51 protein-coding genes are annotated in these 57,671 nt (G+C 60.1%); 33 read left to right on the top strand and 18 right to left on the bottom strand.

Annotation, left to right across the window (positions count from 1 at the left end):
- Nucleotides 1–78: 78 nt before the first annotated feature.
- The 4 genes from trxB to infA all read left to right on the top strand — a co-directional run bounded on the left by trxB (nt 79) and on the right by infA (nt 2,876).
- Nucleotides 79–1,038, top strand: coding sequence for a thioredoxin-disulfide reductase (gene trxB / locus HFK74_RS31120; RefSeq protein ID WP_180206868.1), 960 nt, complete (start codon nt 79–81; stop codon nt 1,036–1,038).
- 63 nt (nt 1,039–1,101) lie between these two features.
- The gene (gene aat / locus HFK74_RS31115) at nt 1,102–1,782 is read left to right on the top strand and encodes a leucyl/phenylalanyl-tRNA--protein transferase (protein ID WP_008062023.1); all 681 of its coding nucleotides are present in this window, start codon (nt 1,102–1,104) and stop codon (nt 1,780–1,782) included.
- A gap of 56 nt (nt 1,783–1,838) precedes the next feature.
- Nucleotides 1,839–2,546 (top strand): arginyltransferase, encoded by a 708-nt coding sequence (locus HFK74_RS31110; protein WP_008062021.1) that lies wholly within the window; start codon nt 1,839–1,841, stop codon nt 2,544–2,546.
- Between the two features lie 111 nt (nt 2,547–2,657).
- Nucleotides 2,658–2,876, top strand: a complete 219-nt coding sequence (infA, locus tag HFK74_RS31105) for a translation initiation factor IF-1 (protein ID WP_002553999.1) — start codon at nt 2,658–2,660, stop codon at nt 2,874–2,876.
- A gap of 221 nt (nt 2,877–3,097) precedes the next feature.
- Here the strand turns inward: infA and clpA are convergent, their stop codons facing one another.
- Entirely contained in the window at nt 3,098–5,368 is a 2,271-nt protein-coding gene (gene clpA / locus HFK74_RS31100) for an ATP-dependent Clp protease ATP-binding subunit ClpA (protein WP_008062019.1), read from the bottom strand.
- Nucleotides 5,369–5,398: 30 nt separating this feature from the next.
- A complete protein-coding gene (clpS, locus tag HFK74_RS31095; protein WP_008062017.1) occupies nt 5,399–5,782 on the bottom strand; it encodes an ATP-dependent Clp protease adapter ClpS in 384 nt (127 codons plus the stop codon).
- 224 nt (nt 5,783–6,006) lie between these two features.
- Here clpS and cspD point away from each other — a divergent pair, with 224 nt between their 5' ends.
- The gene (gene cspD / locus HFK74_RS31090; RefSeq protein WP_180206867.1) at nt 6,007–6,264 is read left to right on the top strand and encodes a cold shock domain-containing protein CspD; all 258 of its coding nucleotides are present in this window, start codon (nt 6,007–6,009) and stop codon (nt 6,262–6,264) included.
- Nucleotides 6,265–6,345: 81 nt separating this feature from the next.
- On the opposite strand, the gene icd is transcribed toward cspD, so the two are convergent.
- Nucleotides 6,346–7,602, bottom strand: coding sequence for an NADP-dependent isocitrate dehydrogenase (gene icd / locus HFK74_RS31085; protein ID WP_007951441.1), 1,257 nt, complete (start codon nt 7,600–7,602; stop codon nt 6,346–6,348).
- A gap of 494 nt (nt 7,603–8,096) precedes the next feature.
- Here icd and HFK74_RS31080 point away from each other — a divergent pair, with 494 nt between their 5' ends.
- From HFK74_RS31080 to nuoN, 22 genes are all read left to right on the top strand, one after another.
- On the top strand, nt 8,097–10,322 hold the full coding sequence (locus HFK74_RS31080) for an NADP-dependent isocitrate dehydrogenase (RefSeq protein WP_180206866.1): 2,226 nt from the start codon (nt 8,097–8,099) through the stop codon (nt 10,320–10,322).
- 228 nt (nt 10,323–10,550) lie between these two features.
- The gene (locus HFK74_RS31075; RefSeq protein ID WP_180206865.1) at nt 10,551–10,997 is read left to right on the top strand and encodes an NUDIX hydrolase; all 447 of its coding nucleotides are present in this window, start codon (nt 10,551–10,553) and stop codon (nt 10,995–10,997) included.
- A gap of 59 nt (nt 10,998–11,056) precedes the next feature.
- Nucleotides 11,057–12,190, top strand: a complete 1,134-nt coding sequence (mnmA, locus tag HFK74_RS31070) for a tRNA 2-thiouridine(34) synthase MnmA (protein ID WP_008062013.1) — start codon at nt 11,057–11,059, stop codon at nt 12,188–12,190.
- Complete coding sequence (gene hflD, locus HFK74_RS31065) at nt 12,187–12,810, top strand: high frequency lysogenization protein HflD (RefSeq protein WP_008062011.1); 624 nt, start codon at nt 12,187–12,189, stop codon at nt 12,808–12,810. The genes mnmA and hflD overlap by 4 nt, the downstream gene beginning before the upstream one ends.
- 124 nt (nt 12,811–12,934) lie before the next feature.
- Nucleotides 12,935–14,305 carry an adenylosuccinate lyase gene (purB, locus tag HFK74_RS31060; protein ID WP_007940861.1) on the top strand — a complete coding sequence of 457 codons (1,371 nt, stop codon included), beginning with the start codon at nt 12,935–12,937 and terminating at the stop codon, nt 14,303–14,305.
- 86 nt (nt 14,306–14,391) lie between these two features.
- Nucleotides 14,392–15,561 (top strand): cupin domain-containing protein, encoded by a 1,170-nt coding sequence (locus HFK74_RS31055; RefSeq protein ID WP_008062001.1) that lies wholly within the window; start codon nt 14,392–14,394, stop codon nt 15,559–15,561.
- Nucleotides 15,554–15,979 (top strand): GNAT family N-acetyltransferase, encoded by a 426-nt coding sequence (locus HFK74_RS31050; RefSeq protein WP_032831798.1) that lies wholly within the window; start codon nt 15,554–15,556, stop codon nt 15,977–15,979. Before HFK74_RS31055 ends, HFK74_RS31050 begins: the two co-directional genes overlap by 8 nt.
- A 240-nt stretch (nt 15,980–16,219) precedes the next feature.
- Entirely contained in the window at nt 16,220–16,981 is a 762-nt protein-coding gene (locus HFK74_RS31045; protein ID WP_180206864.1) for a secretin N-terminal domain-containing protein, read from the top strand.
- A 474-nt stretch (nt 16,982–17,455) separates the two neighbouring features.
- Nucleotides 17,456–18,781 (top strand): isocitrate lyase, encoded by a 1,326-nt coding sequence (gene aceA, locus HFK74_RS31040; protein ID WP_007970439.1) that lies wholly within the window; start codon nt 17,456–17,458, stop codon nt 18,779–18,781.
- Nucleotides 18,782–19,420: 639 nt separating this feature from the next.
- On the top strand, nt 19,421–19,834 hold the full coding sequence (locus HFK74_RS31035) for an NADH-quinone oxidoreductase subunit A (protein ID WP_003223812.1): 414 nt from the start codon (nt 19,421–19,423) through the stop codon (nt 19,832–19,834).
- Nucleotides 19,835–19,844: 10 nt separating this feature from the next.
- Entirely contained in the window at nt 19,845–20,519 is a 675-nt protein-coding gene (locus HFK74_RS31030) for an NADH-quinone oxidoreductase subunit B family protein (protein ID WP_008061991.1), read from the top strand.
- A gap of 73 nt (nt 20,520–20,592) precedes the next feature.
- A complete protein-coding gene (gene nuoC / locus HFK74_RS31025; protein WP_096510122.1) occupies nt 20,593–22,377 on the top strand; it encodes an NADH-quinone oxidoreductase subunit C/D in 1,785 nt (594 codons plus the stop codon).
- A gap of 2 nt (nt 22,378–22,379) precedes the next feature.
- Complete coding sequence (gene nuoE / locus HFK74_RS31020; protein ID WP_008053447.1) at nt 22,380–22,877, top strand: NADH-quinone oxidoreductase subunit NuoE; 498 nt, start codon at nt 22,380–22,382, stop codon at nt 22,875–22,877.
- Nucleotides 22,874–24,229 carry an NADH-quinone oxidoreductase subunit NuoF gene (gene nuoF, locus HFK74_RS31015; RefSeq protein ID WP_020799543.1) on the top strand — a complete coding sequence of 452 codons (1,356 nt, stop codon included), beginning with the start codon at nt 22,874–22,876 and terminating at the stop codon, nt 24,227–24,229. The genes nuoE and nuoF overlap by 4 nt, the downstream gene beginning before the upstream one ends.
- Before the next feature lie 137 nt (nt 24,230–24,366).
- Nucleotides 24,367–27,081: an NADH-quinone oxidoreductase subunit NuoG gene (gene nuoG, locus HFK74_RS31010; protein ID WP_180206863.1), complete on the top strand. Its 2,715-nt coding sequence runs from the start codon at nt 24,367–24,369 to the stop codon at nt 27,079–27,081.
- On the top strand, nt 27,078–28,085 hold the full coding sequence (gene nuoH / locus HFK74_RS31005) for an NADH-quinone oxidoreductase subunit NuoH (protein WP_008061983.1): 1,008 nt from the start codon (nt 27,078–27,080) through the stop codon (nt 28,083–28,085). The genes nuoG and nuoH overlap by 4 nt, the downstream gene beginning before the upstream one ends.
- A 9-nt stretch (nt 28,086–28,094) precedes the next feature.
- Entirely contained in the window at nt 28,095–28,643 is a 549-nt protein-coding gene (gene nuoI / locus HFK74_RS31000) for an NADH-quinone oxidoreductase subunit NuoI (protein WP_032831797.1), read from the top strand.
- 9 nt (nt 28,644–28,652) lie between these two features.
- On the top strand, nt 28,653–29,156 hold the full coding sequence (nuoJ, locus tag HFK74_RS30995; RefSeq protein WP_008061982.1) for an NADH-quinone oxidoreductase subunit J: 504 nt from the start codon (nt 28,653–28,655) through the stop codon (nt 29,154–29,156).
- Nucleotides 29,157–29,158: 2 nt separating this feature from the next.
- Entirely contained in the window at nt 29,159–29,467 is a 309-nt protein-coding gene (gene nuoK, locus HFK74_RS30990; RefSeq protein ID WP_007946416.1) for an NADH-quinone oxidoreductase subunit NuoK, read from the top strand.
- On the top strand, nt 29,464–31,317 hold the full coding sequence (gene nuoL / locus HFK74_RS30985) for an NADH-quinone oxidoreductase subunit L (RefSeq protein ID WP_180206862.1): 1,854 nt from the start codon (nt 29,464–29,466) through the stop codon (nt 31,315–31,317). The genes nuoK and nuoL overlap by 4 nt, the downstream gene beginning before the upstream one ends.
- A 39-nt stretch (nt 31,318–31,356) precedes the next feature.
- The gene (gene nuoM, locus HFK74_RS30980; RefSeq protein WP_180206861.1) at nt 31,357–32,889 is read left to right on the top strand and encodes an NADH-quinone oxidoreductase subunit M; all 1,533 of its coding nucleotides are present in this window, start codon (nt 31,357–31,359) and stop codon (nt 32,887–32,889) included.
- A gap of 7 nt (nt 32,890–32,896) precedes the next feature.
- Nucleotides 32,897–34,360 carry an NADH-quinone oxidoreductase subunit NuoN gene (gene nuoN, locus HFK74_RS30975; RefSeq protein ID WP_008061979.1) on the top strand — a complete coding sequence of 488 codons (1,464 nt, stop codon included), beginning with the start codon at nt 32,897–32,899 and terminating at the stop codon, nt 34,358–34,360.
- Between the two features lie 91 nt (nt 34,361–34,451).
- Here nuoN and HFK74_RS30970 read toward each other — a convergent pair whose 3' ends face one another.
- Genes HFK74_RS30970 through HFK74_RS30960 form a run of 3 tightly spaced genes read right to left on the bottom strand, consistent with a single transcriptional unit; the run spans nt 34,452 to nt 36,744 of the window.
- Entirely contained in the window at nt 34,452–34,841 is a 390-nt protein-coding gene (locus tag HFK74_RS30970; RefSeq protein WP_179054561.1) for a hypothetical protein, read from the bottom strand.
- Complete coding sequence (locus HFK74_RS30965; protein WP_180206860.1) at nt 34,838–36,250, bottom strand: PAAR domain-containing protein; 1,413 nt, start codon at nt 36,248–36,250, stop codon at nt 34,838–34,840. The genes HFK74_RS30970 and HFK74_RS30965 overlap by 4 nt, the downstream gene beginning before the upstream one ends.
- On the bottom strand, nt 36,247–36,744 hold the full coding sequence (locus HFK74_RS30960) for a hypothetical protein (protein WP_180206859.1): 498 nt from the start codon (nt 36,742–36,744) through the stop codon (nt 36,247–36,249). The genes HFK74_RS30965 and HFK74_RS30960 overlap by 4 nt, the downstream gene beginning before the upstream one ends.
- A 551-nt stretch (nt 36,745–37,295) precedes the next feature.
- Between HFK74_RS30960 and HFK74_RS30955 the strand changes: the two genes are divergently transcribed.
- Entirely contained in the window at nt 37,296–37,685 is a 390-nt protein-coding gene (locus HFK74_RS30955; RefSeq protein ID WP_180206858.1) for a DUF6124 family protein, read from the top strand.
- On the top strand, nt 37,675–37,860 hold the full coding sequence (locus HFK74_RS30950; RefSeq protein ID WP_180206846.1) for a hypothetical protein: 186 nt from the start codon (nt 37,675–37,677) through the stop codon (nt 37,858–37,860). The genes HFK74_RS30955 and HFK74_RS30950 overlap by 11 nt, the downstream gene beginning before the upstream one ends.
- 254 nt (nt 37,861–38,114) lie before the next feature.
- Here the strand turns inward: HFK74_RS30950 and HFK74_RS30945 are convergent, their stop codons facing one another.
- From HFK74_RS30945 to HFK74_RS30920, 6 genes are read right to left on the bottom strand one after another with little or no spacing between them, the layout of a single operon-like run.
- Complete coding sequence (locus HFK74_RS30945; protein ID WP_180206857.1) at nt 38,115–39,857, bottom strand: ABC transporter substrate-binding protein; 1,743 nt, start codon at nt 39,855–39,857, stop codon at nt 38,115–38,117.
- A 47-nt stretch (nt 39,858–39,904) separates the two neighbouring features.
- Nucleotides 39,905–40,177, bottom strand: a complete 273-nt coding sequence (locus HFK74_RS30940; RefSeq protein ID WP_008061969.1) for a DUF2160 domain-containing protein — start codon at nt 40,175–40,177, stop codon at nt 39,905–39,907.
- 10 nt (nt 40,178–40,187) lie between these two features.
- Complete coding sequence (locus tag HFK74_RS30935; protein ID WP_008061967.1) at nt 40,188–40,988, bottom strand: carbohydrate ABC transporter permease; 801 nt, start codon at nt 40,986–40,988, stop codon at nt 40,188–40,190.
- Between the two features lie 7 nt (nt 40,989–40,995).
- Nucleotides 40,996–41,862, bottom strand: a complete 867-nt coding sequence (locus HFK74_RS30930) for a carbohydrate ABC transporter permease (protein ID WP_020801179.1) — start codon at nt 41,860–41,862, stop codon at nt 40,996–40,998.
- Complete coding sequence (locus tag HFK74_RS30925) at nt 41,859–42,974, bottom strand: ABC transporter ATP-binding protein (protein WP_180206856.1); 1,116 nt, start codon at nt 42,972–42,974, stop codon at nt 41,859–41,861. Before HFK74_RS30925 ends, HFK74_RS30930 begins: the two co-directional genes overlap by 4 nt.
- The gene (locus HFK74_RS30920) at nt 42,974–44,068 is read right to left on the bottom strand and encodes an ABC transporter ATP-binding protein (protein ID WP_180206855.1); all 1,095 of its coding nucleotides are present in this window, start codon (nt 44,066–44,068) and stop codon (nt 42,974–42,976) included. The genes HFK74_RS30925 and HFK74_RS30920 overlap by 1 nt, the downstream gene beginning before the upstream one ends.
- A 385-nt stretch (nt 44,069–44,453) precedes the next feature.
- Between HFK74_RS30920 and HFK74_RS30915 the strand changes: the two genes are divergently transcribed.
- Nucleotides 44,454–46,286, top strand: a complete 1,833-nt coding sequence (locus HFK74_RS30915; RefSeq protein ID WP_180206854.1) for a sigma-54-dependent Fis family transcriptional regulator — start codon at nt 44,454–44,456, stop codon at nt 46,284–46,286.
- A gap of 152 nt (nt 46,287–46,438) precedes the next feature.
- Here the strand turns inward: HFK74_RS30915 and cysS are convergent, their stop codons facing one another.
- Both cysS and HFK74_RS30905 read right to left on the bottom strand, forming a co-directional pair.
- A complete protein-coding gene (cysS, locus tag HFK74_RS30910) occupies nt 46,439–47,821 on the bottom strand; it encodes a cysteine--tRNA ligase (RefSeq protein ID WP_180206853.1) in 1,383 nt (460 codons plus the stop codon).
- A 14-nt stretch (nt 47,822–47,835) separates the two neighbouring features.
- Nucleotides 47,836–49,533, bottom strand: a complete 1,698-nt coding sequence (locus HFK74_RS30905; protein WP_008061956.1) for a glutamine--tRNA ligase/YqeY domain fusion protein — start codon at nt 49,531–49,533, stop codon at nt 47,836–47,838.
- Between the two features lie 251 nt (nt 49,534–49,784).
- Between HFK74_RS30905 and HFK74_RS30900 the strand changes: the two genes are divergently transcribed.
- Both HFK74_RS30900 and lpxH read left to right on the top strand, forming a co-directional pair.
- Nucleotides 49,785–50,288, top strand: a complete 504-nt coding sequence (locus HFK74_RS30900) for a peptidylprolyl isomerase (RefSeq protein WP_008001184.1) — start codon at nt 49,785–49,787, stop codon at nt 50,286–50,288.
- A complete protein-coding gene (gene lpxH / locus HFK74_RS30895; RefSeq protein ID WP_180206852.1) occupies nt 50,285–51,037 on the top strand; it encodes a UDP-2,3-diacylglucosamine diphosphatase in 753 nt (250 codons plus the stop codon). Before HFK74_RS30900 ends, lpxH begins: the two co-directional genes overlap by 4 nt.
- Nucleotides 51,038–51,161: 124 nt before the next feature.
- Here lpxH and HFK74_RS30890 read toward each other — a convergent pair whose 3' ends face one another.
- From HFK74_RS30890 to HFK74_RS30875, 4 genes are all read right to left on the bottom strand, one after another.
- Entirely contained in the window at nt 51,162–52,691 is a 1,530-nt protein-coding gene (locus tag HFK74_RS30890; protein WP_180206851.1) for a DHA2 family efflux MFS transporter permease subunit, read from the bottom strand.
- A gap of 160 nt (nt 52,692–52,851) precedes the next feature.
- Entirely contained in the window at nt 52,852–54,054 is a 1,203-nt protein-coding gene (locus HFK74_RS30885; protein WP_180206850.1) for an HlyD family efflux transporter periplasmic adaptor subunit, read from the bottom strand.
- Nucleotides 54,055–54,069: 15 nt separating this feature from the next.
- A complete protein-coding gene (locus HFK74_RS30880; RefSeq protein ID WP_180206849.1) occupies nt 54,070–55,539 on the bottom strand; it encodes an efflux transporter outer membrane subunit in 1,470 nt (489 codons plus the stop codon).
- Complete coding sequence (locus HFK74_RS30875) at nt 55,536–56,009, bottom strand: MarR family winged helix-turn-helix transcriptional regulator (RefSeq protein WP_180206848.1); 474 nt, start codon at nt 56,007–56,009, stop codon at nt 55,536–55,538. The genes HFK74_RS30880 and HFK74_RS30875 overlap by 4 nt, the downstream gene beginning before the upstream one ends.
- Before the next feature lie 238 nt (nt 56,010–56,247).
- Here HFK74_RS30875 and zapE point away from each other — a divergent pair, with 238 nt between their 5' ends.
- Nucleotides 56,248–57,378: a cell division protein ZapE gene (gene zapE, locus HFK74_RS30870; protein WP_180206847.1), complete on the top strand. Its 1,131-nt coding sequence runs from the start codon at nt 56,248–56,250 to the stop codon at nt 57,376–57,378.
- The last annotated feature ends 293 nt before the right edge of the window (nt 57,379–57,671 follow it).

The raw sequence follows: 57,671 nt of genomic DNA, 5'->3' as shown, positions 1-57,671 counted from the left end.
CATAGTCAACAGCACATTACGTGCGACTCAATTTGAGCACGCATTCTCTTTTGTGACAAAGGCTTATGAGGTGTTTTTATGAGTGTAGCGAAGCATTCCCGCCTGATCATCCTCGGTTCCGGCCCCGCGGGTTACAGCGCAGCCGTGTATGCCGCTCGCGCCAACCTCAAGCCTGTTGTCATTACCGGCATACAGGCAGGTGGCCAGCTCACCACCACCGTGGAAGTCGATAACTGGCCCGGCGATGTCGAAGGCCTGACCGGCCCGGTCCTGATGGAGCGCATGCAAAAACACGCCGAGCGCTTTGCCACCGAGATTGTCTACGACCATATCCATACCGCCAAGTTGCAACAGCGACCCTTCGAACTCATCGGTGACAGCGGCACTTACACTTGCGACGCGCTGATTATCGCCACTGGCGCCTCGGCACAGTACCTGGGGCTGCCCTCGGAAGAGACCTTTGCCGGCAAAGGGGTTTCGGCCTGCGCGACCTGCGACGGCTTCTTCTATCGCAACCAGGTGGTCGCGGTGGTGGGCGGAGGCAATACCGCCGTTGAAGAGGCGCTCTACCTGTCGAATATTGCCAGCGAAGTCCATCTGATTCACCGTCGCGACAAGTTGCGCGCGGAAAAGATTCTCCAGGACAAACTCTTCGAAAAAGCCGCCAAGGGCAATATTCGCCTGCACTGGAACCAGAATCTGGACGAGGTGCTGGGCGATGCCAGCGGCGTGACCGGCGCACGCCTGCGCGACAGTCATAGCGGCGCCATCAGCGAGCTTGCGCTGACCGGCGTGTTCATCGCCATCGGTCACAAGCCCAATACCGACCTGTTCGCCGGCCAACTGGAGATGCGTGACGGCTATCTGCTGGTCAACGGTGGCAGCGAAGGCAATGCGACAGCCACCGCCATCGAAGGCGTATTTGCCGCGGGTGACGTCGCCGATCACGTCTATCGCCAGGCCGTCACCTCCGCCGGCGCCGGCTGCATGGCCGCCCTGGACGCGGAAAAATACCTCGACGACATTCCCGCCGTTTGACGGCACACTTCACGGCGGGCCCGACGCCCGCCATCGCCCTCCCCTTCTGTAAGCCCTGATGCCATGCTGACCTGGTTACAACGCAACACCCTGACGTTCCCGGCGCTGGAAAAGGCCATGCGCGATCCCAATGGATTGCTGGCAGCCGGTGGCGACCTGTCCGCCGATCGACTGATCCAGGCCTACCGCCATGGTTGCTTCCCCTGGTTTTCCGAGGGCCAGCCGATTCTCTGGTGGTCGCCGGACCCACGCACCGTGCTGTTTCCCGATGAACTGCACGTGTCCCGCAGCCTGAACAAACTGCTGCGCCAACAACGCTACCAGGTGACCTTCGACCAGGATTTTGCCGCGGTCATCCGCGCCTGCGCCGCCCCCCGGGAATATGCGGACGGCACCTGGATCACCGAAGCCATGCAGGACGCCTACATCGAGCTGCACAAGCGCGGCCATGCGCATTCGGTGGAGGTCTGGGACCAGGATGAACTGGTGGGCGGGCTGTATGGCCTGGCGATGGGCCAGCTGTTTTTCGGCGAGTCCATGTTCAGCCTGGCCGACAACGCCTCGAAATTTGGCTTTGCCACACTGGTGCGACATCTGAAAGACTCGGGTTTCGTGCTCATCGACTGCCAGATGCCCACCGATCATTTGCACAGCCTGGGTGCGCGAGCGATTCCACGCCGGGTGTTTGCCGATTACCTGGCACGGCATCTGGACCAGCCCAATCGCGCGACCTGGGTTTGCTGAGCGACTTTGGTCCGCGTGGCTTACACTTATTCAAAAGCTTATCCCGAGGGTTGATCATGACCGAGTTGGCGCGCTTGAAGTTTTATGCCACTCAACCCCACTCCTGCAGCTATCTGCCCGAGGAGCAGGCCACGACCCTGTTTCTCGACCCTAGCCAGCCCATGGATGTGCACGTGTATGCAGATCTTTCCGAGATGGGTTTCCGGCGCAGTGGCGATCATCTGTACCGCCCCCATTGCCAGAATTGCAATGCGTGCGTACCGGCGCGCATTCCTGTAGGGCAATTCACACCCAATCGTCAGCAGAAACGCATTTTCAAACGTAACGCCGACTTGCAGGTGCGCCCCGCCAAGCCGGGTTTCAGCGAAGAGTATTTCGATCTTTATCAGCGCTACATCGAAGAACGCCATGCCGATGGCGACATGTACCCGCCGAGTCGCGATCAGTTTTCCACCTTCCTGGTCCGCGACCTGCCTTTTTCGCGGTTCTACGAATTTCGCCTCGAGGGCCGACTGCTGGCCATCGCCGTTACAGATCTTCTGCCGAACGGTCTGTCGGCGGTCTACACCTTCTATGAACCCGCCGAAGAGCGCCGCAGCCTGGGGCGCTACGCCATCCTCTGGCAAATCGCCGAAGCCCGGCGCCTGGGGCTGGACGCGGTTTACCTGGGCTACTGGATCAAGAACTGCAAAAAAATGAGCTACAAGACCCAGTATCGCCCCATCGAACTGCTGATAAACCAGCGCTGGGTCGTTCTGAACTAGAGCAGGCCCTAAACCCCTTGGCTTAAACACCACTTTTCGGGCACAATGCACGCCGCTTTTGCCTGGCGCAGTTGCACCGGGCCATTCATTGGACACCGAGGGCTTTACTGCATGTCGAAAGAAGACAGCTTCGAAATGGAAGGCACTGTCGTCGACACCCTGCCCAACACCATGTTTCGTGTGGAGTTGGAAAATGGGCACGTCGTAACCGCGCATATTTCCGGCAAGATGCGCAAGAACTACATTCGTATTCTTACCGGTGACAAAGTGCGCGTCGAGCTGACGCCCTATGACTTGAGCAAAGGGCGCATCACTTACCGCGCTCGCTAATCAAGTCAATACAAGACGCCCGGCTTATGCCGGGCGTTTTTGTTTGCCGATCGTTCCCACGCTCTGCGTGGGAATGCCTCAACGGACGCTCCGCGTTCGGCTTTTGATTTGGGACGCGGAGCGTCCCGGGCTGCATTCCCACGCAGAGCGTAGGAACGATCAAATCCTGCAGACAACAAAAAGGCGCCAATTGGCGCCTTTTTGTTTTGCTGCGTTTAACGTCAGGCCATTTCAGCCGTGGTTTCGAACTCGAAGGTCAGCTCGCCGTCCTTCAGATCGATATGAACCACGCCACCATGGTCGGCCAGTTCGCCAAACAGGATCTCTTCCGCCAGCGGACGCTTGATCTTGTCCTGGATCAAGCGCGCCATTGGGCGAGCGCCCATAGCCGTGTCGTAGCCAGTTGCCGCCAGCCAGCCTCGTGCAGCGTCTGTCACTTCCAGCTGCACGCGCTTGTCTTCCAGCTGCGCCTGAAGTTCGGTAAGGAACTTGTCCACCACGCTCTTGATGACCTCATGACTGAGGCGACCAAACTGGATGATGGTGTCCAGACGGTTGCGGAACTCTGGGGTGAAGCTCTTCTTGATCACTTCCATCGCATCGGACGAGTGGTCCTGATGGGTGAAACCGATCGAAGCGCGGGCTGCAGTTTCGGCACCGGCGTTGGTCGTCATGATGACGATCACGTTACGGAAGTCGGCTTTGCGCCCGTTGTTATCGGTCAGCGTCCCGTGGTCCATGACCTGCAGCAGCAGGTTGAAGACTTCCGGATGCGCCTTCTCGATCTCATCGAGCAACAGCACGCAGTGTGGCTGCTTGGTGATGGCTTCGGTCAGCAGACCGCCCTGGTCGAACCCGACATAGCCTGGAGGCGCACCGATCAGACGCGATACGGTGTGGCGCTCCATGTACTCGGACATGTCGAAGCGAATCAATTCGACACCCAGCGCCTTGGCCAGCTGACGCGCCGCTTCGGTTTTACCGACGCCGGTAGGACCTGCGAACAGGAACGAACCGACTGGCTTGTCAGGCGACTTGAGGCCGGCACGGGACAGCTTGATCGCGGTCGCCAGCGAATCGATCGCCGCATCCTGACCAAACACCGTCAACTTCAGGTCACGCTCGAGGTTACGCAGCAGCTCTTTGTCGGAACTGGTGACGTGTTTTGGCGGAATCCGCGCGATTTTCGCGACGATGTCCTCGACCTGAGGCACTTCGATGCGTTTCACCCGTTTTTCCACCGGCTGCAGGCGCTGGAAGGCACCCGCCTCGTCAATCACGTCGATCGCCTTGTCTGGCATGTGCCGGTCATTGATGTAGCGCGAAGCCAGTTCGGCAGCGGCGCGCAGGGCTTCATCACTGTATTCGATATTGTGATGGGTCTCGAAACGCCCTTTCAGGCCGCGCAGGATACCGATGGTGTCTTCCACCGAAGGCTCCGACACATCGACCTTCTGGAAGCGCCGGGCCAGGGCACGGTCCTTCTCGAAGATCCCGCGAAATTCCTGGAAGGTGGTCGAACCGATGCAGCGGATATCACCCGACGACAGCAGCGGCTTGAGCAGGTTCGAGGCATCCATGACGCCACCGGACGCGGCACCCGCACCGATGATGGTGTGGATTTCGTCGATGAACAGGATCGCCTGCGGGCGTTTTTTCAGCTCATTGAGCAACGCCTTGAAGCGCTTCTCGAAATCGCCGCGGTATTTGGTCCCGGCCAGCAAGGCACCCAGGTCAAGGGAGTAAACCACGCTGTTGGCCAGCAGGTCCGGCACCTGGTTGTCGACAATGCGCTTGGCCAGGCCTTCGGCAATCGCGGTTTTACCCACGCCCGCCTCGCCCACCAGCAACGGATTGTTCTTGCGACGACGCGCCAGGATCTGGGCGACGCGCTCGACTTCCAGCTCACGGCCTACCAATGGATCGATTCGACCCTGGCGCGCGAGTTCATTAAGGTTGCTGGCATAAGCATCCAGTGGATTGCCTGAAGATGAAGACTCACCGCCCTCGTCGTCCTGCATATCTTGCTCACCCTCAGAGTGATCGCCGTGCCCTGGCACCTTGGAAATGCCGTGGGCGATGTAGTTGACGACATCGATACGGGCAACGCTCTGCTGTTTCAGCAGGAACACTGCCTGACTCTCTTGCTCACTGAAGATCGCGACCAGCACGTTGGCGCCAGTCACTTCGCGTTTGCCCGAGCTCTGTACGTGAAACACAGCACGTTGCAGTACACGCTGGAAGCCCAGGGTTGGCTGGGTTTCGCGATCCTCGTCATGCACGGGGATCAATGGCGTGGTGGAGTCGATGAACTCCTGCAGGTCATGCTTGAGTTTGTCGAGGTTTGCGCCGCACGCACGCAAAACGGTGGCGGCAGCCTCATTGTCCAATAGGGCCAGCAGAAGATGTTCGACGGTCATGAATTCATGACGCTTCGAACGAGCCTCCTTGAAGGCAAGATTGAGGGTGACTTCGAGCTCGCGGTTTAACATAGCTTCACCTCATACCCAAGTGGTCGGCGATTAACCGTCCTTCTCGATTTCACAGAGTAGCGGATGCTGGCTTTCCCTGGCGTACTGGTTGACCTGCATGGCCTTTGTCTCGGCGATGTCGCGGGTAAACACTCCACATACTGCCCGTCCTTCTGTATGGACGGCCAGCATGACCTTGGTCGCCAGCTCGCGATTCAGGTTAAAAAACACCTCGAGCACTTCGACGACGAAATCCATCGGTGTGTAGTCATCGTTGAACAAAACCACCTTGTACATCGGCGGTGCCTGTAAAGCAGGCTTGGCCTCCTGAACAGCAATGCCTGCGGAATCGTCGTCGTGTTCCTCCGGGCGGTCTTTCTGGAGAAACGGGCGATCCTGATTGAATGTTAGTCGAATCTGGCTGATTGCATGCATGGAAAGAAAGGTTCGTCAGTTGTGCAAATACAGTGGTGGGGGCGGTCTTGGGCGATTTCAACTCCGACTGCCTGGTCACCTTGACTATCGGCAAAACGGTGTTACAACCAATAGAGCCCACAGTGGGTAAAAAAGGTCCGCGGAGTCAACTTTTTTCCTAAGAAGTGACTGCGGATGTACTGGATGATACTCCAGTGATGGAGTCTGTTGCAGAGGGAGTTGGTATGAAGGTCAGTGGCAAGGTGAAATGGTTCAACAATGCCAAGGGTTACGGCTTCATCAACGAGGACGGCAAAACGGAAGACCTGTTTGCTCACTACTCGGCCATTCAAATGGAAGGTTATAAAACCCTGAAAGCCGGGCAAGCCGTTGTCTTCGATATTATCCAGGGGCCCAAAGGCCTGCACGCCATCAACATCGGCGCCGCTGTCGATACGACGCAGACTACGACACCCGTTACGCAACAGACAGTTACGGTTTAACGAAACACCGTCATCCAGTCATAAAAAAACCGCCCGACTCATTCATTTGAGTCGGGCGGTTTTTGTACGCCTGTCGTTTGCCTACATGTGCTTGATCAGTGCTTCACCGAACCCGGAAGACGATACCAGCGTGGCGCCTTCCATCAGGCGCTCGAAGTCATAGGTCACGGTCTTGGCCTTGATCGCGCCATTGGTGCCCTTGATGATCAGGTCCGCCGCCTCGGTCCAGCCCAGGTGACGCAGCATCATTTCTGCCGAAAGGATCACCGAACCCGGGTTGACCTGGTCCTTGCCAGCATACTTCGGTGCCGTACCGTGGGTGGCTTCGAACATGGCCACGGTGTCGGACAGGTTGGCGCCTGGCGCGATACCGATACCGCCCACTTCCGCCGCCAGGGCGTCGGAGAGGTAGTCACCATTGAGGTTCAGCGTGGCGATCACGTCGTATTCGGCTGGGCGCAGCAGGATCTGCTGGAGCATGGCGTCGGCGATGGCGTCCTTGACCACGACTTCGCGGCCGGTTTTCGGGTTCTTGAATTTCATCCACGGGCCGCCATCGAGCAGTTCGGCGCCGAATTCTTCTTTCGCCACCTCATAGCCCCAGTCCTTGAAGGCGCCTTCGGTGAACTTCATGATGTTGCCCTTGTGCACGATGGTCAGCGACTTGCGGTCGTTATCCACCACGTATTGCAGGGCCTTGCGCACCAGACGCTTGGTGCCTTCTTTCGAAACCGGCTTGATGCCGATGCCGCAGTCCTGATCGAAACGGATCTTGGTGACGCCCATTTCTTCTTTCAGGAACTTGATGACCTTGGTGGCTTCCGGCGAGCCGGCCTTCCACTCGATACCGGCATAGATGTCTTCGGAGTTCTCGCGGAAGATCACCATGTCCACGTCGCCAGGCTTTTTCACCGGGCTTGGCACACCTTCGAACCACACCACCGGCCGCAGGCACACGTACAGGTCCAACTGCTGGCGCAGGGCAACGTTGAGGGAGCGGATACCGCCACCGACCGGCGTGGTCAGCGGACCCTTGATGGAGACTACGTAATCTTTAACGGCATCCAGGGTTTCCTGGGGCAGCCAGGTGTCCTGGTCGTAGACTTGTGTAGCTTTTTCGCCAGCATAGACTTCCATCCAGGAAATCTTGCGCTTGCCCCCGTAGGCCTTTTCCACGGCAGCATCGACAACCTTGATCATGACGGGGCTGACGTCAACGCCAATGCCGTCGCCTTCAATGAACGGGATGATCGGATTATCAGGAACATTGAGAGAATGGTCTGCATTGACGGTGATTTTGTCGCCGACGGCTGGAACCTGAATCTTCTTGTAACCCATGCTGAACTCCATTGATTGGATTGAACATCTGGCTTGGTTCGAGCGTAACCCAGTTAAATCGGCGCGCAAACCCTATGTTCTATTCATATGCCGCAAAGCCATGTAACCCGTGAGCTACAAGCCTGAAAGCAAAGGGAAAAACGCCAAACTCAAGCACGATGAATGACATTACGCCCCGCTCGTCCCTGCGACCTTTAGACCAATGGACGACAATAGATGTGTATGAACCATCGGCAGATTGCCAGCTACCTATGTATAATGCTGCCGCTGACTAAAGGGTCACGTCAGGTTGAACAGCTCTACGACGAGTGTTTCCGCCCGATGAGAGGGTCTGCTACCGCAGCCCTTCTGCTTGACGCCCTACTGATGCACCCAACATCACAGCAACGAAATCTCGATATTCGGCTCATGGATGACTTTGAACGAACGCGCTTACCCGGCGCCCCTCGAGTTTCTGCGCACGCTTTAGCAAAGAAGAGAGAGTTAATCCGAATATGCCCACCCGCTCGAAGATCATCTATACCTTCACCGACGAAGCTCCCGCCCTCGCCACCTATTCACTGTTGCCTATCGTAGAGGCCTTCACCGCCTCGGCTGATATCGCCGTTGAAACCCGCGATATCTCTCTTGCAGGGCGCATCCTGGCCAGCTTCCCCGAGCAATTGGGCGACAAAGCCGTAGCCGACCACCTCGCCGAACTGGGCGCCCTGGCCGTTACGCCTGAAGCCAACATCATCAAGCTGCCGAACATCAGCGCCTCGGTTCCGCAACTGCAAGCCGCGATCAAGGAACTGCAAGCCCAGGGCTACGCCCTGCCGGACTACCCGGAAACCGTGACCAGCGACGCCGACAAAGAAGCCAAGGCGCGCTACGACAAGGTCAAGGGCAGCGCCGTGAACCCGGTACTGCGCGAAGGCAACTCCGACCGTCGCGCCCCGCTGTCGGTCAAGAACTATGCGCGCAAGCACCCGCACAAAATGGGCGCCTGGGCTGCGGACTCCAAGTCCCACGTCGCGCACATGAGCAGCGGTGATTTCTACGGCAGCGAAAAAGCCGCCCTGATCGACGCCCCTGGCGCGGTCAAGATCGAACTGATCGCTCAAGACGGCACCACCACCGTCCTGAAAGAAAAAACCAGCGTTCAGGCTGGCGAGATCCTCGACTGCGCCGTGATGAGCAAAAACGCCCTGCGCGCTTTCATCGCCGCTGAAATCGAAAGCGCCAAGGCACAAGGCGTGCTGCTGTCGGTTCACCTGAAAGCCACCATGATGAAGGTCTCCGACCCGATCATGTTCGGCCAGATCGTTGCCGAGTTCTACAAGGACGCCCTGGCCAAGCACGCTGACGTGCTGGCGCAGATCGGCTTCAACCTGAACAACGGCATCGGCGACCTGTACTCGCGCATCAAGGCCTTGCCTGCCGAGCAGCAAGCCGCCATCGAAGCGGACATCCAGGCGGTCTACGCCGTTCGTCCGTCGCTGGCCATGGTCAACTCCGACAAAGGCATCACCAACCTGCACGTGCCGAGCGACGTTATCGTCGACGCCTCGATGCCGGCAATGATCCGTGACTCCGGCAAGATGTGGGGCACCGACGGCCAGCTGCACGACACCAAGGCCGTGATCCCGGATCGCTGCTACGCAACCATCTACCAGGCGGTCATCGAAGACTGCAAGGCCAATGGCGCGTTCGATCCGACCACCATGGGCAGCGTGCCGAACGTTGGCCTGATGGCGAAAAAAGCTGAAGAATACGGCTCCCACGACAAGACGTTCCAGATCAAGACCAACGGTGTTGTCCGCGTGACCGACACCAATGGCACCCTGCTGCTGGAACAGTCGGTTGAAGCCGACGACATCTTCCGCATGTGCCAGACCAAAGACGCGCCGATCCAGGACTGGGTCAAGCTGGCCGTCAACCGTGCTCGCGCAAGCAGCACTCCGGCGATCTTCTGGCTGGACCCGATGCGCGCCCACGACGGCGTTGTGATCGAGAAAGTCCAGGCTTACCTGAAGGATCACGACACTGCCGGCCTGGACATCCAGATCATGGCACCTGTCGACGCGATGAAGTTCACCCTGCGCCGCACTCGCGAAGGCAAGGACACCATCTCGGTAACCGGCAACGTATTGCGCGACTACCTGACCGACCTGTTCCCGATCATGGAACTGGGCACCAGCGCCAAGATGCTGTCGATCGTTCCGCTGATGAATGGCGGCGGCCTGTTCGAAACCGGCGCTGGCGGTTCGGCTCCGAAGCACGTGCAACAACTGCTGGAAGAGAACTTCCTGCGTTGGGATTCCCTGGGCGAGTTCCTGGCCCTGGCCGCTTCCCTTGAGCATTTGGGTGTGAACTACAACAACCCGAAAGCCCTGGTACTGTCGAAAACCCTGGACCAGGCCACCGGCCAGTTCCTGGACAACAACAAGTCGCCATCGCGCAAAGTCGGCAACATCGACAACCGCGGCAGCCACTTCTACCTGGCGCTGTACTGGGCTCAGGCCCTGGCTGCCCAGACTGAAGACACTGCACTGCAAGCGCAGTTCGCGACCCTGGCCAAGACCCTGACCGAGAACGAAGCAACCATCGTTGCCGAGCTCAACGCCGTTCAAGGCAAGCCAGTGGACATCGGCGGTTACTACCACGCCAATGCCGAGCTGATCAGCAAGGCCATGCGCCCAAGCGCAACCTTCAACGCGGCGGTTGCTGCGCTGGTTTAAGGTTGTAAGGGAACATCACAAACCCCGGCCCTGTGCCGGGGTTTGTGTTTTCGGGCTCTACACATATCCTCTGTGGACCCGCCCCTGTAGGAGCTGGCTTGCCAGCGAAAGTGCCAGCTCAGTCGATAAAGCTGCTCCCTGACAGACCGCCTTCGCTGCGATGCGGCGGCCCGACAAGCCAGCTCCTACAAGGTCCGTGTTTCACCATTCAAAATTCGAGGAAAGTTTATGGACTGGAAACCCCACATCACCGTCGCCACCATCGTCGAGGACAACGGCCGCTTCCTGATGGTCGAGGAACTCAAGCACGGACGCGTGGTGCTCAACCAGCCCGCCGGCCACCTGGACCCGAATGAAACCCTGACCGAGGCCGCCGTGCGCGAAACCCTCGAGGAAACCGGCTGGGACGTCAAAGCCACTGGCGTACTGGGCATTTATCTCTATACCGCGCCGAGCAACGGCGTAACCTATCAACGGGTCTGCTTCATCGCCAAACCGCTGAAACATCACCCTGAATATCAACTGGACGACGGCATCGTCGGCGCCAAGTGGCTGACCCGCGAGGAATTAATCGAGCAGCGCGACAACTGGCGCAGCGAACTGATCATCCGTTGCATTGACGACTATCTCGACGGAAAACACTTCGGCCTCGAATTGATCCGTCCTTCTCTTTAGCCTTGCAGGCCCGAGCCTGTTAGAATCGCGTCCTTTTTCAAGACACTCATTGAATCCCTATGCGTGATCCAGCCCCTTCTGACACACAAAAGAAGCGCGTCATTGTCGGCATGTCCGGCGGCGTGGACTCTTCCGTTTCCGCCCTCCTGCTGATCGAGCAGGGCTATGAGGTGGAAGGCCTGTTCATGAAGAACTGGGAAGAAGACGACGGAACCGAATACTGCACCGCCATGGACGACCTGGCGGACGCCCAGGCCGTGTGCGACAAGATTGGCATCAAGCTGCACACCGCCAACTTCGCCGCCGAGTACTGGGACAACGTGTTCGAGCACTTCCTGGCCGAATACAAGGCCGGTCGCACGCCGAACCCGGACATCCTGTGCAACCGCGAGATCAAGTTCAAGGCGTTCCTCGACTACGCCATGATGCTCGGCGCCGACCTGATCGCCACCGGCCACTATGTGCGCCGCCGCGACATCGACGGCCGCACCGAACTGCTCAAGGGCCTGGACCCGAACAAGGACCAGAGCTACTTCCTGCACGCCGTTGGCGGCGAACAGATCGCCAAGACCCTGTTCCCGGTCGGCGAACTGGAAAAACCCCAGGTTCGCGCCATTGCCGAAAAATACGAGCTGGCGACCGCGAAAAAGAAGGATTCCACCGGCATTTGCTTTATCGGTGAACGCCGCTTCAGCGACTTCCTCAAGCAATACCTGCCGGCGCAACCGGGCGAGATCAAGACCACCGAAGGTGAAATCATCGGCCGCCACCATGGCCTGATGTACCACACCATCGGCCAACGCCAGGGCCTGGGCATCGGCGGCCTGAAAGACGCCAGCGACGAGCCGTGGTACGTGTTGATCAAGGACCTGGAACACAACGAACTGATCGTTGGCCAGGGTAACGATCACCCGTGGCTGTTCTCCCGCGCCCTGCTCGCTTCGGATATCTATTGGGTCAACCCGATCGACCTGAGCCAGCCACGCAGGCTGACCGCCAAGGTTCGTTATCGCCAGGGCGACCAGCCCTGCACCCTGGAGAAAACCGCTACCGGCTATCGCGCGACCTTCGACGACCCGCAACGCGCGGTCACTCCCGGTCAATCCGTGGTGTTCTACGACGGCGAGATCTGCCTCGGCGGCGGCGTGATCGAAGTGGCGGAACCCTGGACCAGCAAGGGCCAGGCCCAATGAGCCCGACCCAGGAGCAACTGACGGCGCTGGGCGGCGTATTCCTCGCCGCCGTACTGGTCGACAAGATCGCCAAGACCGGCCAGACCAACGAGGCCGGCCTGACCTGCATGCTCGGCAGCCTGCTGATTCGCGACCCCAAGGACACCCTGGAAGTCTACGGCGGCGACGATATCAACCTGCGCGAAGGCTATCGCGCCTTGATCGGCGCCCTCGAACGCGACCCGAGCGCCCTGCAGCGCGAACCGCTGCGCTATGCCTTGGCCATGCTGGGCCTGGAGCGTCAGCTGGCCAAGCGTGAGGACATGCTGGAGGTCATCGGCAAACGCCTGCCGCAGATCCAGTCCCAGGTCGAGCACTTCGGCCCGGCCCACGAAAACGTGATCGCCGCGTGCGGCGCGCTGTATCAGGACACCTTGAGCACCCTGCGCCAACGCATCCAGGTGCACGGCGACATGCGCAACCTGCAGCAACCGAGCAACGCCTCGAAAATTCGTGCCCTGCTGCTGGCCGGTATCCGATCGGCACGCCTGTGGCGGCAATTGGGCGGTCATCGCTGGCAGCTGGTGATCAGCCGCCGCAAATTGCTGAAAGAGCTTTACCCATTGATGCGTAACGAATAACCCGCATCGACAGCACAGAACTTAGCAATACGCGTAATACGCCGGTCAGTTGGCGACGGACCGGCGGATTTTTTCATGTATGATACGCGCCCCATTTCGTTGCCCGACTGTCCGAGAACACCCCATGCAGCTCTCTTCGCTCACTGCGGTTTCCCCTGTTGACGGCCGCTACGCCGGCAAAACCCAGGCCCTGCGCCCAATTTTCAGCGAGTACGGCCTGATCCGTGCCCGCGTCCTGGTTGAAGTGCGCTGGCTCCAGCGCCTGGCCGCTCACCCCGCCATCAGCGAAGTGCCGGCGTTCTCCGCCGAAGCCAACGCGGTATTGAACACCCTGGCGGAAAACTTCTCCCTGGAGCACGCCGAGCGTGTCAAAGAGATCGAGCGCACCACCAACCACGACGTAAAAGCCATCGAATACCTGCTTAAAGAGCAGGCGGCCAAGCTGCCGGAACTGGCCAAGGTCAGCGAATTCATCCACTTCGCCTGCACCAGCGAGGACATCAACAACCTGTCCCACGCCCTGATGCTGCGTGAAGGCCGTGATGACGTGATGCTGCCGCTGATGCGCCAGACCGCCAACGCCATCCGCGAACTGGCCATCCGCTTCGCCGACGTGCCGATGCTGTCGCGCACCCACGGCCAACCGGCTTCGCCGACCACCCTGGGCAAAGAGCTGGCAAACGTGGTTTACCGCCTGGAGCGCCAGATCGCCCAGGTCGCTGCCGTTCCACTGCTGGGCAAGATCAACGGTGCTGTCGGCAACTACAACGCTCACCTGTCGGCCTACCCTGAGATCGACTGGGAAGCCAATGCCCGCGCCTTCATCGAAGACGAGCTGGGCCTGGGCTTCAACCCGTACACCACGCAGATCGAACCGCACGACTACATCGCCGAGCTGTTCGACGCGATCGCGCGCTTCAACACCATCCTGATCGACTTCGACCGTGATATCTGGGGCTACATCTCCCTGGGTTATTTCAAACAGCGCACCATCGCTGGCGAAATCGGTTCGTCGACCATGCCGCACAAGGTCAACCCGATCGACTTCGAAAACTCCGAAGGCAACCTGGGTATCGCCAACGCACTGTTCCAGCACCTGGCGAGCAAGCTGCCGATCTCCCGCTGGCAGCGCGACCTGACCGACTCCACCGTACTGCGCAACCTCGGTGTCGGCTTCGCCCACAGCGTGATCGCGTACGAAGCCAGCCTCAAGGGCATCAGCAAGCTGGAGCTCAACGAGCAGAAGATTGCCGCTGACCTGGACGCCTGCTGGGAAGTGTTGGCCGAGCCAATCCAGACCGTCATGCGTCGCTACAACATCGAAAACCCGTACGAAAAGCTGAAAGAATTGACCCGCGGCAAGGGCATCAGCCCTGAAGCGCTGCAAACTTTCATCGACGGCCTGGACATGCCAGCCGCCGCCAAGGCCGAGCTGAAACTGCTCACCCCGGCGAACTACATCGGCAACGCTGTAGCGCAAGCCAAACGCATCTGATCGACCGCTAGACCCTTTTAAGACGCCCGGCCGCGCCGGGCGTTTTTATTCCCGTATGAAAAGTGCTTTTTTTCAATAGGTTACACATGAATCCTGACATTCCTCTTCAACTTCTGGGCGGCATCACGGCACGCGAGTTCCTGCGCGACTACTGGCAGAAAAAACCGCTGTTGATCCGTCAGGCGATTCCCGATTTCGAAAGCCCGATCGATGCCGACGAACTGGCCGGCCTGGCGCTGGAAGAAGAAGTCGAATCGCGCCTGATCATCGAGAACGGCGAGCGCCCATGGGAATTGCGTCGCGGCCCGTTTGCCGAAGACGAGTTCAGCAAATTGCCGGAGCGCGAGTGGACCCTGCTGGTGCAGGCCGTCGACCAGTTCGTGCCGGAAGTCAGCGAGTTGCTGGAGCACTTTCGCTTCCTGCCGAGCTGGCGCATCGACGACGTGATGATCAGCTTCGCCGCCCCCGGTGGCAGCGTCGGTCCGCACTTCGACAACTACGACGTGTTCCTGTTGCAAGGCCACGGCAAGCGCAACTGGAAAATCGGCCAGATGTGCGACTCCGAAAGCCCGCTGCTGCAACACGCGGACCTGCGCATCCTCGCCGACTTCGAAGCCACCGATGAATGGGTTCTGGAACCGGGCGACATGCTCTACCTGCCGCCGCGCCTGGCCCACTGCGGCGTAGCCGTCGACGACTGCCTGACCTACTCCGTCGGTTTCCGCGCGCCGAGCGCCGCTGAAGTGCTGACCCACTTCACCGACTTCCTCAGCCAGTTCCTGCCGGACGAAGAGCGCTACACCGACGCCGACGCCCTGCCTGCGGCCGATCCGCACCAGATCCAGCACGACGCCCTCGATCGCCTGAAAAGCCTGCTGGCCGAGCACATGAGCGACGAGCGCCTGCTGCTGACCTGGTTCGGCCAGTTCATGACCGAGCCACGCTATCCGGAACTGGTGGTCGGCCCTGAAGACCTCGAGGAAGACGACGTTCTTGGCGCACTGGAGCAAGGTGCGGTACTGATCCGCAACCCGAGCGCACGCCTGGCCTGGTCGGAAGTCGATGACGACCTGCTGCTGTTCGCCAGCGGCCAGAGCCGTTACCTGCCGGGCAAACTGCGCGAACTGCTGAAGATGATCTGCGCCGCCGACGCGCTGCACGTCGACAACCTGGGCGACTGGTTGACCGACGAAGACGGCCGCGGCCTGCTGTGCGAACTGGTCAAGCAAGGAAGCCTGGGGTTTGCCGATGAATAAGATTCACGTACGTGTCGCAGACTGGCAGAAAGACAACGCCGAGATCCGGCGCATTCGTGAAGCAGTGTTCGTTGCCGAGCAATCCGTTCCACCCGAGCTGGAATGGGATGCCGATGATGTAACGGCCGTGCACTTCCTGGCCCTCGAAGGCGACTTTCCGGTGGGCACCGCCCGCCTGTTGCCTGACGGCCACGTTGGCCGGGTGTCGGTCCTCAAGGACTGGCGCGGCCTGAAAGTCGGCGATGCCCTGATGCACGCGGTGATCGGTGAGGCCGAAGAGCGCGGGCTGAAGCAGCAGATGCTCAGCGCCCAGGTGCAAGCCACGGCGTTCTATGAGCGTTTGGGCTTCCACATGGTCAGTGAGGAGTTCCTGGAAGCAGGGATTCCGCATGTGGACATGGTCCGCCATTCGGCTTGATACCCTGCCACTGATCGTTCCCACGCTCCGCGTGGGAATGCCTCTCGGGACGCTCTGCGTCCCATTGCGGCAAGTGACGCGGAGCGTCACAGGCTGCATTCCCACGCAGAGCGTGGGAACGATCACAAAACGCCCCGCCATTTTCGGATTCCGGGGCGTTTTGCTGTCTAGGATTCAACTTGCCCCCTCCCGGGCCGACAAAGTGGCAACATCACGTCTTTGATTGCGGAGATAACGGATATGTCCCTACGCACCCTGCTCACCACACTGCTGGTGACCTGCAGTTTTTCGCTCATGGCAGCCACCGAAATCGTGCCGCTGAACTACCACTCCAGCGCCGACATGTTGCCGGTGGCGCAGGATTTCATCGGCAAGGAAGGCCAGGTCAGCGCCTACGGCAATCAACTCATCGTCAACGCCGATCAGCGCAAGATCGACGAACTTAAAGCCTTGTTGAGCCAACTCGATACCGCGCCCAAACGCCTGCTGATCACCGTCGACACCAACGAAAACAACGTCCAGGGCGATCAGGGTTACTCGGTGAACGGCACCAGGCCGAGCCAGACCCGCATCATCAGCCACAGCACCGCCAGCCGCGAAGGTGGCATCCAGCAAGTCCAGGCCACCGACGGCATGCCGGCACTGATCCAGGTCGGCCAGAGCGTTCCGCTGACCAGCACCCAGGTCGACTCCTACGGCGACCTGCGCAGCCAGACCGAATACCGCAACGTGACCCAGGGCTTCTACGTCACCGCCAACGTCACCGGCGAGATCGTTCACCTGTCGATCAGTACCAACCGTGACCGCATGAGCCAGGAACGTCCCGATGTAGTGAACGTGCAAAGCACCGACACAACCGTCACCGGCCGCCTGGGCGAATGGATCCTGCTGGCCGGGGTGAATCGCCAGACCCAGGCCGACAAACAGGGCGTGGCCCGCAGCTACGGGACCCAGGGACGCGATGACATGACCCTGCGGGTGAAAGTCGATACTTTGGACTGAGACATCAAAAACTGACTGACAAGTCGTATTAGACCAAAGATGTAGTGCTTGAAAAAAAGCACTACAAAACGTTTGACGAGCCAAAAAAGCGAAGGCATGATGGCCTCGCTCCCGCTAATCAGGGGCCCTGGCAAGGGCCTTCGAGGCGATGTTCGCACCTACCCCGCGAACCGCTTCGTGTCTGTACCGCCCACAAGGTGTGTTTGACGAGGTTGCCGACTGGAACGAAGTTGTCCCGAGGGACGGAAGCGTAATTAGGTAACCCGGCACCACACTGATGTTCGTACCAAGGCCCACGACGCCTGAATGCGCCCGCAGTTCGCCTTTACCTGCTCACTTCCCCTCGAGCCCATCGCTCATCCCGTCGCCATCCCCGCCGAATCCGACTTGACCGCCTAAGCTTCTGGTCAGCGAGCGCAGGAATTTTCCACCGCAGAACAACTTTTCATAAAGACGCGACGAGGTTTATCTCCCATGGCACTGACACGCGAACAGCAAATTGCAGCCCTCGAAAAAGACTGGGCTGAAAACCCGCGCTGGAAAGGCGTGACACGCACTTACTCCGCTGCTGACGTCGTCCGCCTGCGTGGCTCGGTTCAACCTGAGCACACTTTTGCAAAAATGGGCGCCGAGAAGCTGTGGAACCTGGTTACCCAGGGTGCCAAGCCAGCCTTCCGTCCTGAGAAAGATTTCGTCAACTGCATGGGCGCCCTGACCGGCGGCCAGGCTGTACAACAAGTCAAAGCCGGTATCCAGGCGATCTACCTGTCGGGCTGGCAAGTGGCTGCGGACAACAACTCCGCCGAATCGATGTACCCGGACCAGTCGCTGTACCCGGTGGACTCGGTTCCAACCGTGGTCAAGCGCATCAACAACTCGTTCCGTCGTGCCGACCAGATCCAGTGGAAAGCCGGCAAGAACCCGGGCGACGCGGGCTACATCGACTACTTCGCGCCAATCGTGGCTGACGCCGAAGCCGGTTTCGGCGGCGTACTGAACGCCTACGAGCTGATGAAGAGCATGATCGAAGCAGGCGCCGCCGGCGTTCACTTCGAAGACCAACTGGCTTCCGTGAAAAAATGCGGCCACATGGGCGGCAAGGTACTGGTTCCTACCCAGGAAGCCGTACAGAAGCTGACTGCTGCCCGCCTGGCGGCTGACGTTGCCGGTACCCCGACCATCATCCTGGCCCGTACCGACGCCAACGCCGCCGACCTGCTGACTTCGGACTGCGACCCGTACGACCAGCCATTCGTGACTGGCGAACGTACCCAGGAAGGCTTCTACAAAGTGCGCGCCGGCCTGGACCAGGCGATCGCTCGCGGCCTGGCCTACGCGCCATACGCCGACCTGATCTGGTGCGAAACCGCCAAGCCGGACCTGGACGAGGCTCGTCGCTTCGCTGAAGCGATCAAGAAGGAATACCCGGACCAACTGCTGTCCTACAACTGCTCGCCTTCCTTCAACTGGAAGAAAAACCTGGACGACGCGACCATCGCCAAGTTCCAGCGCGAACTGTCCGCCATGGGCTACAAGCACCAGTTCATCACCCTGGCCGGCATTCACAACATGTGGCACAGCATGTTCAACCTGGCGCACGACTACGCCCGCAACGACATGACTGCCTACGTGAAGCTGCAGGAGCAGGAATTCGCTGACGCTGCCAAAGGCTACACCTTCGTGGCTCACCAGCAGGAAGTGGGCACCGGCTACTTCGACGACATGACCACCGTGATCCAGGGCGGCTCGTCGTCGGTAACCGCACTGACCGGTTCGACCGAAGAAGAACAGTTCCACTGATCTGCTTCGCTTGAGACATCAGCCGCCGCGGGCCCTATAGAAAGCTAACCGCAGCGCTGCACACCTGACGCCCCGACTGGTTCGGGGCGTTTTTTTGTCTGAAATCTCACCCCTCCTTGTAGGAGCTGGCTTGCCAGCGAAGAGGCCCGAAAGCCATGCATTGAATAAACGGACGCCTTCGCTGGCAAGCCAGCTCCTACAGGTTCCGCGCCACAATCACGATCACTGCGCGATCAAAATCATTGACCCAGAGCGCTATCGCTGGCAGGAAAATCCGTTAAAACACGCCCCACCCCTACTTGCAGTAACCCTTATATAAGACAACTTCCCAACGCCCTGAAGGATAAACAGTTTAAAAACCGCCACAAACAATATTGATTATCATTTAGCCAAAACAATGTTCGTTACATTCCCAACAAAACATATTTCCCGAAAAGCCGGCTAATGCCCGCAACGCAAGGGCTACGGCGCTTTTACCGCTCGCCATGTCCTTATTCCTATAAATAATTTCGCTATAGGAATTTTACTTGCTGGGTGTTTAGCCATAAAATCAGCGGGATTGATTGCTGCGACATATCGTCACTGCGTTGTTACCTTTTCAAGCTCAGAGACCTTTGCTCTCTGTTAAGGATTTCCAGCATGCCCGAAGCGACAGGACTCATGGCCCACAACTGGGGCTTTGCCATTTTCCTTCTAGGCGTCGTCGGCCTCTGTGCCTTCATGCTGGGCGTCTCCAGCCTCCTTGGGTCAAAAGCCTGGGGCCGCAGCAAAAACGAACCGTTCGAGTCCGGCATGCTACCTACAGGTGGCGCCCGCTTGCGGCTCTCAGCCAAATTCTATCTGGTCGCGATGCTCTTCGTGATCTTCGATATCGAAGCCCTCTTTCTCTTTGCCTGGTCTGTGTCCGTCCGCGAAAGCGGCTGGACCGGATTCGTCGAAGCTCTCGTTTTCATAGCAATTCTGTTGGCAGGTCTTGTCTACCTATTCCGAGTGGGCGCCCTTGACTGGGCTCCGGAAGCTCGGCGCAAGCGGCAAGCGAAGCTGAAACAATGAGGCTTTGGCAATGCAATACAATCTCACCAGGATCGACCCCGATGCTCCTAACGAGCAGTATCCGATTGGCCAACGGGAAACCGTTTCCGATCCGTTAGAAGATCAAGTCCACAAAAACATTTTCATGGGCAAGCTCGAAGACGTGCTTAACGGCACGATCAACTGGGGGCGCAAGAACTCCCTGTGGCCGTATAACTTCGGTCTTTCGTGCTGCTACGTGGAAATGACCACCGCCTTCACGGCGCCCCACGACATCGCGCGCTTTGGCGCCGAGGTTATCCGGGCGTCGCCGCGCCAGGCGGATTTCATGGTTATCGCCGGTACCTGCTTCATCAAGATGGCGCCGATCATCCAGCGTCTCTACGAGCAAATGCTCGAGCCTAAATGGGTCATCTCCATGGGTTCGTGCGCCAACTCCGGTGGCATGTACGACATCTACTCCGTCGTTCAAGGGGTGGACAAGTTCCTGCCCGTGGACGTCTACGTGCCTGGCTGCCCGCCCCGTCCTGAAGCTTTCCTGCAAGGCTTGATGCTGCTGCAGGAGTCGATTGGACAGGAGCGTCGTCCGCTTTCCTGGGTCGTTGGCGATCAAGGCGTATATCGCGCCGAGATGCCTTCCGAAAAGGACAAGCGCCGCGAACAGCGAATCGCAGTCACCAATCTGCGCAGCCCCGACGAAGTCTGATCCAGATCTGCTTCTTTAATAGAACGAGACACTGGCTTCATTCTTTACGTTGACCGAAAGCGATTAAATAACCATGACTACAGGCAGTGCTCTGTACATCCCGCCTTACAAGGCAGACGACCAGGATGTGGTCGTCGAACTGAACAACCGTTTTGGCCCGGAGGCGTTCACCGCCCAGCCTACCCGCACCGGCATGCCGGTGCTTTGGGTTGCCCGCGCCAAACTCGTCGAAGTCCTGACTTTCCTGCGCAACCTGCCCAAGCCGTACGTCATGCTCTATGACCTGCATGGCGTGGACGAGCGTCTGCGCACCAAGCGTCAAGGGCTGCCGAACGGCGTCGACTTCTCCGTGTTCTATCACCTGATGTCGATCGAACGTAATAGTGACGTAATGATCAAGGTCGCCTTGTCCGAGAGCGACCTCAGCCTGCCGACCGTCACCAGCATCTGGCCGAACGCCAACTGGTACGAGCGTGAAGTCTGGGACATGTACGGCATCGACTTCAAAGGTCACCCGCACCTGTCGCGCATCATGATGCCGCCGACCTGGGAAGGTCACCCGCTGCGCAAGGACTTCCCGGCCCGTGCCACCGAATTCGATCCGTTCAGCCTGACCCTGGCCAAGCAACAGCTCGAGGAAGAAGCCGCGCGCTTCAAGCCTGAAGACTGGGGCATGAAGCGTTCCGGCCCGAACGAGGACTACATGTTCCTCAACCTGGGTCCCAACCACCCTTCGGCGCACGGTGCGTTCCGCATCATCCTGCAGCTGGACGGTGAAGAGATCGTCGATTGCGTTCCGGACATCGGCTACCACCACCGTGGCGCCGAGAAGATGGCCGAGCGTCAGTCCTGGCACAGTTTCATCCCGTACACCGACCGTATTGACTACCTCGGCGGCGTGATGAACAACCTGCCGTACGTGCTCTCGGTCGAGAAGCTGGCCGGCATCAAGGTGCCGGAGAAGGTCGACGTCATCCGCATCATGATGGCCGAGTTCTTCCGGATCACCAGCCACCTGCTGTTCCTGGGTACCTATATCCAGGACGTCGGCGCCATGACCCCGGTGTTCTTCACCTTTACCGACCGCCAGCGTGCCTACACGGTGATCGAAGCCATTACCGGCTTCCGCCTGCACCCGGCCTGGTACCGCATCGGTGGCGTCGCCCACGACCTGCCGCGCGGCTGGGAAAAACTGGTCAAGGACTTCGTCGAGTGGATGCCCAAGCGTCTGGACGAATACCAGAAAGCCGCCCTGGACAACAGCATCCTGCGTGGCCGCACCATCGGCGTCGCCGACTACAACACCAAGCAAGCCCTGGAATGGGGGGTCACCGGTGCCGGCCTGCGTTCCACCGGTTGCGACTTCGACCTGCGTAAAGCACGTCCATACTCCGGCTACGAGAACTTCGAATTCGAAGTACCCCTGGCGGCCAATGGCGATGCCTACGACCGTTGCATCGTGCGCGTGGAAGAAATGCGCCAGAGCATCAAGATCATCGACCAGTGCCTGCGCAACATGCCGGAAGGCCCGTACAAGGCGGATCACCCGCTGACTACCCCGCCACCGAAAGAGCGCACGCTGCAGCACATCGAAACCTTGATCACGCACTTCCTGCAAGTTTCGTGGGGCCCGGTCATGCCGGCCAACGAATCCTTCCAGATGATCGAAGCGACCAAGGGCATCAACAGTTATTACCTGACGAGCGATGGCGGCACCATGAGCTACCGCACCCGGATTCGTACCCCAAGCTTCCCGCACCTGCAGCAGATCCCTTCGGTGATCAAAGGCAGCATGGTCGCGGACTTGATCGCGTACCTGGGTAGTATCGATTTCGTTATGGCCGACGTGGACCGCTAAGCATGAACAGCACGCTTATCCAGACAGACCGTTTCACCTTGAGTGAAACCGAGCGCTCGGCCATCGAGCACGAGCTGCATCACTACGAAGATCCGCGCGCGGCGTCGATCGAAGCCCTGAAGATCGTCCAGAAGGAACGTGGCTGGGTGCCGGACGGCGCCCTGTACGCCATCGGCGAGATCCTCGGCATCCCGGCCAGCGACGTTGAAGGCGTGGCGACGTTCTACAGCCAGATCTTCCGTCAGCCAGTGGGCCGTCACATCATTCGCGTCTGCGACAGCATGGTCTGCTACATCGGCGGCCACGAGTCGGTGGTCAGCGAAATCCAGAGCAAACTCGGCATCGGCCTGGGTCAGACCACCACCGACGGTCGTTTCACCCTGCTGCCGGTCTGCTGCCTCGGCAACTGCGACAAGGCGCCGGCGTTGATGATCGACGACGACACTTTCGGTGATGTGCAGCCAGCAGGCGTTGCCAAATTGCTCGAGGGCTACGTATGACCCTGACTTCCTTCGGCCCGGCCAACCGCATCAAGCGTTCGGCCGAGACTCACCCGCTCACCTGGCGTCTGCGTGACGACGGCGAAGCCGTATGGCTCGACGAGTACCAGGCCAAGAACGGTTACGCCGCTGCGCGCAAGGCCTTCGCCGACATGGCCCAGGACGATATCGTCCAGACCGTGAAAGACTCCGGCCTCAAGGGTCGCGGCGGTGCAGGCTTCCCCACTGGCGTGAAGTGGGGCCTGATGCCAAAAGACGAATCCATCAACATCCGCTACCTGCTGTGCAACGCGGATGAAATGGAGCCCAACACCTGGAAAGACCGCATGCTGATGGAGCAACTGCCCCATCTGCTGATCGAAGGCATGCTGATCAGTGCCCGCGCATTGAAAACCTACCGTGGCTACATCTTCCTGCGTGGCGAGTACACCACCGCCGCCAAGCACCTCAACCGTGCCGTGGAAGAAGCCAAGGCAGCTGGCCTGCTGGGTAAAAACATCCTGGGCAGCGGCTTCGATTTCGAGCTGTTCGTCCACACCGGCGCCGGGCGTTACATCTGCGGTGAAGAAACCGCACTGATCAACTCCCTCGAAGGCCGCCGTGCCAACCCGCGCTCCAAGCCGCCCTTCCCGGCCGCCGTTGGCGTGTGGGGCAAGCCGACCTGCGTGAACAACGTTGAAACCCTGTGCAACGTGCCGGCAATCATTGCCGACGGCGTGGACTGGTACAAATCGTTGGCTCGCGAAGGCAGCGAAGACATGGGCACCAAGCTCATGGGCTTCTCCGGCAAGGTCAAGAACCCTGGCCTGTGGGAACTGCCATTCGGCGTCACCGCTCGCGAGCTGTTCGAAGACTACGCCGGCGGCATGCGCGATGGTTACAAGCTCAAGGCCTGGCAGCCTGGCGGCGCCGGTACCGGCTTCCTGTTGCCGGAACACCTGGACGCACAAATGTACGCCGGCGGCATCGCCAAGGTGGGCACCCGTATGGGTACCGGCCTGGCCATGGCGGTGGACGACAGCGTCAACATGGTGTCCCTGCTGCGCAACATGGAGCAGTTCTTCGCCCGCGAATCCTGCGGCTTCTGCACCCCTTGCCGCGATGGCCTGCCATGGAGCGTCAAGCTGCTGATGGCCATCGAGAACGGTGAAGGGCAAGCCGGCGACATCGAGACCCTGCTGGGTCTGGTCGGCTTCCTCGGCCCAGGCAAGACCTTCTGTGCTCACGCACCGGGTGCCGTGGAGCCGTTGGGCAGCGCCATCAAATACTTCCGCCACGAGTTCGAAGCCGGCATCGCGCCTACCCGCGCCGCCGTCCCGCCTCTGGCCAGGCCGATCGTAGTCGGCGCGTAAACGCTTAAACAAGGCGAAGGGTCCGTGCCCTTCGCTTTTCGTGCGATGACGCCTTTACCGGCTGTGTTGATTCGCGCGGATAACAAGATTCCATTAGCCACGCCCGCTGACACCGGGCCAACGAAGAACTTTGAACCATGGCCACTATCCACGTAGACGGCAAAGCGCTCGAAGTCGACGGGGCAGACAACCTGTTACAGGCATGTCTGTCGCTAGGCCTCGATATTCCTTACTTCTGCTGGCACCCAGCCCTTGGCAGCGTTGGCGCTTGCCGCCAGTGCGCGGTCAAGCAGTACACCGACGAGAACGACACCCGTGGTCGTATCGTCATGTCCTGCATGACCCCTGCCACCGACAACACCTGGATCTCCATCGACGATGAAGAATCCAAGGCGTTCCGCGCCAGTGTTGTCGAATGGCTGATGACCAACCACCCTCACGACTGCCCGGTCTGTGAGGAAGGCGGTCACTGCCACCTGCAAGACATGACGGTAATGACCGGCCACAACGAGCGCCGTTACCGCTTCACCAAGCGTACCCACCAGAACCAGCAACTGGGCCCGTTCATTTCCCACGAAATGAACCGCTGCATCGCTTGCTACCGCTGCGTGCGCTTCTATAAAGACTACGCTGGCGGCACCGACCTCGGCGTGTTCGGCGCCCACGACAACGTGTACTTCGGTCGCGTTGAAGACGGCGTGCTGGAAAGCGAGTTCTCCGGCAACCTCACCGAGGTCTGCCCGACCGGCGTGTTCACCGACAAGACTCACTCCGAGCGCTACAACCGTAAGTGGGACATGCAGTTCTCGCCGAGCATCTGCCATGGCTGCTCCAGCGGTTGCAACATCTCCCCGGGCGAGCGCTACGGTGAACTGCGTCGTATCGAAAACCGTTACAACGGTTCGGTGAACCAGTACTTCCTGTGCGACCGTGGTCGTTTCGGCTATGGCTATGTCAACCGCACCGACCGTCCACGTCAGCCGCTGTTGGCCAACGGCGCCAAGCTGAGCCTCGACGAAGCACTGGATAAAGCCGCCGACCTGCTGCGCGGTCGCAACATCGTCGGTATCGGTTCGCCTCGCGCCAGCCTCGAAAGCAACTACGCGTTGCGCGAACTGGTCGGTGCCGAGCACTTCTACTCCGGTATCGAGGCCGCCGAGCTGGAACGCATCCGTCTGGTGTTGCAGGTGCTCAAAGACAGCCCGCTGCCTGTGCCGAACATGCGCGACATCGAAGACCACGACGCCATCTTCGTCCTCGGTGAAGACCTGACCCAGACCGCCGCCCGTGTGGCGCTGTCCCTGCGTCAATCGGTCAAGGGCAAGGCCGAAGACATGGCCGACGCCATGCGCGTCCAGCCTTGGCTCGACGCCGCGGTGAAGAACATCGGCCAGCACGCGCTGAACCCACTGTTTATCGCCAGCCTGGCTGAAACCAAGCTCGACGACATCGCTGAAGAGTGCGTGCACGCAGCGCCTGACGACCTGGCCCGCATCGGTTTCGCCGTGGCTCACGCCCTCGACGCCAGCGCTCCTGCCGTTGAAGGCCTGGACGCCGAAGCCCTCGAGCTGGCCAAGCGCATCGCCGACGCCCTGCTCGCGGCCAAGCGCCCGCTGATCATCGCCGGTACCTCCCTGGGTTCCAAAGCGCTGATCGAGGCTGCCGCCAACATCGCCAAAGCCCTGAAGCTGCGCGAGAAGAACGGTTCCATCAGCCTGATCGTGCCAGAGGCCAACAGCCTCGGCCTGGCCATGCTCGGTGGCGAATCGGTCGACGCCGCGCTGCAAGCCGTGATCGACGGTAAGGCCGACGCCATCGTCGTGCTGGAAAACGACCTGTACACCCGTACCGACAAAGTGAAGGTCGATGCTGCCCTGACCGCCGCCAAAGTGCTGATCGTGGCGGATCACCAGAAGACCGCCACCAGCGATCGCGCGCACCTGGTCCTGCCAGCTGCCAGCTTCGCTGAAGGCGACGGTACCCTGGTCAGCCAGGAAGGCCGCGCCCAGCGCTTCTTCCAGGTGTTCGATCCGAAGTACATGGATGCCAGCATCCTGGTTCACGAAGGCTGGCGCTGGCTGCATGCCCTGCGTGCGACCCTGCTGAACCAGCCGATCGACTGGACCCAACTGGACCACGTCACCGCCGCCGTCGCTTCAAGCACGCCGCAACTGAACCGCATCGTCGATGCCGCACCGTCCGCCGCGTTCCGCATCAAGGGCATGAAACTGGCCCGTGAACCGCTGCGTTACTCCGGTCGTACCGCCATGCGCGCCGACATCAGCGTGCACGAACCGCGTACCCCGCAGGACAAGGACACCGCGTTCGCCTTCTCCATGGAAGGCTACTCGGGTTCGGCCGAACCGCGTCAGCAAGTGCCATTCGCCTGGTCTCCGGGCTGGAACTCGCCGCAAGCCTGGAACAAGTTCCAGGACGAAGTCGGTGGTCACATCCGCGCTGGCGACCCGGGCACCCGCCTGATCGAAAGCACCGGTGATTCGCTGAACTGGTTCGCCGCTGTTCCGCGTGCGTTCAACCCGGCCCCGGGCACCTGGCAGGTCGTGCCGTTCTTCCACCTGTTCGGCAGCGAAGAGAACTCTTCGAAAGCCGCGCCGGTCCAGGAACGCATCCCGGCCGCCTACGTCGCCCTGGCCAAGTCCGAAGCCGACCGCCTGGGTGTCAACGACGGCGCCATGCTGAGCTTGAACGTGGCTGGCCAGACCCTGCGTCTGCCTCTGCGCATCAACGAAGAGCTGGGCGCTGGCCTGGTGGCCTTGCCTGCGGGCATCGCCGGCATTCCGCCAGCAATCTTTGGCAAATCCGTTGACGGTCTGCAGGAGGCAGCGCAATGACCTTGTTCACTCCTGAAGTGATCGACATCATCATCGCGGTCCTCAAGGCCGTGGTGATCCTGCTCGCCGTGGTGGTCTGCGGCGCCCTGCTCAGCTGGGTCGAGCGTCGTCTGCTCGCCCTCTGGCAGGACCGTTACGGTCCGAACCGCGTGGGTCCGTTCGGCGCGTTCCAGATCGCCGCCGACATGATCAAGATGTTCTTCAAGGAAGACTGGACGCCTCCATTCGCCGACAAGATGATCTTCACCCTGGCACCGGTAGTCGCCATGAGCGCCCTGCTGATTGCCTTCGCGATCATCCCGATCACCCCGACCTGGGGCGTGGCGGACATCAACATCGGCATCCTGTTCTTCTTCGCCATGGCCGGCCTGTCGGTCTATGCGGTGCTGTTCGCCGGCTGGTCGAGCAACAACAAGTTCGCCCTGCTGGGCAGCTTGCGGGCCTCGGCACAGACCGTGTCGTACGAAGTGTTCATGGGCCTGTCGCTGATGGGCATCGTGATCCAGGTGGGCTCGTTCAACATGCGCGACATCGTTGAATACCAAGCGCAGAACATGTGGTTCATCATTCCGCAGATCTTCGGTTTCCTGACCTTCTTCATCGCTGGCGTGGCCGTGACTCACCGTCACCCGTTCGACCAGCCGGAAGCGGAACAGGAACTGGCCGACGGTTACCACATTGAATACGCCGGCATGAAATGGGGCATGTTCTTCGTTGGCGAGTACATCGGCATCGTGTTGATTTCGGCACTGCTGGTGACCTTGTTCTTCGGTGGCTGGCACGGTCCGTTCAACATCCTGCCGCAGATCCCGTTCATCTGGTTCGCACTGAAAACCGGTTTCTTCATCATGATGTTCATCCTGTTGCGCGCCTCTATTCCGCGCCCACGGTATGACCAGGTGATGGATTTCAGCTGGAAGTTCTGCCTGCCGCTGACCCTCGTCAACATGCTGGTGACCGCTGCGATCGTGTTGCTCAACACGCCCGCCGTCGCGGCTCAGTGAGGATAGAGAATCATGAAGTACATATTTGACATCGTGCATGGCTTCTACACCCAGCTTCGCAGCCTGGTGATGATTTTCGGCCACGCCTTCCGCAAGCGCGACACGCTGCAGTACCCGGAAGAACCGGTCTACCTGCCGCCGCGCTACCGTGGCCGTATCGTCCTGACCCGCGACCCCGACGGCGAAGAGCGTTGCGTAGCCTGCAACCTGTGCGCCGTGGCGTGCCCGGTCGGTTGCATCTCGCTGCAGAAAGCTGAAACCGAAGACGGTCGCTGGTACCCGGACTTCTTCCGCATCAACTTCTCGCGCTGCATCTTCTGCGGCCTCTGCGAGGAAGCCTGCCCGACCACCGCGATCCAGCTCACGCCGGATTTCGAAATGGCCGAGTTCAAACGTCAGGACCTGGTTTACGAGAAAGAAGATCTGCTGATCTCCGGCCCCGGCAAAAACCCTGATTACAACTTCTATCGTGTTGCAGGTATGGCGATTGCCGGTAAGCCGAAAGGCTCCGCGCAGAATGAAGCCGAACCGATCAACGTGAAGAGCTTGCTGCCTTAAGGAAGAAAGATGGAATTCGCTTTCTATTTCGCATCGGGTATCGCTGTGGTGTCCACGCTTCGCGTGATCACCAACACCAACCCTGTGCACGCCCTGCTCTACCTGATCATTTCGCTGATCGCCGTGGCGATGACGTTCTTCGCCCTTGGCGCGCCGTTCGCCGGTGTCCTGGAAGTGATCGCCTACGCTGGCGCCATCATGGTGCTGTTCGTGTTCGTGGTGATGATGCTGAACCTGGGGCCCGCCTCGGTTCAGCAAGAGCGCGTCTGGCTCAAGCCCGGTATCTGGGGCGGCCCGGTCGCCCTGGCGGCACTGCTGCTGGTGGAACTGCTGTATGTGCTGTTCTCCCACCAGACCGGTGAAGCCGTCGGCCACACCACCGTAGACGCCAAGGCCGTGGGCATCAGCCTGTTCGGTCCGTACCTGCTGGTGGTCGAACTCGCCTCGATGCTGCTGCTCGCCGCAGCCGTCACGGCGTTCCACTTGGGCCGCAACGAAGCCAAGGAGCAATGACGATGCCTGCTATCCCCATGGAGCATGGTCTGGCGGTCGCCGGCATCCTGTTCTGCCTCGGTCTGGTCGGCCTGATGGTCCGCCGCAACATTCTTTTCGTGCTGATGAGCCTGGAGGTCATGATGAATGCCTCCGCGTTGGCGTTCATCGTTGCCGGTAGCCGCTGGGCGCAGCCGGATGGACAGATCATGTTCATCCTGGTGATCAGCCTGGCAGCCGCCGAGGCCAGTATTGGCCTGGCGATCCTGCTGCAACTGTATCGCCGCTTCCACACGCTCGATATCGACGCTGCCAGTGAGATGCGCGGATGAATTTTCTCTATCTGACTTTCGTATTCCCTCTCATTGGTTTCCTGCTGCTGTCGTTCTCCCGTGGACGCCTCTCGGAAAACCTCTCGGCGCTGATCGGCGTCGGTTCCGTCGGCCTGTCTGCCATCGTCACCGCTTATGTGATCTGGCAGTTCAACGTCGCGCCACCAGAAGGCGGCCACTACACCCAGGTGTTGTGGCAGTGGATGGCGGTGGAAGGCTTCACGCCGAACTTCGCCCTGTACCTGGATGGTCTGTCCCTGACCATGCTCGGTGTGGTGGTCGGCGTGGGTTTCCTGATCCACCTGTTCGCGTCCTGGTACATGCGCGGTGAAGCCGGTTACTCGCGTTTCTTCGCCTACACCAACCTGTTTATCGCCAGCATGCTGTTCCTGGTGCTGGGCGATAACCTGTTGTTCCTGTACTTCGGTTGGGAAGGCGTGGGCCTGTGCTCGTACCTGTTGATCGGTTTCTACTACAGCAACCGCAACAACGGTAACGCCGCGCTCAAGGCCTTCATCGTGACCCGTATCGGCGACGTGTTCATGGCCATCGGCCTGTTCATCCTGTTCGCCCAACTGGGTACGCTGAACGTCCAGGAACTGCTGGTGCTGGCACCGCAGAAATTCCAGGCCGGCGACTTCTGGATGGTCATGGCCACCCTGATGCTGCTGGGCGGCGCTGTCGGTAAATCCGCGCAACTGCCGCTGCAAACCTGGCTGGCGGATGCGATGGCCGGTCCTACCCCGGTTTCGGCACTGATCCACGCCGCAACCATGGTGACCGCGGGCGTCTACCTGATCGCCCGTACCCACGGCCTGTTCACCCTGGCGCCGGAAATCCTGCACCTGGTAGGCATCGTTGGTGGCGTGACCCTGGTACTGGCCGGTTTCGCCGCGCTGGTGCAGACGGACATCAAGCGTATCCTCGCCTACTCGACCATGAGCCAGATCGGCTACATGTTCCTGGCCCTGGGCGTTGGCGCCTGGGACGGCGCGATCTTCCACCTGATGACCCACGCCTTCTTCAAGGCCCTGTTGTTCCTTGCTTCCGGTGCGGTGATCGTTGCCTGCCACCACGAGCAGGACATCTTCAAGATGGGCGGCCTGTGGAAGAAACTGCCCCTGGCCTACGCCAGCTTCATCGTCGGCGGCGCGGCCCTGGCGGCCCTGCCACTGGTGACCGCAGGCTTCTACTCCAAGGACGAAATCCTCTGGGAAGCGTTTGCCAGCGGCCACGAAGGTCTGCTGTATGCCGGCCTGGTCGGTGCGTTCATGACGTCGCTGTACACCTTCCGCCTGATCTTCATCGCGTTCCACGGTGAAGCGAAGACCGAAGCCCACGCCGGTCACGGCATCGCTCACTGGCTGCCACTGTCGGTGCTGATCGTGCTGTCGACCTTCGTCGGCGCCATGATCGTTCCACCGCTGCACGGCGTACTGCCAGAAAGCGTCGGCCATGCCGGCGGCGAAGCCAAGCACAGCCTGGAAATCGCTTCGGGCGCCATCGCCCTGGCCGGTATCCTGCTGTCGGCACTGCTGTTCCTCGGCAAGCGTCGCTTCGTCACCGCCATCGCCAACAGCGGCATCGGCCGCTTCCTGTCGGCCTGGTGGTTCGCTGCCTGGGGCTTCGACTGGATCTACGACAAACTGTTCGTCAAGCCTTACCTGGCGATCAGCCACATCCTGCGCAAAGACCCGCTCGACCAGACCATCGGTCTGATCCCGCGCATGGCCAAAGGCGGTCACACCGCCCTGAGCCGTACCGAGACCGGTCAACTGCGTTGGTATGCCGCCTCGATGGCTGCTGGTGCCGTGCTGGTAATCGGCGCCGTCGTGCTGGTAGCGGTCTGATATGAACCTTGCGAACTTGCGAAAGGAATTGAGCCCGTCATGATTCTGCCTTGGCTAATCCTGATCCCCTTCATCGGCGGCCTGCTGTGCTGGCTGGGTGAGCGCTTCGGCGCCACCCTCCCCCGCTGGATTGCGCTGATCACCATGTCCCTGTTGCTCGCCCTCGGCCTCTGGCTGTGGGCCCACGGCGACTATTCGTTTGCACCAAAACCTGGCGCCGACCCTACCTGGGTGCTTGAGTTCAAGCACATCTGGATCCAGCGCTTCGGCATCAGCGTGCACCTGGCCCTCGACGGCCTGTCGCTGCTGATGATCATGCTGACCGGCCTGCTGGGTGTGCTCTCGGTCCTCTGCTCATGGAAAGAGATCCAGCGTCACGTTGGCTTCTTCCACCTGAACCTGATGTGGATCCTGGGCGGTGTCGTCGGCGTGTTCCTGGCCCTCGACCTGTTCATGTTCTTCTTCTTCTGGGAAATGATGCTGGTGCCGATGTACTTCCTCATCGCGCTCTGGGGTCACAGCTCTTCGGACGGCAAGAAAACCCGGATCTACGCGGCGACCAAGTTCTTCATCTTCACCCAGGCATCCGGCCTGATCATGCTGGTGGCGATCCTGGGCCTGGTACTGGTGAACTTCAACGACACCGGCGTGATTACCTTCAACTACGCCGACCTGTTGAAGACCAAGATGTCGACGACTACCGAGTACATCCTGATGCTCGGCTTCTTCATCGCCTTCGCGGTGAAACTGCCAGTCGTACCGTTCCACTCCTGGTTGCCTGACGCTCACGCCCAGGCACCGACCGCAGGTTCCGTGGACCTGGCCGGTATCTTGCTCAAAACTGCTGCGTACGGCCTGCTGCGTTTCGCCCTGCCGCTGTTCCCGAATGCCTCGGCCGAGTTCGCGCCGTTCGCCATGACCCTGGGTCTGATCGGGATCTTCTACGGTGCGTTCCTGGCGTTCGCGCAAACCGACATCAAGCGTCTGATCGCCTTCTCGTCCGTTTCCCACATGGGCTTCGTCCTGATCGGCATCTACTCCGGCAGCCAACTGGCGCTGCAAGGCGCAGTGATGCAGATGCTGGCGCACGGTCTGTCGGCCGCGGCACTCTTTATCCTGAGTGGCCAGCTGTACGAACGCACCCACACCCGCGACATGCGTGAAATGGGTGGCCTGTGGTCGAAGATCGCCTACCTGCCAGCCCTCAGCCTGTTCTTCGCAGCAGCGTCCCTGGGCCTGCCGGGTACCGGTAACTTCGTCGGTGAGTTCCTGATCCTGATCGGCACCTTCCCGATCGCTCCATGGGTCACCATCATCGCGACGTCCGGCCTGGTGTTCGGTTCGGTCTACTCGCTGATCATGATCCACCGTGCGTACTTCGGCCCGGCCAAGTCGGACGCGGTAATGCATGGCATGGACGGTCGCGAAATGATCATGGTGGTCGGCCTGGCAGCGCTGCTGATCTACATCGGCGTCTACCCGCAACCGTTCCTCGATACCTCTGCCGCTACGATGCATGGCGTGCAGCAATGGCTCGGCACCGCCTTCACTCAACTCGCTTCGGCCCGGTAAGAGCGCTATGGAATTTACACTTCAACACTTTATTGCGCTGGGGCCGCTGTTGATCACCAGTGCCACGATCATCGTGGTCATGCTGGCGATCGCCTGGCGGCGCAACCACTCCCAGACCTTCCTGCTGTCCGTGGCGGGTCTGAACCTGGCGTTGCTGTCGATCCTGCCGGCCCTGAAAGTCGCGCCACTGGCGGTGACTCCACTGCTGCAGATCGACACCTTCGCCTGCCTGTACATGGCGCTGATCCTGGTCGCCACCCTGGCCTGTGTGACCCTCGCCCACGCCTACCTCGGCGATGGCGGTTCGGGTTACCCGGGCAACCGTGAAGAACTGTACCTGCTGATCCTGATGGCCGCCGCCGGTGGCCTGGTACTGGTCAGCGCGCAACACCTGGCCGGCTTGTTCATTGGTCTGGAGCTGCTGTCGGTACCGGTCTACGGCCTGGTGGCCTACGCCTTCTTCAACAAGCGTTCGCTGGAAGCCGGCATCAAGTACATGGTGCTGTCGGCGGCCGGTTCCGCGTTCCTGTTGTTCGGCATGGCGCTGCTGTATGCCGACTCCGGCTCCCTGAGCTTCGTCGGCATCGGCCAGGCCCTGGCGGCCACCGGCCTGCCAAGCTCGCTGGCGCAACTGGGCCTGGGCATGATGCTGATCGGCCTGGCGTTCAAGCTGTCGCTGGTACCTTTCCACCTCTGGACCCCGGACGTCTACGAAGGTGCTCCGGCACCGGTGGCAGCGTTCCTGGCGACCGCTTCCAAAGTTGCCGTGTTCGCGGTGATGGTGCGTCTGTTCCAGATTTCGCCAGCGGCGAGCAGCGGTGTGCTGAGCGACGTGCTGACCATCATCGCCATCGCGTCGATCCTGTTCGGTAACCTGCTGGCGCTGACCCAGAGCAACCTCAAGCGTCTGCTGGGTTACTCGTCCATCGCCCACTTCGGCTACCTGCTGATCGCCCTGGTGGCGAGCAAGGGCCTGGCCGTGGAAGCCATCGGCGTGTACCTGGTCACCTACGTGATCACCAGCCTCGGCGCCTTCGGCGTGATCACCCTGATGTCCTCGCCGTACAACGGCCGTGACGCAGACGCCCTGTACGAATACCGCGGCCTGTTCTGGCGCCGTCCGTACCTGACCGCCGTACTGACCGTGATGATGCTGTCCCTGGCCGGTATCCCGCTGACCGCGGGCTTCATCGGCAAGTTCTACATCATCGCCACCGGTGTCCAGTCGCAACAATGGTGGCTGGTCGGCTCCCTGGTACTGGGCAGCGCCATCGGCGTGTTCTACTACCTGCGCGTCATGGTCACCCTGTACCTGATCGAACCAAACCTGCGTCGCCACGATGCCCAGCTGCACTGGGAACAACGTGCAGGCGGCGTGATGCTGCTGGCCATCGCGGTACTGGCGTTCTTCCTCGGCCTGTATCCACAGCCGCTGTTGAACCTGGTACAGCAATCGGGTCTGGCGGGCTGATCGCTTAAGCTTCACTCGGTAGTAAACAGAAACGGCACCTTCGGGTGCCGTTTTTGCGTTTGGTGCTTCAATGACAACCTGGGCTATCGAGTTATCTGAATTCCAGTAACACGTATGCAATCGCTATCCCGGTTAGAGTGACGATCACACCCAGTACAAATATGACCAGGAGACGCTTCAGGTGAGGCGGAAAGTTCTCGATATCCTCTGAGGCCACTTTGCCATAGCGAATGTACTCTTTCGGCCACACCACCATGCCGGCAATTGTAGAGATCAGGACAAACCCGCCAAACCAGCCCTGGCTCCGCCACCCCGGCCCCCAAATGTAAATGAAGCGACTGTTTTTCAAGGATTCCATCATGGCATCCAGATGACGGTGGCCCAGGTACAAGCCGTAAACGATATTCAGAATGCCCACCAGAATTGGGCCGCCGGTGACAGTTAATGCAATCCACGGAGGCCAAGTGTCGATGCTGGTCATTGCTGTTTTACTTCAAAAATTTTCTCACCTACGTATTCGCCCACACTACCACCACCGTCTGTCCCTACCCATGTACCAACCCCTACCAACGCGGCATGGCAAACAACACCACCCAAAACATGCCGCTTCCCCAGTGCTAGGCAAACAGAACGACCAGCCCAAGGCAGGCCCACCCCGCCCGCTATCCCGCCCGCTGTGGATCCGACGAATTTCCCTCCTTCAGTAAATTTCACCTTCTCACAAGCTGCTCCAGAGTCACCAACACAAACTTCTTGAATAGCCAGCAACGAAGAAACTCCGCCAATTCCAATGCCGATGTAACCACCGGCGCTCATATACTTCGCCGCCCGACTGACCGCATTCACATGGGTCGCGTAACCCGGTATCTGCCCAGGCGCACCAGCCTTGTCCCAGTGGTGCACCAAGCTGCGACTGGAAATACCAAGAGCCGTCTTCAGCTTGGGATGATCGCCCAGTGTTGTCTGGCCACGTAATAGAGTGGAGTTCAGTAAATGCGCATCCAGTTGGGCGAGCAGGCGCGTGCGTTCGGCGAAGAACTGCGGCGATTTGAGGTGGCCGTGCTGGCGATAGCTGTCCTGATGCAGACGCTCAATGGCTTGCAGGGTGTCGCGCATTTGCGTCAGATGTTTTTCCATGACCGCCGCGCTGACACCAAGCCAGGTCGAGGTGTGGCCAGTAAAACTGGCGATTTCCGCTGCGTGGCGGAACATGAACTCCGCTTCCTCTGGTGTAAGAGGGTCGAGAGCCGCCTTGACCTGTTGCGCGGCCTGCATTAACTGGGCCTCCTGGTAGGTACAGGAGGTGTTATTCGGGTCGCTCAATACGATCAGCGAACCGGCTTTGTCATTGTCTGACGCGGGGTTGAGTGCCCGAAACTTGCTCATCACACCCGGGTCGGGCGTAGGGAAAAGTGCCGCCTCCAATGCTTCGCGGGTCATACTTTTTGGCACCACATAGAACCCTGGCTCTTGAGGATCTGCGCGCGTAAGTAACGTCGGTGCTGGAGGCGTCGCAGGGGCGAAACCGGAGTGACGCGGCGCTGCAGGTTGACTGGTTGCAGGATTGGAAGCCGGTTGCACGGCACCCCTGCCCGTTTGCGGTGCGGAGTTAGCGCTGCGATAGGTGGCCGTGACCACCGAGGGGATCAGTCGGGCTTTGCAGGGACAATCGCTATAGCTGTCCAGCGTGCCTGCCACGGCCTTGCCATGACTGATCATGTACGAAATCCCACCGACGATCTTGTAAGTCTTGCCGTCCTTGCCACAGGTGACGCGATCACCTTCGCGAGCATGGGCGATTCCGAACATCATGACGCCGGTATGACCATCCAGGACTTTGCCGCCACAAGTGGTCTTGTCATTCAGGCCAATGAAATGTCCTTCGTTCATTGATGTTCTACCTGATGGATGGAGGGCAGAAAATCCTCGGCCATCGCTACACCATCACGCCCCACCAACAAAAATCCGCCTTGCAAGGTGTTGATGATCTCGTCGCCATTGCAAAGACGGCTGCCGACCAGAGCCATATGGCTATTTCCTTGTCCCGCGCCCGTCACGATCTGTGCCGTACTCCCATCGGCGTACACGACGTAGTCGCCTTTCTGTGCCGCACGTACTTTCTGGCCGCTCTCTAATGTGAACGCCAAGGGAGCAGCTCCCTGCTTGATCACTCCGCCATCGCGGGTTTGACTGCCCTCGGTTGCGATTCGGTAAATGGCGTGAGCGCGATGAGCCTCCATGTATGCCTGCCCCTGGCGAACAACTGCCAGAGCTTCGTCGCAAAATTGCGCAAGTCGTTCCTCAGTGAACTGGGGGGCGTCAAGACTGCGGAGAAGTTCAGGAGAAACTTCGTTGGTATACAAAGGGTGCAGGGATGCGTTCATTTGCAACTTCCTTATCGTCATCGATTTGAATTGCCCTTCCTTCTCATCTCGGCAGAAGCGCTGAGCAGAGAGGATATTGGGCGACGACTAATAAGACGGTGGAACGCGTGCTGAAAGCAATCCAATGGCATAGCCAAATTAACGAATAGGAAATTTCGCAGCAACCAACAACCAATTTCCTACAGCGATAGTTTCAAAAAGTAACTTTTCGCTAAGTGGAAGAAAGTTACTTCGTGAAAGCCACAACAACTTGCAGAATTACCTACAGGTAAGACAGAATCCGCCGACTTGTGCGCTATGAGGCTTGGTTTTATCGTTTCCGTGCCGCTGACAAACAGCGGTCGGGCTTGGAAACCCGACGGGTAGACGACACTAAGGCACACTTCATAACGTACTCGTTCGCACAATGTGTGTTTCGTTATGGCAGCTGTGCGTGGGAGACCTTCCAGGTCTGCCGGGCTCGTTTACCCTGGTTTTCCAACCTGCGTACAGCTGCCACCCCTTCGCTTGGAAACGAACGTGGCAGCTCCACCCGTAAACGAGGATTCGCCATGTTCAAGGTCACTCCCAATCCGCCGGGCACTGATCCGGCTTCCCCGTACGAAACCATCGATTCAATAAGCCTTGACGAAGCCGCCGACCGCGACCTCGACTATCAGCTAAAGCCAGACATCCCCATCATGGACATTCCGCGCACACCCGGCACGATGTTCATCGTCAATCCAGAGCTCGATACCGCAACCCTGTTGGCCCATGCTTGCGAATCGCTGGCCTCGGCCAATGTCATGACCATGGATTTGGCTGATCATATGAATGGACCCAGGCGCAACTCTCTACTTGGCATTGCGCAAGTCATCATGCTGGGTGAGCTGGCGGTTAACCGCGCGATAGACCAACTTGCCCCAGCAAGTAACAGCAGGGGGACCCACTATGAAACGTGAAATTTTTGCTGAACTAATCGATGGCCTCGAAGCCCTGTCCGAAGAACGCCTGCGTGCAGCTCAACCCTGTATCCCTCGGATAGGAATAATGAAAGGCAAAGTGGTGCTTCCTGAAGACTTTGACGCGCCACTGCCAGATGACATGCTTGATGATTTAGAAGGCACTCAAATTTGAGGCTTCAGATCCACACCCGATTACCCACCACAGAGTTCAGTGTTTCTGCTGGATGTTTGTTCGGCTGATGAAGTTTTCTGATTGGGATGGCCTCTTCGCGAGCAAGCCCGCTCCCACAGTTGATCTGCAGTGAATACAAAACTTGAGTCCGACGCCGATCTAATGTGGGAGCGGGCTTGCTCGCGAAGAGGCCTTATCAGGCACAAATGAAAACGGCACCTTGCGGTGCCGTTCGCCTTTCACACTTCAGACTATTACTTACGCGCCGCCTCCCACGATTTCAGCAGTTCGGCATAACTCACGGTTTCACCCTGCGGCTTCTCGTTCGCCAGTTTCGGTTTCGGTGCGCCCGGCTGATCGAACCAATACTGAGCATCGCGCTCCGGGTTCATTTTCGGGGCGCAGGTGGCTTGGGCTTTCGAACGTTCCAGACGGGACATGATCGCGTCCTGATCCTTGGCCAGGCCGTCCAGCGCTTCTTGCGGGGTTTTCTCGCCGCTGGCGGCTTCGGCGATGTGGCTCCACCACAATTGCGCCAGGCGTGGATAGTCCGGCACGTTGGTCCCGGTCGGGGTCCATTGCACGCGGGCCGGGCTGCGGTAGAACTCCACCAGGCCACCGAGTTTCGGGGCCAGGTCGGTCATGGCCTGCGAGTTGATGTCCGATTCGCGGATCGGGGTCAGGCCGACGATGGTTTTCTTCAGCGACACGGTTTTCGAAGTCACGAACTGCGCATAGAGCCAGGCCGCGAGTTTTTGTTTCTCAGGCGTGGACTTCATGAACGTCCAGGAACCCACGTCCTGATACCCCAGCTTCATGCCCTCCTCCCAGTACGGTCCGCGTGGCGACGGTGCCATGCGCCATTTCGGCGTGCCATCAGCGTTCATCACCGCCAGGCCAGGCTTGGTCATGTCGGCGGTGAAGGCGGTGTACCAGAAAATCTGCTGGGCAATGTTGCCTTGGGACGGTACCGGCCCGGATTCGGAGAAGGTCATGCCCGCCGCTTCAGGTGGTGCGTATTTCTTCATCCAGTCCACGTATTTGGTGGTGGCGAATACCGCCGCCGGGCCGTTGGTGTCGCCGCCACGGGTCACGCTGGAGCCGACTGGGTGGCAGTCCTCGACGCGGATGCCCCACTCGTCCACCGGCAAACCATTGGGAATGCCCTTGTCGCCGCCACCGGCCATGGAGAACCAGGCATCGGTGAAGCGCCAGCCCAGGGACGGGTCTTTCTTGCCGTAGTCCATGTGCCCGTAGACACGCTTGCCGTCGATTTCCTTGACGTCTTCGCTGAAGAACTTGGCGATGTCTTCATAGGCCGACCAGTTCACCGGCACGCCCAGCTCGTAGCCGTACTTTTCCTTGAACTTGGCTTTGAGGTCCGCACGTTCGAACCAGTCGGCGCGGAACCAGTAAAGGTTGGCGAACTGCTGGTCGGGCAGTTGATAGATCTTGCCGTCCGGCGCGGTGGTGAAGGAGATGCCGATGAAGTCCTTGATGTCCAGGGTCGGCGAGGTGAAGTTCTTGCCTTCGTTGGCCATCAGGTCGGTGATCGATTCAGTCTTGCCGTAACGGAAGTGCGTACCGATCAGGTCCGAGTCGTTGACCCAGCCGTCATAGATGTTCTTGTCCGACTGCATCTGGGTCTGCAGCTTTTCCACCACGTCGCCTTCCTGCAGCAGGTCGTGGGTCAGCTTGATCCCGGTGATCTCGGTGAAGGCCTTGGCCAGCACCTTGGACTCGTATTCGTGGGTGGCGATGGTTTCCGACACCACCTTGATGCTCATCCCGCGAAACGGCTCCGCCGCCTTGATGAACCACTTCAGCTCTTCGAGTTGCTGATCGGCCGTGAGGGTGGATGGCTTGAATTCACTGCCGATCCATTTCTTCGCGGCGTCTTCATAGGCATCGGCCCAGGCCGAAGCGCTCAAACCGCTGAGTGCCAGCATGGCTGCCAATGAAATGCTATGTCGCAGCTTATTGTTTTTGTCGAACATAGAGACCTCCTTATTGAGTTTCGGAGCAACATTGCCGAGCGATTCGACTAGCCCCAACGCATCACAGCCAACAGCCACACCAGGGACATCGCGAAGGCGACCCAGATGCTCCAGTCGGTCACGCCGATTACCAGCAGATGCAGGTAGGCGCTGCCGAGAAGACCGATGAACAACCGATCGCCACGGGTGGTGGCAATCGGCAAAAAGCCTCGCCGAAGTATGCTCGGCGAGCGCAACTCCCAGGTCGTCATGCCCACCAGGATCAAGGCAATGACACTGAAGAACGCCGCCGTGGGGACGGTCCAACTCATCCATTCCATCATCGACTCCTCATACCCGGCCCAGGGCAAAGCCCTTGGCCACGTGGTTGCGAACAAACCAGATCACCAGCATGCCCGGGAGGATGGTCAACACCCCCGCCGCCGCCAGCACGCCCCAGTCGATACCGGACGCCGAGACCGTGCGGGTCATCACCGCCGCAATGGGCTTGGCGTTCACCGAGGTCAGGGTGCGCGCCAGCAGCAACTCCACCCAGGAAAACATGAAGCAGAAAAACGCCGTGACGCCGATGCCGGAGCCGATCAGCGGGATGAAAATCTTCACGAAGAACTTGGGAAAACTGTAGCCGTCGATGTAGGCGGTTTCGTCGATTTCCTTGGGCACGCCCGACATGAAGCCTTCGAGAATCCACACCGCCAGCGGCACGTTGAACAGGCAGTGCGCCAGGGCCACCGCGATGTGGGTGTCGAACAGGCCGATCGATGAATACAACTGGAAGAACGGCAACAGGAACACCGCCGGCGGCGCCATGCGGTTGGTCAGCAGCCAGAAGAACAGGTGCTTGTCGCCGAGGAAGCGGTAGCGCGAGAACGCATAGGCTGCTGGCAATGCCACAGTCAGGGAGATGATGGTGTTCAGGCTCACGTAGTACGCCGAGTTGATGTAACCGGTGTACCAGCTCGGATCGGTGAAGATCACCTTGTAGTTGGCCAGGGTGAAATCCTGTGGGAAAAGCGTCAGGCCGCCGAGGATTTCGCTGTTGCTCTTGAAGGACATGTTCAGCAGCCAGTAGATCGGCACCAGCAGGAACAGGATGTAGATCAGCAGTGGAACCAGCTTTCTCATGCTCATGATGGCCTCAGCGGTTGGCGTCAGAGTGAGTCATGGCGGTATAGAACAGCCAGGACACCAACAGGATGATCAGGAAGTACACCAGCGAGAATGCGGCGGCCGGGCCCAGGTCGAACTGCCCGATCGCCATCTGCGTCAGGGTCTGGCTGAGGAAGGTCGTGGCATTGCCTGGCCCGCCCCCGGTCAGTACGAACGGCTCGGTGTAGATCATGAAACTGTCCATGAAGCGCAGCATCACGGCGATCAACAGCACACTCTTGAGCTTGGGCAGCTGGATATGGCGGAACACGGCCCAGGCCGAGGCACGGTCGATCCGCGCCGCCTGGTAGTACACGTCCGGAATCGCCCGCAGTCCGGAGAAACACAACAGCGCCACCAGTGAGGTCCAGTGCCAGACGTCCATCACCAGCACGGTGACCCAGGCGTCCATGGTGTTCGCCGCATAGTTGTAGTTGATGCCCATGGCCTTGAGGCTCGCCCCCAGCAGGCCGATGTCGGCCCGGCCGAAGATCTGCCAGATGGTGCCGACCACGTTCCACGGGATCAGCAACGGAATCGCCAGGATGATCAGCACCACCGACGACCAACGACCCTTGGTCGGCATGGTCAGGGCAATCGCGATGCCCAGGGGGATTTCGATCAAAAGCACGCAAGCCGAGTAGATGAACTGGCGCAGCAACGAATCGTGCAAACGCGGGTCGAGCAGCACCTGCTTGTACCAGTCGGCACCGACGAAGTAGCGGCTGGACTGGTCGAAGATGTCCTGCACCGAATAGTTGACCACGGTCATCATCGGGATCACCGCACTGAACGCCACCAGCAGGAACACCGGCAGCACCAGCCACCAGGCCTTGTTGTTCTGCACCTTGTTCATGGCTGCACCTCACCCACCGATTGCGGTTCCAACAGGAAATCATCGGCATAGACCATCAGCCACTGCGCCGGAAAACTGATGTATGCCGTGCCCTCGGGCACTGGCTTGTCTTCGGCCAGGCGCACTTTCAGCGGCACGCCGTCGAGGTTCAGGGTCATGATCTTGAAGGTGCCGAGGTCTTCGACGTGTACGACTTGTGCCCGCAGCGCATCATCAAAGGGTTCGTCCCAGACATGGATGAACTCCGGGCGGATGCCAACTTTCAGGGAGTGCCATTCGGATTCGGCGATGCGTTTCTGCATGGCCTCGGACAACGGTAGATGGGTCGAAGCGAAACCGACGCCCCCCGGTTGCACCCCGACCTCGATCAGGTTCATCCCCGGACTGCCAATGAAATAACCGACAAAGGTGTGGCTCGGCCGCTCGAACAATTCTCGCGGCGTGCCGAACTGCACGATCTGCCCGCCGTACATCACCGCGATCTTGTCGGCGAAGGTCGAGGCCTCCAGTTGATCGTGGGTGACGTAGACCATGGTGATGTTGAACTGCTCGTGGATTTGCTTGAGCTTGCGCCGCAGCTTCCACTTCAGGTGCGGGTCAATCACCGTCAGCGGCTCGTCGAAGAGGATGGCCGAGACGTCATCACGCACCAGCCCACGGCCCATGGAGACTTTCTGTTTTTCGTCGGCGGTGAGGTTGCTGGCTTTCTTGCTCAACAGGCTCTGCAGGTCGAGAACCTCGGCAATTTCCCGCACCTTGGTGTGAATTTTCGCCTCGGCCATGCCCTGGTTACGCAATGGAAAGGCCAGGTTGTCGAACACCGTCATGGTGTCGTAGACCACCGGGAACTGGAACACCTGGGCGATGTTGCGCTTTTCCGGGGTCAGGTTGTTGACCGCCTTGCCATCGAACAGCACATGGCCCTGGGACGGGCTGAGCAAGCCGGAAATGATGTTGAGCAAGGTCGACTTGCCGCAGCCCGACGGGCCGAGCAACGCGTAGGCGCCGCCCTGCTCCCAGATGTGGTCCATCTGGCGGATCGCGTAGTCCTCTGGGCCGCTCGGGGTGCTGGTGTAGCTGTGGGCGAGGTTCTGCAAACGGATTTCGGCCATCAGGCAACCCTCGCGACGCGCCGGCCGGGCGCCTGGACCAGCCGCCCCTGCGCATCGAAGACAAACAGTTTATGGGTCGGGATGTAGATGCGGATCGGCGCATCGACGTCGTATTCGTGAACACCGGGCAAGTGCAGCACCAGCAGGAAATGCTCGTTGCGCACGTGCAGGAAGGTTTCCGAGCCGCTGATTTCCGCGACTTCGACGGTCACCGCCAGTTCCAGGTCATCGTCGTTGCTCGGTACCAGCGAGATATGACTGGGACGCACACCGAAGCGAAACTCGCCCTCGCCCACCGGGCGCAAATCGACGTTCAAAGGGAAGTGCACGAAATTGGCGAAGCTCACTTCGTTGCCGGCAATGCGACCTGGCATCAGGTTGATCGGCGGCTCGGAGAACAACTCCGCCGCCAGCACGGTCTGCGGCTGGTGGTAGACCTCGGCCGACGGGCCGCTCTGGATCACCCGGCCCTCATGGAGAATGGTGGTGGTGCCGCCCAGGGCCAGGGCTTCGTTGGGTTCGGTGGTGGCATAGATGGCGATGGTATGGCGCGCCTTAAACAGCTCGCGCATTTCCTGGCGCAGCTCTTCGCGCAATTTGTAGTCGAGGTTGACCAGCGGCTCATCGAACAGTATCAGCTCGGCATCCTTGACCAGCGCCCGGGCCATGGCGGTGCGCTGCTGCTGGCCACCGGAGAGTTCCAGCGGAAAACGCTTGAGGAACTTCTCGATGCGCAGCATCTTCGCGGTTTCCAGCACCTTGCTCTGGATCAGCTCATTGGACACACCGGCCTGGCGCAACGGCGAGGCGATGTTCTCGAAGACAGTCATGGTCGGGTAATTGATGAACTGCTGATACACCATCGACACGTTGCGCAGGCGCACCGGGCGCTGGGTGACATCGACGCCATTCATCAGGATGCGGCCGCTGTCAGGCTTGTCCAGCCCGGCCATCAGGCGCATGAGACTGGTCTTGCCGGACAGTGTGCGCCCGAGCAAGACGTTGAAGGATCCGGGTTCGAAACGCAGGCACGCATCGTCAATCCAGGTCTGGCCCTCGACGGTGCGGCTGACATGCTCCAGGGTTAATGACATGGCTCGGCCTTTTTTATTTTTGGAGACAAGCGACCCGAGCGGTATAGCGACATTTGTGCCAGAAAACGCAAGCCCTTGATTTGGCTTTGAATCCTTGAAAGTGACTACCGGGTCACGTTCATTGCTGAACACAAATGAACAATCGAGACTGAACAACTGAACAGTTCAGCGATTGACAATGAACATTAGTGAACAACAATCTATAGACCGTTCCACGCAATCCTGTAGGAGCCCGGCTTGCCGGCGAAGGCGTCATCGAAATCGCCTTCGCCGGCAAGCCGGGCTCCTACAGGTACGTGGCGTGTCAGCGACATCACATGCGCAATGTGGTGTGGTGTGCAAAAACCATAAAAACAATAAAAGCGTTATCCAGAGACTGACTGCCATGGCTGCACCCGCCTCGCCGCTGACCCACGACGCCATCATCCAGGACTCCTGGAAACGATGCCGCGCGTTCGGCCTCAATCACCAGAGCGCCCCGGCCTTCGATCAGCTACCGGCCGAGGGCATCAAGCAATTGCTGGAAAGCCAGCACTCCCTGGTCCAGACCACCCATCAAGAAGTCCTGCCGTACTACGAAAACATCCTCAGCAACTCCAACTGCCTGATCATGCTCGCCGATAATCAGGGCCAGGTGCTGACGTCCTGGGGCACCCAACGGTTTATCCAACCAAGCCTGACCCGTGGCTTCAGCGCCGGCGCCAGCTGGATGGAGCGCTGCAGCGGGACCAATGCGATCGGTACCGCGCTGGCTTGCGAGCAGGCGGTGCACATCGAGCACGATGAACACTTTCTCAAGGCCAACCGCTTCATGACCGGCTCCGCCGCGCCGATTTTCGATGCCGAGCGCAAGGTCATCGCCGTGCTGGATGTGTCCAGCGACAGCTACCTGCCGCCGTCCCATACCCTGGGCATGGTCAAGATGATGAGCCAGACCGTGGAAAACCGGCTGATTCTCAACCTGTTCCACGGCCAGCACTTTCAACTGACGTTCAACACCGGCCTCAACAACCTCGACAGCCAGTGGGCCGGATTGCTGATTTTCGACGAGAGTGGCCAAGTGCTGTCCGCCAATCGTCGCGCCGACAACCTGCTGGGCGTGCGCCTGTCGCGGGTCAGTGTCGAGAGCCTGTTCAAGGTTTCCTTGCTGGAGTTGCTGAGTCAGCCCGAAGGCCTGCCCTTCTCGCTCCAGACCTGCGGGCGCAACCGTTTCCAGTGTCTGCTGAAGCGGCCAAAGATGGCCCCTGTTCAGGCGCGGGTGTTCACTGAGCCCAGCGTCGCGGCGCCCGCCGCCATCAGCCTCAACACCCTGCATTTTGGCGACAGCCGCGTGGAAAAAGCCGTGCGCCAGGCCGAGCGCCTGCTGGAAAAAGACATTCCGTTGTTGATTCATGGCGAAACCGGGGTCGGCAAGGAGGTGTTCGTCAAAGCCCTGCATCAGGCCAGCTCGCGCAGCAAACAGGCGTTCATCGCCGTGAACTGCGCGGCGATCCCCGCTGAACTGGTGGAATCCGAGCTGTTCGGCTATGAAAAAGGCGCGTTCACCGGCGCCAACCAGAAAGGCAGCATCGGGCTGATCCGCAAGGCCGACAAAGGCACGCTGTTCCTCGATGAGATAGGCGACATGCCGCTGCCGACCCAGGCCCGCTTGCTACGGGTGTTGCAGGAGCGTTGCGTGCAACCGGTGGGCAGCAGTGAGTTGTTCCCGGTGGACATCCGCATCATTTCCGCGACCAACCGCTCATTGCGCGAGCAGGTGCAACTGGGGCGTTTTCGGGAAGATTTGTACTACCGCATCGGCGGCCTGACCCTGGAACTGCCGCCGTTAAGGGAGCGCAGTGACAAGGAGGCGCTGTTCAAACGCTTGTGGGAACAGCATCGCGAACCGAGCCAGTGGGCCGGGTTGAGCCGCGAAGTGCTGGAATTGTTCAGCCGTCATCCGTGGCCGGGGAATTTAAGGCAGGTCAGTAGCGTGATGCAGGTGGCGCTGGCGATGGCCGAGGAGCAACCGGTGCGACCGGAGCATTTGCCGGATGATTTTTTTGTCGATCTGGAGATGGAGCCGGTGGAGACGCCGGAGCCAATGGCGGTGGATCTTGATGATGCCGAGGATTTGAATCGGCAGTTGCAGGCGGTTGGGGGGAATATTTCGCATCTGGCCAGGCGGCTGGGGGTTAGTCGCAATACCCTCTACAAGCGATTGCGCCAGACAGAATGACAAAGTAGCCGCATCCGCTTGATCGTTCCCACGCTCTGCGTGGGAATGCCTCAACGGACGCTCTGCGTTCGGCTTTTGACTTGGGACGCGGAGCGTCCCGGGCTGCATTCCCACGCAGAGCGTGGGAACGATCATCACAGCCGGTGCAGCTATCAGTCAGCCAAACGCCAGGTCGTCCCACCCTTGCCGTCTTCCAGCACCACGCCCATGGCGGTGAGCTGGTCGCGGATGCGGTCGGATTCGGCCCAGTCCTTGCCGGTGCGTGCCGCCAGGCGCGCTTCAATCAGCGCCTCGACTTCGGCTGCATCCACACGCCCTTCGGCGCCAGCCTGCAGGAAGTCATCGGCCTCCAGTTGCAACACACCCAGCACGCTGGCCAGTTCTTTCAAACGGGCAGCCAGGCCGGCCGCTGCGTTCAAATCGCTTTCGCGCAGACGGTTGATCTCGCGCACCATTTCGAACAGCACGGCACAGGCTTCTGGCGTGCCGAAGTCGTCGTTCATCACCTGGGTGAAACGCTCGACAAAGGCTTCGCCGCCAGCCGGCGCCACGCTCGGCAGGCCTTTCAACGCGTGGTAGAAACGCTCCAGGGCGCCCTTGGCGTCCTTGAGGTTGTCTTCCGAGTAGTTGATGGCGCTGCGGTAGTGGCTCGACACCAGCAGGTAACGCACGACTTCCGGGTGGTACTTGTCGAGCACGTCGCGGATGGTGAAGAAGTTGTTCAAGGACTTGGACATCTTCTCGCCATTGATGCGGATCATGCCGCAATGCATCCACGCGTTGGCGTAGGTCTTGCCGGTGGCCGCTTCGCTCTGGGCGATTTCGTTTTCGTGGTGCGGGAACTCGAGGTCGCTACCGCCGCCATGAATGTCGAAAGTCTCACCCAGGCAGCAGGTGGACATCACCGAGCACTCGATGTGCCAGCCCGGACGCCCGGCGCCCCACGGCGATTCCCAGCTCGGCTCGCCTGGCTTGGCGGCTTTCCACAGCACGAAGTCCAGCGGGTCCTGCTTGGACTCGTCGACTTCGATGCGCGCGCCGATGCGCAGGTCTTCGATTTTCTTGCGCGACAGCTTGCCGTAGCCCATGAACTTGCCGACGCGGTAGTACACGTCGCCATTGCCCGGGGCGTAGGCGTAACCCTTGTCGATCAAGGTCTGGATCATCGCGTGCATGCCCGGGATGTGATCCGTGGCACGCGGCTCCATGTCCGGCTTCTTGATGTTCAGGCGCGCTTCGTCTTCGTGCATCGCCGCGATCATGCGCTCGGTCAAGGCTTCGAACGACTCGCCGTTCTCATTGGCCCGGTTGATGATCTTGTCGTCAATGTCGGTGATGTTGCGCACATAAGTCAGGTCGTAGCCGCTAAAACGCAGCCAGCGGGTCACCAGGTCGAAGGCAACCATGCTGCGCCCGTGGCCCAGGTGGCAGTAGTCGTACACAGTCATGCCGCACACGTACATGCGCACCTTGTTGCCATCGAGCGGCTTGAAGACTTCTTTGCTCTTGGTGAGCGTGTTGTAGATCGTAAGCACGTTATTTCCTTGAATCACTGGCCCCAGGAGTCACGCAGGGTCACGGTACGGTTGAACACCGGCTGACCGGGTTTCGAGTCCTTGATATCCGCGACGAAGTAACCTTCGCGCTCGAACTGGAAACGGTCTTCCGGCTGTGCGTTGCCCAGCGAAGGCTCGGCACGACAACCGGTGAGTACCTGCAGCGAGTCAGGGTTGATGTTGTCCAGGAAACTGGCGCTGTCTTCAGCCTTCTCCGGGTTCGGGGAACGGAACAGGCGATCGTACAGGCGCACTTCGCACTCGACGCTGGCAGCGGCCGGCACCCAGTGGATCACACCCTTGACCTTGCGGCCTTCCGGGTTCTTGCCCAGGGTGTCCGGATCGTACGAGCAGCGCAGTTCGACGATGTTGCCATCGGCGTCCTTGATCGCTTCGTCGGCACGGATCACGTAGCTGCCACGCAGGCGCACTTCGCCGTTCGGCTCCAGGCGCTTGTAGCCTTTTGGCGGCTCTTCCATGAAGTCTTCACGGTCGATGTAGAGCTCACGGGCGAACGGCAGGACGCGCACCCCCATGTCTTCTTTCGGGTGGCACGCCAGCTCGAGGTTCTCGACCTGACCTTCCGGGTAGTTGGTGATCACGACTTTCAGCGGACGCAGCACGCACATGGCACGCGGGGCGCTGTGGTCGAGGTCGTCGCGGATGCTGAATTCGAGCATGCCGAAGTCGACCACGCCGTCGGAACGGTTGGTGCCGATCATTTCGCAGAAGTTGCGGATCGATTTCGGCGTGTAGCCACGACGACGGAAGCCCGACAGCGTGGACATGCGCGGATCGTCCCAACCGTTGACGTGCTTTTCATCGACCAGCTGCTTGAGCTTGCGCTTGCTGGTGATGGTGTAGTTCAGGTTCAGGCGGCTGAACTCGTACTGGCGCGGGTTGGCCGGTACTGGCAGGTTCTCCAGGAACCACTCGTACAGCGGACGGTGGCTTTCGAACTCCAGGGTGCAGATCGAGTGGGTGATGCCTTCGATGGCGTCCGACTGACCGTGGGTGAAGTCGTAGTTCGGGTAGATGCACCACTTGTCGCCGGTCTGGTGGTGATGCGCGTGGCGAATGCGATACATGATCGGGTCGCGCAGGTTCATGTTCGGCGAAGCCATGTCGATCTTGGCCCGCAGCACGCGTGCGCCGTCCTTGAACTCGCCGGCCTTCATGCGGGCGAACAGGTCCAGGTTCTCTTCGACGCTACGGTCGCGGAACGGGCTGTTCTTGCCTGGCTCGGTCAGGGTGCCACGGTATTCCTTGGCTTGTTCCGGGGTCAGGTCGTCGACATAGGCCTTGCCGGACTTGATCAGTTCGACGGCCCAGTCGTGCAACTGGTCGAAATATTGCGAGGCGTAGCGCACTTCACCGGACCACTCGAAGCCCAGCCATTTGACGTCGCTTTCGATCGCGTCGATGTATTCCTGGTCTTCCTTGGCCGGGTTGGTGTCGTCGAAACGCAGGTGCGTGACGCCGCCGAACTCCTGGGCCAGGCCGAAGTTCACACAGATCGACTTGGCGTGACCGATGTGCAGGTAGCCGTTGGGTTCAGGCGGGAAACGGGTGACGATCTGCGTGTGCTTACCCGAATCCAGGTCTGCCTGGATGATCGGCCGCAGGAAGTTGACCGGCACGGCAGGGCCGGTCTTGGCATTCGAGGTAGGGTCGACAGTGGGCTTGCTCATAGGATCCTTGAACGTACAAGTGCATGGCCGTAATGAAGGCCGGACAAAACAAAGCCGCTATCATAGCCGATGCCGTCAAGTACCTGACAGAGCGCACTCTGTAAACCGTCGCATTTAATAGGCCGTAAATGAAAAAACAGCCTCGAAATTCGTGCCCGTCACGCTAAACTGCGCACCTTGGCCGAGACAGGCTGAACCGGTGGCGGGATGGAATGTCCCAAGACCACGAATTCATAAGGTGAGTAACGATCATGACCCAAGTCAAACTGACTACCAACTTCGGCGACATCGTCCTCGAACTGAACGCCGACAAAGCCCCGATCACCGTGGCCAACTTCGTCGAATACGTTAAAGCCGGTCACTACGAAAACACTGTTTTCCACCGTGTCATCGGTAACTTCATGATCCAGGGCGGTGGTTTCGAGCCAGGCATGAAAGAAAAGAAAGACAAGCGTCCAAGCATCCAGAACGAAGCTGACAACGGTCTTTCCAACGACAAGTACACCGTCGCCATGGCCCGCACCATGGAGCCGCATTCGGCTTCCGCACAGTTCTTCATCAACGTGGCGGACAACAGCTTCCTGAACCACAGCGGCAAGAACGTTCAAGGCTGGGGCTACGCGGTATTCGGTAAAGTGACCGCCGGCACCGACGTTGTCGACAAGATCAAAGGCGTGGCCACCACTTCCAAGGCCGGCCACCAGGACGTACCAGCAGACGACGTGATCATCGAGAAAGCCGAGATCATTGAGTGATACTGCTGATTTCAGACTTGCATCTGGAAGAGGAGCGCCCGGACATTACCCGGGCGTTTCTGGATTTACTCGCCGGGCGCGCCCGTGCGGCGAGCGCACTGTACATCCTGGGCGACTTTTTCGAGGCGTGGATTGGCGACGATGCCATGACGCCGTTCCAGCGCTCCATCTGCCAGGCCCTGCGCGACTTGAGCGACAGCGGCACGGCGATTTTCCTGATGCACGGCAATCGCGACTTCATGCTGGGCAAGGCGTTCTGCAAACAGGCCGGCTGCAGCCTGCTGAAAGACCCGAGTGTCGTGCAGTTCAACGGCGAACCCGTGCTGTTGATGCACGGCGACAGCCTCTGCACCCGCGACGAAAGCTACATGAAGCTGCGTCGCTACCTGCGCAACCCGATCACCCTGTTCATCCTGCGGCACTTGCCGCTGCGTACCCGGCATAAGCTGGCACGCAAGCTGCGCAGTGAAAGCCGGGCGCAGACGCGGATGAAGGCCAATGACATTGTCGATGTCACGCCCGAGGAAATTCCGCGGATCATGCAGCAATATGGCGTTAAAACGCTGATCCACGGGCATACCCATCGTCCGGCCATTCACAAGTTGCAGATTGGCGATCTGGCGGCCAAGCGCATCGTGCTGGGGGATTGGGATAAACAGGGCTGGGCGTTGCAGGTCGACGACAGCGGGTTCGCCTTGGTGCCGTTCGATTTCACGCCGCCACCGCAACTCGCAGCCCCCGCGAACTAACGACCAAACACAAAACCCTGTGGGAGCGAGCCTGCTCGCGATTGCGATTGCACATTCAACATATTGGTTGACTGGCTAGCCGCCATCGCGAGCAGGCTCACTCCCACATTGACCGCATTGCAGATCAATGACCGCTGGCAGCAGGCCCCGCCTTCGCCGCAAACGGCGGTTTCGCCAGCCATACGATCACGATCAACCCCATGAACGCCCACCCCAGCAACGTGAAGTAGTCCACGGTGGAGAGCATGTACGCCTGGCTGGTCAACACATGATCGAGCTGCGCATACGCCGGGTTGCTCGCGCCACCCAGTGCATGCAGGGCCTCGCGGGTGGCAGGTTCATAGGTGCTGATGCTTTCGCTCATGTACGCATGGTGCTGGTCCGCCCGGCGAATCCAGATCCACGTGGTCAACGACGCGGCGAAGCTGCCGCCCAAGGTCCGCAGGAACGTCGCCAGGCCCGCGCCATCGGCGATCTGGCTCGGCGGCAGGTCCGACATCAGGATGCTCAGGGTCGGCATGAAGAACAGCGCCACGCCGATGCCCATGAACAACTGCACCAGGGCGATGTGCTGGAAGTCCACTTCGCTGGTAAAGCCGGCACGCATGAAACAGCTCAAGCCAATGGCCAGGAACGCCAGGCCCGCCAACAAGCGCAGGTCGAACTTGTGCGCGTACCTGCCGACAAACGGTGACATCAGCACCGGCAGGAGCCCGATCGGCGCCACCGCCAGGCCGGCCCAGGTGGCCGTATAGCCCATCTGGGTTTGCAGCCATTGCGGCAGGATCAGGTTGATCCCGAAGAAACCGGCGTAGCCCAACACCAGCACCAGGGTGCCGATGCGGAAGTTGCGGTAGGCGAACAGCCGCAGGTTGACCACCGGGTGTTGGTCGGTCATTTCCCAGATCACGAACACCGCCAGCGCAATCACCGAAATGGCCGCGCCGATGAGAATGAAGCTCGATTCGAACCAGTCCAGGTCATTGCCCTTGTCGAGGATCACCTGCAACGCCCCGACGCCGATGACCAGGGAGATCAAACCGACGTAATCCATCGGCTGATGACTGGTCACCACCGGCCGCGCCTTGAGCTGCGAACGCACAACCATGACCGCGAAGATGCCGATCGGCACGTTGATGAAGAAGATCCACGGCCAGCTGTAGCTATCGGTGATCCAGCCGCCGAGGATGGGCCCTGCAATCGGCGCGACCACCGTGACCATCGCCAGCAACGCCAGGGCCATGCCGCGCCTGGCGGGTGGATAGACGGCGATCAGCAGCGTCTGGGTCATCGGGTACAGCGGCCCGGCCACCAGGCCTTGCAGCACCCGAAAGCCGATCAACTCCGGCATCGAAGTAGAAATGCCGCAGAGAAACGAGGCCAGCACGAACAGAATGGTCGCCCACAGGAACAGCTTCACCTCACCGAACCGCCGGCTGAGCCAGCCGGTCAGCGGCAACGCGATGGCATTGCTCACCGCGAAAGACGTGATGACCCAGGTGCCCTGCTCCGAACTCACCCCCAGGTTGCCGGAAATCGTCGGCAGCGCCACGTTGGCGATGGTGGTGTCGAGCACCTGCATGAAGGTCGCCAGCGACAGGCCGATAGTGCTGAGCACCAGGCTGGGGGGCGTGAAAGAGGCGTTATTGCTCATCGCGAATCCTTTGAAACTGGGCGGTCGGTCGCAGCTAACCCTGTGGGAGCGAGCCTGCTCGCGAAGGCGGCATTACATTCAACACTAATGCTGCCTGACCGGACGCTATCGCGAGCAGGCTCGCTCCCACAGGGGGGCGGTGTGATGGCGGATTGGCGAATCAGCGATGGGCGGTCTTGCTGACCGCGGCGCTGTTGTCGTGGATCAATTGCGTGATCATGGCGTCGGCCTCGGTCAACTGGCGGTCATAGATGCCGGTGCTGAACGACGCCTTTTGCGGCGGCTGTTGCGCCAGCACTGGGCCGCTCTGGTCACGCAGGCTCACCTCGACCATGGTCGACAGGCCGACGCGCAAGGGATGTTCGGCCAACTGCTGGGCGTTGACATGGATCCGCACCGGTACCCGCTGCACGATCTTGATCCAGTTGCCGGTGGCGTTCTGCGCCGGCAGCAAGGCGAACGCGCTACCGGTGCCGGCGCCAAGGCTGTCGATGGTGCCGCTGTATCTCACACTGCTGCCGTAGAGATCGGCTTCGATCTCAACCGGCTGGCCGATACGCATGTCGCGCAGCTGGGTTTCCTTGAAGTTGGCGTCGATCCATAACTGATCCAGCGGAATCACCGCCATCAGCGCCTCCCCCGGCTGCACCCGTTGTCCCAGTTGCACAGTGCGTTTGGCGACGTAGCCGGTGACCGGCGCGATCAGGGTGCTGCGGGCGTTGTTCAGGTAGGCCTGGCGCAATTGCGCCGCGGCGGCCATCACGTCCGGGTGCGATGAAACGACGGTGTCATCGACCAGTGCGGCGGTGGTCTTGAGCTTCTGCTGGGCGTTGGCCAAGGCGTTCTGCGCCGAGGTCAGGTCGTCACGGGCGTGGGACAGTTCCTCCTGGGAAATCGCCCCACCGACGGCGAGATTTTTCCGCCGGTTGAAGTTGTCCTGGGCTTTTTGCACTTCGGCTTGCTGGGCGTTGACCTGGGCTTTCATGCCGTCGACGTCGCTGTACAGACCGCGAACCTGACGCACGGTGCGGGCCAGGTTGGCCTGGGCGCTTTGCAGGCCGACTTCGGCGTCGTTCGGGTCGAAGTTCACCAGCACCTGGCCTTCGTGGACCAGATCGCCATCGTCGGCGCCGATGCTGACGACGGTGCCGGTGACCAGCGGGGTGATTTCCACCACGTTGCCATTCACATAGGCATCGTCGGTGCTTTCGCTCCAGCGCCCGTAAAACTCGTGGTAAGCCCAGACGCCCGCGCCGCTCAGCGCGACCACCACGGCCAGGGCCAGCAGCATGAACTTGCGTTTGCCCGAATCGGGGTTGGCCGGGGTGTTTTCAGCGGTTGGCGTTGTATCGGCAGTGGCCATGACAAATTCCTTGAATTATTGGATCAGCGTGGCTGGCGCGGTAGTGGCCGAGGCAATGGCCTCAGGCTGGAAACCGCCGCCCAGCGCCTGTATCAGCTGGATCGACAGGTCGATCTGCTCGGCATTCAGGTTGGCCAGCTGGCGCTGGGCCTGGAGCAACTGCTGCTCGATGCTGAGCACGTCCAGGTAGTTACCGATGCCGGAACCGTAGCGCTGGACCACGGTGTTGTAGGAGTCCTGGGCGATGTCGGTGGCGTGTTGCTGGGCCGCGATCTGCCGGCCGATGTCACGCAACTGGTTGATGCTGTCGCTGACGTCGCCCAGCGCCCTGACCAGGGTCTTGTTGTACTGCGCCACCGCCAGGTCGAAGTCGGCGTCGCGGGAATCGAGGTCGGCGCGCAGACGGCCACCGTCGAAAATCGGCACGGAAATCGTCGGTGCGACATTGAAGAAGCGGCTGGCCGAACCGAACATCGCATCCCCCAACAATGATTCGGCACCGGCCGCAGCACTGAGGTTCAAGTTGGGATAGAACTGGGTTTTGCCGGCTTCGATATTCTTGCTCGCCGCCTCGACCCGCCAGCGCGCGGCTACCAGGTCTGGGCGACGTCCGAGCAGTTCGGCCGGCAGCACCGACGGCAAGGCCACGGCGCCTGGCTTGAGAATGTTCGGCCGGGTGATTTCATTGCCGCGATCCGGGCCTTTGCCAAGCAGCACGGCCAGGGCGATTTTGGCGCTTTGCAGGCGCTTCTCGGCGTCGATCAGATTGGCTTGGGAGGTGGCTTCCAGGCTTTCGGTCTGCTGGAACTGGTACTGGCTGTCGATCCCGGAACTCAGGCGACGCTGGCTCAGATCAAGCATTTGCCGGGTGCGCTTGAGGTCTTCGGCGGACAGGTCATGGACGATGTGTGCCTGCCCCAGGTCGCTGTAGGCACGGGCCACGTCAGCGGACAAGGTCAACTGCGCGGCCTGCTGGTCGACTTCGGCTGCACGGGCCTGACCCAGCGCCGCTTCCCAGGCATCACGCTGACCGCCCCAGAGGTCGAAGTTGTAATTGAAGATGGCGCTGATGTTGCGCACGGTGGAGTAATTGCCTCCCTGCCCCAGCGGGTCCTGGTCCCGGGCCAGACGCGAACGGCTGACGCCGGCGCTGGCATCCAGGGTCGGCATCCGCGCGGCGTCGGCGGCGTAGGCAGCGGCGCTGGCCTGGTGGGCACGGGCGTCGGCGATCTGCATGTCGGGGCTGTCGTGCAGGGCTTCGCGGATCAGGCCGTCGAGCTGCGGATCACCGAGGCTTTTCCACCAATCGCTTTTCGGCCAGGCGGCCTGCGACAGCGTCACGCCGCTGAGGGATTGCCCGGCCTTGAGGTTCTTCGCATCGAGGCTGACGCCTTCGGTGGTCAGGCCGCTGTAGCTGGCGCAACCGGCCAGGGTCATGGCCAACAGCACCAGGCTCAGGCCGGTGCGCAGGGTTTTAATGCTCATTGGTCACCTACCCGCAGCAGGGTGATCGAATCACCGGCCGCTATCAGGATTTTCTTCAGGATCGACTCCAGGGTCTTCAATTCATCTGGAGTGATGGCGCCGGCCAGTTCATTCATGGCTTCGGCGCCGATGTGCGGCAGGCGATCGGCCAGTTTCTGGCCCTCCTCGCTCAGCACCAACTGCACCTGACGACGGTCTGCCTCGGAGCGCTGGCGTACGAGGAAACCTTTCTGCTCCAGACGATCGAGCATGCGCGTCATCGAACCGCTGTCCAGGGACAGGTGCCGACACAGCTCACCCGGCGAATCGACGCCGTACTGGGCAATGATGATCAGCACCTTGAACTGCGCCGCGGTGATGCCGTGGGGTTCCATGTGCGTGTCGATGATCCGGTCCTTGAGCAACGCAGCGCGCCCGAGCAGGAGGCCGAGGTGGCAATTGTGGAAATCTTCTGGCGCGAAATGTTTCATCTGAACACCAATTAGCTGCCTAGGCAGTGAATGTATGTCGAGATATTACTGCCTAGGCAGTCAATGTCAACGTAATTGTTAGGTTGCTTAGCATTTAGTTGACAAATGGCGTCGGATATTGCGACGGATAGATGGGCGTCGTTGCCCCTGAAAACCCTCTGGAAGCCAAACTACCCAACTGGTTAAACTATGCCGCCGCGGCTCAAGTAGCCGGACTGAAGATCACGGGGACATCACAGTGGCCGCTCGACCACCCAAGCATTCGCGACTCACACCGCGCTGGCCAGCGTTGCGCCGCCTCTTCGGCCAGGTATCGGCCGGCCCTGACCGTCACTGCGCACATGCGCGGGTGATTCACGACTACTTTCACCGCAAGGCCTGTTCCCAGGGTTACACCCTCAGCCATAGCCAGCAACGGGTCATCGACTGCATGGCGCAGCACGCCTCAAAGCTGCTGGGCACCACGGGCAAGACCCTGCCCGGGCTTTACCTGCACGGTGCCGTTGGGCGTGGCAAGAGCTGGCTGCTCGACGGTTTTTTCCAGGCGATCCCTCTTGCCCAGAAGCAGCGCCTGCACTTCCACGGTTTTTTTGCCCGCCTGCACGAGGGCATGTTCACCCATCGCGACCAACCGGATGCGCTGGCGACCACGCTGGATGAATTGCTCAGCGATTGCCGGGTGCTGTGTTTCGACGAGTTTCACGTCCATGACATCGGCGATGCGATGCTCATCACGCGGCTGTTCAAGGCACTGTTCCACCGCGGGATCCTGCTGCTGGTCACTTCCAATTACCCGCCGGAAGGCCTGTTGCCCAACCCGCTTTACCATGCGCGCTTCAAACCGGTGATCGACCTGATCAATGCGCGCATGCAGGTCATGGAAGTCGGCGGGCCCCACGACTACCGCAGCCAGGCCAGACAACATGCGCACCAGCTGTTCACCCAGGGCCGCTACGTTTGGCCCGCCACGCTGGCGCAACGCCAGGCATCGAACCTGCCAGGGCCGAACGGACCGGCCATTGCCCTGCCCGTCGGTACTCGCCATCTATCGGCCCGCTACTGCGAAGGACGCACCGTCGGCTTCACCTTCAGCGACCTGTGCGAGCACCCCACTGCGGTCATGGATTACCTGGAACTGTGCCGACGCTTCGATCACTGGATCATCGACGACCTGCCCGACCTCGCCGAGTGCTCGATTGCCGCCCAGCAGCGCTTCATCAACCTGGTCGACGTGTTGTATGACCAGGACAAGCACCTGACATTGCTGGGCCAGCGCTCGCTGCGTGAAAGCCTGGGCGGTGATGCGATCGACCTGGCGCGCACGCGTAGTCGGTTAGGGCAATTGGTGGAGGTGCGGGAGGGGGTTTGAGTTGGGGCAATTTTCTGTGGATTGAAGAAAAAGATCGCAGCCTGCGGTAGCTCCTGAGCCGCTACCATCGTTGGTCCATGCCGCGTCGAAGCTTGTTGTCTGAGTACATATCCGTTGCTGCGGTAACGGCCACTTATGGTTTCGCCCTTACGGCGACTCCCTTTTTCAAACGCCAAAAAGGAAGCAAAAGGCTTTGCCCCACCACTCGGTGCCTCGCTAGGGCTCGGCATGCCATAACGAAGGCATTGCTCCGTGGGTCGCCGCGATGGGCCGTCCCTGGCCCAGCGCGGCTA

It is taken from the genome of Pseudomonas sp. SbOxS1 (genome assembly GCF_013416725.1).
Taxonomy (GTDB): domain Bacteria; phylum Pseudomonadota; class Gammaproteobacteria; order Pseudomonadales; family Pseudomonadaceae; genus Aquipseudomonas.
Note: the sequence above shows the minus strand (reverse complement) of the source record. Positions and strands in the feature narration are given on the sequence as shown.

What these genes read in the sequence shown, in the direction of transcription:
- trxB (WP_180206868.1), top strand. Translation starts at nt 79, where the DNA reads ATGAGTGTAGCGAAGCATTCCCGCCTGATCATCCTCGGTTCCGGCCCC.
- aat (WP_008062023.1), top strand. Translation starts at nt 1,102, where the DNA reads ATGCTGACCTGGTTACAACGCAACACCCTGACGTTCCCGGCGCTGGAA.
- HFK74_RS31110 (WP_008062021.1), top strand. Translation starts at nt 1,839, where the DNA reads ATGACCGAGTTGGCGCGCTTGAAGTTTTATGCCACTCAACCCCACTCC.
- infA (WP_002553999.1), top strand. Translation starts at nt 2,658, where the DNA reads ATGTCGAAAGAAGACAGCTTCGAAATGGAAGGCACTGTCGTCGACACC.
- clpA (WP_008062019.1), bottom strand. Translation starts at nt 5,368, where the DNA reads ATGTTAAACCGCGAGCTCGAAGTCACCCTCAATCTTGCCTTCAAGGAG.
- clpS (WP_008062017.1), bottom strand. Translation starts at nt 5,782, where the DNA reads ATGCATGCAATCAGCCAGATTCGACTAACATTCAATCAGGATCGCCCG.
- cspD (WP_180206867.1), top strand. Translation starts at nt 6,007, where the DNA reads ATGAAGGTCAGTGGCAAGGTGAAATGGTTCAACAATGCCAAGGGTTAC.
- icd (WP_007951441.1), bottom strand. Translation starts at nt 7,602, where the DNA reads ATGGGTTACAAGAAGATTCAGGTTCCAGCCGTCGGCGACAAAATCACC.
- HFK74_RS31080 (WP_180206866.1), top strand. Translation starts at nt 8,097, where the DNA reads ATGCCCACCCGCTCGAAGATCATCTATACCTTCACCGACGAAGCTCCC.
- HFK74_RS31075 (WP_180206865.1), top strand. Translation starts at nt 10,551, where the DNA reads ATGGACTGGAAACCCCACATCACCGTCGCCACCATCGTCGAGGACAAC.
- mnmA (WP_008062013.1), top strand. Translation starts at nt 11,057, where the DNA reads ATGCGTGATCCAGCCCCTTCTGACACACAAAAGAAGCGCGTCATTGTC.
- hflD (WP_008062011.1), top strand. Translation starts at nt 12,187, where the DNA reads ATGAGCCCGACCCAGGAGCAACTGACGGCGCTGGGCGGCGTATTCCTC.
- purB (WP_007940861.1), top strand. Translation starts at nt 12,935, where the DNA reads ATGCAGCTCTCTTCGCTCACTGCGGTTTCCCCTGTTGACGGCCGCTAC.
- HFK74_RS31055 (WP_008062001.1), top strand. Translation starts at nt 14,392, where the DNA reads ATGAATCCTGACATTCCTCTTCAACTTCTGGGCGGCATCACGGCACGC.
- HFK74_RS31050 (WP_032831798.1), top strand. Translation starts at nt 15,554, where the DNA reads ATGAATAAGATTCACGTACGTGTCGCAGACTGGCAGAAAGACAACGCC.
- HFK74_RS31045 (WP_180206864.1), top strand. Translation starts at nt 16,220, where the DNA reads ATGTCCCTACGCACCCTGCTCACCACACTGCTGGTGACCTGCAGTTTT.
- aceA (WP_007970439.1), top strand. Translation starts at nt 17,456, where the DNA reads ATGGCACTGACACGCGAACAGCAAATTGCAGCCCTCGAAAAAGACTGG.
- HFK74_RS31035 (WP_003223812.1), top strand. Translation starts at nt 19,421, where the DNA reads ATGCCCGAAGCGACAGGACTCATGGCCCACAACTGGGGCTTTGCCATT.
- HFK74_RS31030 (WP_008061991.1), top strand. Translation starts at nt 19,845, where the DNA reads ATGCAATACAATCTCACCAGGATCGACCCCGATGCTCCTAACGAGCAG.
- nuoC (WP_096510122.1), top strand. Translation starts at nt 20,593, where the DNA reads ATGACTACAGGCAGTGCTCTGTACATCCCGCCTTACAAGGCAGACGAC.
- nuoE (WP_008053447.1), top strand. Translation starts at nt 22,380, where the DNA reads ATGAACAGCACGCTTATCCAGACAGACCGTTTCACCTTGAGTGAAACC.
- nuoF (WP_020799543.1), top strand. Translation starts at nt 22,874, where the DNA reads ATGACCCTGACTTCCTTCGGCCCGGCCAACCGCATCAAGCGTTCGGCC.
- nuoG (WP_180206863.1), top strand. Translation starts at nt 24,367, where the DNA reads ATGGCCACTATCCACGTAGACGGCAAAGCGCTCGAAGTCGACGGGGCA.
- nuoH (WP_008061983.1), top strand. Translation starts at nt 27,078, where the DNA reads ATGACCTTGTTCACTCCTGAAGTGATCGACATCATCATCGCGGTCCTC.
- nuoJ (WP_008061982.1), top strand. Translation starts at nt 28,653, where the DNA reads ATGGAATTCGCTTTCTATTTCGCATCGGGTATCGCTGTGGTGTCCACG.
- nuoK (WP_007946416.1), top strand. Translation starts at nt 29,159, where the DNA reads ATGCCTGCTATCCCCATGGAGCATGGTCTGGCGGTCGCCGGCATCCTG.
- nuoL (WP_180206862.1), top strand. Translation starts at nt 29,464, where the DNA reads ATGAATTTTCTCTATCTGACTTTCGTATTCCCTCTCATTGGTTTCCTG.
- nuoM (WP_180206861.1), top strand. Translation starts at nt 31,357, where the DNA reads ATGATTCTGCCTTGGCTAATCCTGATCCCCTTCATCGGCGGCCTGCTG.
- nuoN (WP_008061979.1), top strand. Translation starts at nt 32,897, where the DNA reads ATGGAATTTACACTTCAACACTTTATTGCGCTGGGGCCGCTGTTGATC.
- HFK74_RS30970 (WP_179054561.1), bottom strand. Translation starts at nt 34,841, where the DNA reads ATGACCAGCATCGACACTTGGCCTCCGTGGATTGCATTAACTGTCACC.
- HFK74_RS30965 (WP_180206860.1), bottom strand. Translation starts at nt 36,250, where the DNA reads ATGAACGAAGGACATTTCATTGGCCTGAATGACAAGACCACTTGTGGC.
- HFK74_RS30960 (WP_180206859.1), bottom strand. Translation starts at nt 36,744, where the DNA reads ATGAACGCATCCCTGCACCCTTTGTATACCAACGAAGTTTCTCCTGAA.
- HFK74_RS30955 (WP_180206858.1), top strand. Translation starts at nt 37,296, where the DNA reads ATGTTCAAGGTCACTCCCAATCCGCCGGGCACTGATCCGGCTTCCCCG.
- HFK74_RS30950 (WP_180206846.1), top strand. Translation starts at nt 37,675, where the DNA reads ATGAAACGTGAAATTTTTGCTGAACTAATCGATGGCCTCGAAGCCCTG.
- HFK74_RS30945 (WP_180206857.1), bottom strand. Translation starts at nt 39,857, where the DNA reads ATGTTCGACAAAAACAATAAGCTGCGACATAGCATTTCATTGGCAGCC.
- HFK74_RS30940 (WP_008061969.1), bottom strand. Translation starts at nt 40,177, where the DNA reads ATGGAATGGATGAGTTGGACCGTCCCCACGGCGGCGTTCTTCAGTGTC.
- HFK74_RS30935 (WP_008061967.1), bottom strand. Translation starts at nt 40,988, where the DNA reads ATGAGCATGAGAAAGCTGGTTCCACTGCTGATCTACATCCTGTTCCTG.
- HFK74_RS30930 (WP_020801179.1), bottom strand. Translation starts at nt 41,862, where the DNA reads ATGAACAAGGTGCAGAACAACAAGGCCTGGTGGCTGGTGCTGCCGGTG.
- HFK74_RS30925 (WP_180206856.1), bottom strand. Translation starts at nt 42,974, where the DNA reads ATGGCCGAAATCCGTTTGCAGAACCTCGCCCACAGCTACACCAGCACC.
- HFK74_RS30920 (WP_180206855.1), bottom strand. Translation starts at nt 44,068, where the DNA reads ATGTCATTAACCCTGGAGCATGTCAGCCGCACCGTCGAGGGCCAGACC.
- HFK74_RS30915 (WP_180206854.1), top strand. Translation starts at nt 44,454, where the DNA reads ATGGCTGCACCCGCCTCGCCGCTGACCCACGACGCCATCATCCAGGAC.
- HFK74_RS30905 (WP_008061956.1), bottom strand. Translation starts at nt 49,533, where the DNA reads ATGAGCAAGCCCACTGTCGACCCTACCTCGAATGCCAAGACCGGCCCT.
- HFK74_RS30900 (WP_008001184.1), top strand. Translation starts at nt 49,785, where the DNA reads ATGACCCAAGTCAAACTGACTACCAACTTCGGCGACATCGTCCTCGAA.
- HFK74_RS30890 (WP_180206851.1), bottom strand. Translation starts at nt 52,691, where the DNA reads ATGAGCAATAACGCCTCTTTCACGCCCCCCAGCCTGGTGCTCAGCACT.
- HFK74_RS30885 (WP_180206850.1), bottom strand. Translation starts at nt 54,054, where the DNA reads ATGGCCACTGCCGATACAACGCCAACCGCTGAAAACACCCCGGCCAAC.
- HFK74_RS30880 (WP_180206849.1), bottom strand. Translation starts at nt 55,539, where the DNA reads ATGAGCATTAAAACCCTGCGCACCGGCCTGAGCCTGGTGCTGTTGGCC.
- HFK74_RS30875 (WP_180206848.1), bottom strand. Translation starts at nt 56,009, where the DNA reads ATGAAACATTTCGCGCCAGAAGATTTCCACAATTGCCACCTCGGCCTC.